The following is a 57071-nucleotide window of genomic DNA, read 5'->3' as shown; positions in this document are numbered from 1 at the left end:
CCAGACACAAATCCAAAACTGTATTCAACAAGAATATCCCAGCCATTCGGGAGCGCAAAAAAATGTAATAGAATAGCGGCTACGATGATGCCTGTCGCATCTCCGGCGACACAGTGCATTTCGCTGTTGATGCCTTGTTTCCATGTGGCTTTGGTGAACGCGTCGTGACCGCCTGGAAATGGGCGGCGGCATGCCAGCAAGTAAAAGAACAATCCGACCGGCCCTGTGTACAAGGTTACGAGTATCCAGGCAGCTCGCTGCACCCAACTGGTGACGCCGTTTGAAATCGAATCCCATAAAACGAATAAAAGACTCAAGCCGGTCAGCGAGAACCAGACAAGCATCGCACCATCAAGCATCAGAGGACTCCCGACAATGAGGACCAGATTCTCCTGAGACTAGCACGGCTTGTTTGTTATCCTATGCTGTTCAGTCGCTCTTTGTTTTGAGTGAGTCCTGAAACAAAAAAAACCCGCAGTGAAGGCACTGCGGGTTTCAGAAATAATGGGAAGAAGAACCTATTCGACTTCTGCCTCTTCTTCGCCTTGATCGGCGATCCAGGCAACGCTGACGACCTCTTCGCCCTTGCCGGTATTGAACACCTTAACACCACCTGCCGACCGCGACCGGAAGGAAATGCCTTCGACCGGCACTCGGATCGACTGTCCTTTGGATGTGGCCAGCATGATCTGATCGTCAATTTCGACAGGGAATGACGCCACAAGCTCACCGCCTCGCATGGCTTTGTCCATGGCAGCGACCCCCATGCCACCGCGGCCACGAACCGGGTAGTCATGAGACGAGCTGAGCTTGCCGGAACCGCCAGCGGTGATGGTCAGGATGAGGTTTTCGGCCGCAGACATTTCCGCATAGCGTTCCTGACTGATCGTGGCCATATCGTTGACCTCTTCGTCCGAAGCTTCGGCGTCGTCGGTCAGGCCGGCGACCGCGCGGCGCATCTTCAGATATGCAGCGCGTTCGTCAGAGGTTGCGTCAAAATGGCGGATCACCGACATCGATACGACCCTGTCGCCGTTAGACAGCTTGATACCACGTACCCCGGTGGATTTACGGCCCTTGAAGACGCGGACATCCGTCGTCTGGAAACGGATTGCGCGGCCTGAGTTGGTGACCAGCATCACGTCATCGTCTTCCGAACAGATGCGCGCGTTTACCAGTTCCACGTCTTCCGGCAGGTCCATAGCGATCTTGCCGTTACGTTTGACGTTGGTGAAGTCGCTCAGCGCATTGCGGCGTACGTCGCCTGCGCTGGTTGCGAAGACGATCTGCAGGTTCTCCCATTCTTCATCAGGGACATCCACCGGCATGATCGCAGCGATGGAAACGCCTGTCGGGATGGGCAGGATATTGACGATCGCCTTGCCTTTACCGGTGCGTCCCGATTGAGGCAGGCGCCAGGTCTTGAGCTTGTAGACCATTCCGTCGGTGGTGAAGAACAAAAGCTGCGTATGAGTGTTTGCCACGAAGAGAGTGGTAACCACGTCCTCTTCCTTGGTCTGCATCCCTGACAAGCCCTTGCCACCGCGCTTCTGGGCGCGGAAGTCAGCCAGCGGTGTACGCTTGATGTAACCGCCCGAGGTGACGGTCACGACCATATCTTCGCGTTCGATCAGGTCTTCGTCTTCCATGTCGCCGGACCAGTCGACGATTTGGGTGCGACGCGGCACCGCAAATTGATCGCGTACACTGCGCAGCTCATCTCCGATGATCGACATGATCCGCTCGCGCGAGGACAGAATATCAAGGTATTCCTTGATTTTGGCGGCCAGTTCTTCAAGCTCGTCCGTGACCTCTTTGACGCCCAGTTGGGTCAGTCGTTGCAGGCGAAGATCCAGGATTGCACGGGCCTGAACCTCCGTCAGGTTATAGGTGCCGTCGTCGTTCATCTTGGACAGAGGATCGTCGATCAGACGCAGATAGCTTTCGATCTCTGCTGCAGGCCAACGACGAGTCATCAGCTTTTCGCGCGCTTCGGCGGCGTCGGCAGACGAGCGGATCGTCGCGACGACTTCATCAACGTTGGATACGGCCACAGCCAGACCACACAGGATATGGCTGCGTTCCCGCGCCTTGCGCAGGTCATAGGCAGTGCGGCGGGCGACAACATCTTCACGGAAATCAATGAAGCTGGTCAGGAACCGACGCAGAGTCAGTTGTTCAGGTCGACCACCGTTCAGAGCCAGCATGTTGCAGCCAAACGAGGTTTGCATCGGCGAGAAACGATAAAGCTGGTTCAGAACCACTTCGGGTGTCGCGTCACGCTTCAGTTCCACAACAACTCGTACGCCATTGCGGTCGGATTCGTCCTGCACATGGCTGACGCCTTCGATACGCTTCTCACGCACAGCTTCTGCGATCTTTTCGATCATCGAAGCTTTGTTCACCTGATAGGGGATCTCATCCACGACGATGGCATAGCGATCTTTGCGCAGCTCTTCCACGCGGGTCTTGGCGCGAATGATGACACTGCCACGGCCTTCCAGATAGGCTTTGCGCGCGCCAGAACGACCCAGCATGACACCGCCGGTCGGGAAGTCGGGGCCGGGGACGTATTCGATCAACTGCTCGGATGTCAGATCCGGGTCGTCGATAAGTGCCAAGGTCGCGTCGACCACTTCGCCCAGATTGTGCGGCGGGATGTTCGTCGCCATACCCACGGCGATACCACCGGCGCCATTGACCAGCATGTTCGGGAAACGGGCGGGCAGGACCGTCGGCTCTTTGTCCTTGCCGTCGTAGTTGTCCTGAAAATCGACCGTTTCTTTTTCAATATCGGCCAGCAGAGACGCAGCGGGTTTGTCCATGCGAACTTCGGTATAACGCATGGCCGCCGGGTTATCGCCGTCCATCGAGCCAAAGTTGCCCTGACCGTCCAGCAGCGGCAGCGACATCGAGAAGTCCTGCGCCATCCGGACCAGCGCATCATAGATCGCGCTGTCGCCGTGCGGGTGATATTTACCCATCACATCGCCAACCGGACGGGCCGATTTGCGATAGGCCTTGTCGTGCGTATTTCCCGTTTCGTGCATCGCATAGAGGATGCGGCGGTGTACAGGTTTCAGCCCGTCGCGCAGATCAGGGATCGCGCGGGACACGATGACCGACATCGCGTAATCGAGATACGAAGTGCGCATCTCGGATTCGATTGAGACCGTCGGACCGTCGTAAACAGGGCGCTCCGGTGGGGTTTCATCCATGTTTTCAGGAATTTCTGGCGTATCGCTCACGTAAACTGCCCGTTCTTTGTGCAGGGTCTATATCTTGTGGATGTACCTTATCAGACCCAGCACATAAGGTGCAAGCAAGCAACGATTTTGCATGCGAAAAACAACCGTAACGCCTGAGTAACATATTGTTAACTAAGGGTTAGGGGGTTTTCGTGCTACCATGAAGAGACCTTGCATGAAATTGGAGGTCTGCATGGAGCAAAGCGAAACAGAGTTAATGCTTAAGGGGTACGGGCTGACGACGGCAGAATTCTACTATCACATGCCCGACTACATACACGTTCTGAACACGTTCATCTGGCAGGAATACGACCTGGCGCCCGATCATCCGAAACTGTTCGATTTCATTGATTTCTGGCAAAGAGAAATCGATGGGCCGTTACACTCGGTCCGGTTTACGCATCGCAAGATGATCGCGCCGGGAGAATGGCGTAACATGGTGGGTGAGTTCAGGGTGAACTGATCCTCAGCCCGAACAGCTGGCACCGCCAAGTACACAGAATTTGGCGCAATGTGGATGGTTCAGATGAACGTCAGCCTCTGCCTCGGCAAGCGTATGTCCCATTTCAAACTCAGGTGAATAGGGCAGCAGGGTACACGCCAGAACGGCTGGCTTCTCGGCGCCTTTGCGTTTCACGATCATTCTGGCGCTGGCACACATAACGGCATTCGGGGATTTATCCAGAATTCCCCAGCAGGCGGTCGTAATTTCGGGTACTTCAACGCTTTCGTCCATCTCGGGGAAAAGAACCGTCATCCCTGGGTTCTGTGCGTCGATATCAAATCTGTTTTGGTCGAAAAATGCCCCATATCCAGCGCGGCTTTCAGCGTCGCTTTCACCCCAGACCGTGCGCCCGGCGATCGCCATTTTGAACCCGTTGTCACGCAGCCACTCCATACCCGCAACGGTCTTTGCAAAACTGCCTTTGCCGCGTTCTTCGTCATGAAGCTCGGGTTTATAGTGATCGACTGAGATGCGCAGGGTGAGTTTGTCACCAAACTCTTTTTGCAGTTCCAGCAACCCTTCACGCATCTTGCGGCGCATCATGGGTTGCATAGCATTGGTAAGGATCAGCACTTCATAGCCGCGATTTAATGCTGCGCGGGTCATTTCGATCATTTCCGGATTCATGAATGGCTCGCCACCGGTAAAACCGATTTCGCGAATGGGCCATTCACGCTCTTCTATCTGATCCAGATAGTCTGACACTTCAGCCGCAGTAATGTAGACCAGCGCATCGTTGGTTGGGCTGCTTGCGATGTAGCAGTTCACACATTCGATGTTGCACAAGGTGCCGGTATTGAACCATAGCGTTTCAGGATTGCTGAATTCGACCGAAGCGCGAGTCTGGCCGTCCGCTGTCACCAATTTGTTCTGAAACTTGCCGATATTGGCGATCTGTGGGGCGTTGTCTTTCATTCCGCTTCCGGTTCGTTGGCTGTATCTGCCTGATGTAGCTTGTTGCCTGGGGATAGTTAAGGCGCATGAAAGTGATCTGACAGAGTTTTGATGAAGGAAAACCTTTGGAATGGTGGCGCTAACATTGGACATGCTTCTGGTTGCAAGGTAAGGACAACACATGGTTTCTCGCGTCATACCGGTTGACCCCTTTGATCTGGTCATATTCGGCGGGACCGGCGATCTGGCGCAACGCAAGATCCTGCCGGCGCTGTTTCGCAGGTATTGTGCTGGCCAATGGCCCGAAGAGGTGCAAATCATTGGCGCAGCGCGCGGACAGCATGATCAGTCTGAATTCCGATCAATGGTTTCCGATTCGCTAAAGGCTCATGCGTCGCGACAGGCAGAGAATCCGGAACAACTGAATGGATTCCTGAGACGCGTTGACTATGTGCCTTTGGACGCGTTGTCAGTTGAGGGCTGGGCGCAACTTGCCGGAAAGCTGGCTGAGGATCGCATTCGGGCATTCTATTTCTCGGTGGGGCCACGTTTGTTCGGGCCGTTGGCCGAACGCATAAAATCTAATGGTATGGCATCGGCACGCACGCGTATCGTGGTTGAGAAGCCATTCGGTCACGATCTGGGAAGTGCACGCGAGTTGAACGAAACTCTGGCTGCGCACTTTAGTGAAGGTCAAATCTACCGGATTGACCATTATCTTGGAAAAGAGACGGTTCAGAACCTAATGGCCGTTCGGTTTGGCAATATGTTGTTCGAGCCGCTGTGGAACAGCCAGTATGTCGACCATATTCAGATCACCGTCGCAGAAACCGTCGGGATCGATGGCCGCGAAGAATACTATGAGCGGGCAGGTGCCATGCGCGACATGGTGCAGAACCACCTGATGCAGCTGTTGTGCCTGATCGCCATGGAACCACCGGCGAAATTTGATCCGGACGCGGTGCGTGATGAGAAACTGAAAGTCATTCGCGCCCTCGATCCGGTCAAACCGCACCACATTGTCAGGGGGCAATTCACAACGGGGCCGGATGGGCCGGGATATCGGGATGTGGTAGGCAACCCGCGTTCAACCACCGAAAGCTATATTGCCCTGCGAGCGCATGTCAGCAACTGGCGGTGGGCTGGTACGCCGTTCTATTTGCGAACCGGAAAGCGGCTTGTTGCACGGTCTTCGGTGATCAATGTTATGTTCAAGGACGCACCGCATTCTATCTTTGGGGAAGAGGCTGGGCGGCACGCCAATACATTGTCCATCCGCCTGCAACCTAACGAGGGCATCACCCTGAAAGTGACGATCAAAGAGCCGGGACAGGGTGGCATGCGACTGGTCGATGTTCCGCTGGACATGAGTTTCGCCGAAGCCCTAGGGCCAGAGAACCACAATCCGCCGGACGCCTATGAACGGCTGGTGATGGATGTAATCCGAGGTAATCAGACCCTCTTTATGCGGGGTGATGAAGTTGAGGCCGCGTGGGCGTGGACCGACCCGATCATCGCGGGATGGCAGGCGCGCGGCGATGTGCCGAAACCATATGAAAGCGGTAGCACCGGACCCGGCGACGCCGAGCTGCTGATGAAACGCGACGGTCGCCACTGGCAAGGGATCAAGCCATGAATATTCAGGAATATGCCGACCGGGACATGCTGGCCATCGACGTGGCGAACGAACTGGCAGGAGATCTGGAGTCAGCGTTGCTGCATCACGATAAGGTAGCCTTTGCTGTTCCCGGTGGCACTACACCCGGTCCGGTGTTTGACAGTCTGTGTGCGGCTGATCTCGAATGGGATCGGGTACGTGTTCTGCCAACCGACGAACGGTGCGTGCCGGGCAATCACGAACGATCGAATGAGCGTCTGATCCGCGAGCGTTTGTTGACCAGCCGTGCCTCGGTTGCGGAGTATGTGCCGCTTTATGTGGCTGGGAAGGACCCCGAAGAGGCAATGCCTCAGATCGAGTCACTGATTGCGCCGGTACTGCCGCTGTCGGTTCTTGTTCTGGGGATGGGTGAAGACATGCACACGGCCTCACTGTTCCCTGGAATGGATGGGTTGGCTGCGGCGCTGGACAGCCATGCTCCGACGCTTGCTGTGGCGCGGACCGAAACACAGCCCGAAGCGCGCATTACGCTTACGGCTCCGGTTCTGGATGGCGCGCTTTCTAAGCACCTGATCATATATGGCGCTGCGAAACGTGATGCGCTGGATCGGGCCATGTCCTTGCCGCCCGAGGAAGCGCCCATAGCAGCCGTCCTGAGCGGCATGACCGTACATTGGGCGGAGTAAGGCGCGTGCAGCTAGACAAACTCAAATCTCTTGCGGCCACTGATCAACGCATTCTTGAGCTGTTTGCGGCTGATCCGGATCGGGCTCAGAAGTTTTCTGCGTCCACAGGGGATTTGCTGTTCGATTACTCAAAGACGCAGATTGATCAGGATGTGCGATCTGCATTGATCGATCTTTGCGATGCGGCTGGATTAGCAGCGCGCCGCGAGGCGATGTTTACCGGGGTCAAAATTAACGAGACCGAAAACCGCGCCGTACTGCACACTGCTCTACGCAATCTTGATGGCGATCCGATCGAAGTTGATGGTCAGGACGTCATGCCGGGCGTGTTGAATACGTTGCAACGAATGCGCGTCTTCGCCGAAGAGGTGCGTGGAGGTGCAATCAAAGGGGAAGGGGGCAGTTTCATCGACGTGGTCAATATCGGGATCGGTGGATCTGATTTGGGGCCGGTCATGGCGACCCATGCGCTTGCACCCTATCACGATGGTCCGCGGCTGCATTATGTGTCGAACGTAGACGGCGCGCATATCGCCGACACGTTGCGCCAGCTTGATCCAAAGCGGACGTTGATCATCGTCGCGTCCAAGACGTTCACAACCATCGAGACCATGACCAATGCCCGCACGGCGCGCGCCTGGATGCAGGATGGTGGCGGCGATCCTGCAAAGCAGTTTGCAGCGGTATCAAGCGCGCTGGACAAAACTCATGCCTTTGGCATTCCGGAAGACCGTGTGTTTGGCTTCGCCGACTGGGTTGGGGGTAGGTACTCGGTCTGGGGTCCGGTTGGTTTACCTGTGATGATCGCGGTTGGTTCGAACGCCTTTGATGCGTTCCTGCGTGGCGGTCAGGCGATGGATCTGCACTTTCGTTCGGCCGACTGGATTGAAAACATGCCGGTTATGCTGGCGCTGGCTGGAATATGGCATCGTCAGGTTCAGGGGCACGCAAGCCGCGCAGTATTGCCTTATGACCAACGATTGCTGCGCTTACCTGCTTATTTCCAGCAATTGGAAATGGAATCGAACGGCAAGTCTGTGACGATGGATGGTTCTGACCTGACAGTGCCTTCAGGTCCGGTGGTATGGGGTGAGCCTGGCACAAACGGGCAGCACGCGTTTTATCAGCTGATCCATCAGGGAACAGACATCGTGCCGTGCGAGTTCATGGTGGCAGCCGAAGGGCACGAACCCGAACTGGCCCACCACCATCGTCTTCTGCTGGCCAACTGCCTGGCACAATCCGAGGCCCTGATGTGTGGTCGATCGCTGGATGAAGCGCGTGCTCGGATGGCTGAGAAGGGCCTGCAAGGTGACGAGTTGGAGCGGCAGGCACGGCACCGCGTATTCCCGGGCAACCGACCTTCAACCACGTTGATCTATCCAAAACTCACACCGTTTGTTCTGGGACAGATTATTGCACTCTATGAACATCGGGTGTTTGTCGAAGGTGTCTTGCTGGGCATCAACTCATTCGATCAATGGGGTGTCGAACTGGGCAAAGAGTTGGCGACGTCTCTGGGGCCGATTGTAGATGGCGAAGAAAGCGCAGCAGACAAGGATGGTTCGACGGCTGCCCTGATCGATTACGCATTGCGTCATCGGGGTTGAATTCCACAAAATGTTGCAACTTGCCTTTGCGGCAAGCTGCATTCTCTTATTGTCAGACAATTAAATGCTTGGCAGGCTTGTCCGTGGGAGACGCCTGTTAAGACTGCGCCCTTTGGCGGTGGGTCTAGGGCATAAACTGGTGCTGCCTGTCTGGGGCTGTGCTGACAAAGGGAGGATGCCCATGCTGGGACAGATGATGACGCAACCCATGTTGATTTCGTCATTGGTGGATCATGCCGAACGATATCACGGCCAGACTGAAATTATCTCGGTCGAAACAGATGGGGCCATCACGCAAACCAACTGGGCAACCATCGCTGTAAATGCGCGCCGGATGGCGTCAGCGCTCGGCAAGCTGGGCCTGGAGCCTCAGGACAGGGTGGGAACGTTAGCATGGAACAATCGCCGGCATCTGGAGATTTACTTTGCCACTTCAGGCGCCGGTTTTGTTTGTCATACGATCAACCCGCGCTTGTTCCCTGAGCAATTGGTTTACATCATCAACCACGCCGAAGACCGGGTTTTGTTCTTTGATGAGACGTTCATTCCGCTGGTAGCAGGAATTGCGGATCAGCTTACCGAGGTTCGCCACTTCGTTCTGATGGGACCGCGCAACGAAGCGGCGCTTGCGCAAATTCCCGGACTTCAGTTCTATGATGAACTAATCGAGACGGGGGATGTGGATTTCGTTTGGCCCAGCTTTGATGAAAACACCGCGTCCAGCCTTTGTTACACTTCGGGCACAACAGGGCATCCAAAGGGTGTCTTGTACTCGCATCGGTCCACGGTTCTGCACAGCTTTGCCTCGAATACACGAGACGTGATTGGGTATTCGGCGATGGATGTCGTTATGCCGGTTGTTCCGATGTTCCATGTCAACGCATGGGGGTCACCTTATGGCTGCGCCATGTCTGGCTCGCGAATGGTTCTTCCCGGTCCCGGACTGAACGGTGAGGCATTGGTCAATCTGATCGACACCTACGGTGTGACGCTCGCGATGGGTGTTCCGACGATCTGGCAGGGCCTGCTGGCTCATGCCGCCACATCCGGAGCGAAACTGGCCAGTCTGGAGCGTACGGTGATTGGCGGTGCGGCTTGCCCGCCTTCGATGATTGAAACATTCCGCGAGACCTATAGCGTTGATACCGTGCATGCCTGGGGCATGAGCGAGATGAGCCCTCTGGGTACAACAAACTATCCTTTGGCCAAGCATCGGGATCTTCCGTTGGAAGAACAGCATCGGCTGCGCGAGAATCAGGGACGCCCCCCGTTTGGTGTTGAATTGAAGATTGTGGACGATGACGGGAATGACCTGCCCAATGACGGTGTCACGCAGGGCGACCTGATGGTGCGCGGGCATTGGGTGCTGGACAGCTATTTCCATTTGCAAGATCAGAGTCTGCTGAAGGACGGCTGGTTTGCAACCGGGGATGTGGCGACGCTGGATTCGGATGGTTTCATGACGATCCGAGATCGTTCAAAGGACATCATCAAATCCGGGGGCGAATGGATCAGCTCGGTAGAGCTTGAGAACATTGCCGTGGCGCATCCCAAACTTGCCACCGCTGCAGTCATCGGGGTGCCGCATCCAAAATGGGATGAGCGGCCTTTGTTGGTTGCAGTCAAAGCCGATGGGGAAGACCCAACATCAGAGGAACTGCTTGAATTCTTTGATGGAAAGATTGCCAAATGGCAGGTTCCGGACAAGGTGGTTTTTGTGGATGCCTTGCCTTTGAACGCAACGGGGAAGGTGCTGAAACGCACCCTGCGGGCAGATTTTGCGGATGCTCTGACACCCTGATCTGTGAGATATGGAAGAATGGCTCCGGCGGTAGGGATCGAACCTACGACCAATTGATTAACAGTCAACTGCTCTACCGCTGAGCTACGCCGGAACGGTTCGCGCCGTATAGCAATCTGGATCTGACACGTCCAGAGGGGGATCGAGTTTTTTGAGTGAAAATTTCTCGGATGTTTGGTGCTGCGAATAGACTGCGATACGTTCGGAATGCAATTGGCTGAGAATCGAACCCCTCGGCACTAAACAAAGGAGTGTTCGCAGTATCTCGGCATACTGTTTCCGGGTCATCAAGCTTTCGACCACGATATCATTTCCAAAAGCAAGTCCGGAAACTGCGGTCCATTAAACCTTCATTTATCAAGCCCAAATTAGCAAGAATGAAAGAAGACATGCAGATACATTCGTCATTTGAACATTTGTCTACTCATATGCAATACGTTGAGAACTCGGAGGATCTGAGTTCACTTCCTGCTGCTTTCGACGCCATCAGACCTCTTGGACTTGAGGATTTTGGGGCAATTCTCTGGGCCATGCCGGATCAGAAATTTCCAAAACTCTCTGAGGCCCTGCCGAAGATGGCAACCGAAGATGTTCAGAACTTATGGACCGGTGCATCCGGCTTTCGTTTGCTGGAGCAAAGTCTGAGTTTCGTGCGAGCCTGTGCCGCAAGCTATGCGAGCGCGCAGAACCGAGGCTTGGCGGGCCAGAAGATTCTGGATTTTGGCTGCGGATACGGTCGATTTCTCAGGTTGTTTTCCTACTTCTCAGACGAAGTCTATGGTGTGGATCCGTGGGATAAGTCTATCGAGCAATGCCAGGCTGCGGGCTTTGGCGACAGGGTTAAGCTTTCGGAGGCAGTCCCCGAAGACCTTCCGTTTGATGGACCGTTTGAGTTCATTTTCGCATTTTCAGTATTTACCCATCTCAGCGAATCAAGCACCCACGCATGTTTGAATGCGCTACGTGCCGTTGCTGCAGATGACGCCTTGTTCATGCTTACTTTGCGACCGATCGAATTCTGGGACGTTGCAATGGCAGGACATACCCATCTCACCTCTGATCCGAAGAAAATGAAGCAGTGCATTAAGGATCATCGCGAAAATGGCTTTGCCTATTATTGTACTGACCAGGTGGCGAGTCCGAATTATGGCGACACATCGATTTCGATGGAATGGCTTGCCAACAATGTGTCTGGGTGGGAAGTGGTTTCGGTCGACCGCTCTCTGAAAGATCCATACCAACGCTACGTTATGTTACGCGCGATCTGATCTTGATGCGCGGGCACGCAACGGATGTACTCGTAGGCGGTGACCCGACATAAGTTGAGCCCTAAAACAGAGCACGGTTCCCCAATTTAGAGGCACCCGGTTTGCAGGATATACCGCTGCTAACACTAAGGTGTTTTCATATGCATAAATTGGCTCCGGCGGTAGGGATCGAACCTACGACCAATTGATTAACAGTCAACTGCTCTACCGCTGAGCTACGCCGGAACTGAGGGGCGTATAACAACCCGAATTTTCGGCGTCCAGAGGGGAAGCGCGCAGATTTGAAAATTTTTTGTCCACTTCACGCCAGTCGTTTGAAAACCGCGTCAGAGGCCAGTGTTCCAATTGGGCTCACCAAAGATCTGCCTGTCAAATCAACGAGATGGGCAAATACATTTCGTTCGGCTGCAGGAAGTAGTGCAGCAGGCGTGTCGGTATAGATCCGCTCGGCCAGTTGTCGTGCAGTTCCCTGAGCCTGCCCCAAGGCTTCCAGAATTTGTGCTTCACGACCAAGCCGGTGTTGAATCAACCAATCCAACCGACCGGAAGTGTCGGAGATAGGAGCTCCGTGGCCGGCGTGGAAAACCGACCATTTTCGTGCACGCAGCCTGTGACAGGCATTCATGAAATCTGTCAGATCTCCATCAGGAGGTGAAACCAGAGAACTTGCCCATCCCATGACGTGATCGGCGGTAAAGCAGGTGTCACCCCAAGCTAACGCGATGTGGTTACCCAGATGGCCCGGTGTGTGAATCACCTCCAGACTCCAATCGCTGCCTTCAACGGTTTCTCCATCAGCAAGCTCAATATCGGGCCGAAAATCCGTATCAATACCTTCGCCACCTCCGGCGAGACCTTGTTTGGCCAGCATCGTCATGACTTCGCTACGACCTGCTTGTGGCCCGCCGAAAGCCAGAACCGGAGCGCCGGTACGAGCAGCCAGCGGGGCTGCAAGTGGTGAATGGTCCAGATGGCTGTGGGTCACAAGGATATGGCTGATCTTTTGCCCCGGCTGCAACGCGTCGAGAATCGCGTCCATGTGCGCGTCATCGAGTGGGCCGGGATCAATGACCGCGATGTCCTGTTCACCTAACAAGTAGGTATTTGTACCGCGAAATGTCATCGGCGACGGGTTGGGCGCCACAATACGTCTGAGACCCGGTTGCAATTCGACTGCAAGACCATGAGGCGGATTGAAATCATTGGGCAATTGCATTCTGTACTCTTCCTCTTGCCGGAGCAGCCCGCTAGGTTTAGCGCATGTCCGCACGATGGCTCAAACCCTATATGCCGCGCAGCCTGTATGCCCGGGCCGCGCTGATTCTGGCTCTGCCAGTGATCGTCGTCCTGCTGGTCGTCGCGATTGCCTTTCTGCAAAAACATCTGGAGGACGTGACCGGGCAGATGGTGCGAACCGCCTCACGTGAAGTGAACTTGATCCTTGATGTGATGCGGGGAACCGAAAGTCAGCAGCAAGCAATCGCCGCGGCGCGTCCCGATTTGTCAGCCCTGCAAATGAGGGCTCAATTTCTTGATCCAAATGAGCAACCGGTTAGTGGTTATGGTCGCTGGTACGATTTCATCGCGCCTCAGATCGAAAAGGAGTTGGATGAACTGGTTCCGGGCATTCAAGCTGTCGCTCTGCCCAACAGTCAGGACGCCAAACTTTTCATTGCGACTCATCTCGGAGTTTTAGAGCTGACATTTGATCGACGCAGGCTGTCGCCTGCAGCTCCGCATCAGTTGATCGTTACGATGTTGTTTTTTGCGATCCTGATGACCTCGATCTCATTTCTCTATATGCGAAACCAGCTTCGGCCGATCACGCGGCTGGCCAAAGCGGCGCAAGCATTCGGGCGTGGGCGGATCGTTCCCTATTCACCTAGCGGAGCAGTCGAGGTAAGGGCAGCCGGAAGCGCGTTTCTGGATATGCGGGCGCGAATTGAACGACAAATCGAACAGCGTACCCGGATGCTTTCCGGGGTCAGTCACGATCTGCGAACGCCACTGACGCGGCTAAAGCTGGGACTGGCGATGATGCCCGAAGAGGAAGCCGCGCCGTTGCTGCGAGACGTGAATGAGATGCAGTCGTTGCTGGATGCATTTCTGGATTTTTCACGCGGGGCGTCTGAGAGTGAGCCCGAAGAAGTCGATGCCGAAGTGCTTGTGTCTCAGATCGTGCGTGATGCCAACCGCGCGGGCTATGATGTCGAACTGGTGTCGACCGAAGGGCAGGGGCTGTCAATGTTGCGCCCGGTTTCGATTCGTCGCGCTCTTGAGAATCTGATCGGAAACGCGGTGCGCTACGGCAACCGGGCAGAGGTTAGCCTGTCCCTGACGCCAAAGTCATTGCGAATCCGTGTGGAAGACGATGGGCCCGGTATCCCGCCTGAGCAGCGTACAGAGGCGGTTAAACCGTTTTCACGCCTTGACCCGGCCCGGAATCAGAATCAGGGAACCGGCGTTGGGCTCGGGCTGGCAATCGTTGCAGATATTGCCCGTGCACATGGCGGAACGCTGCGCTTGGCAAAAAGCGAGCGTATGGGCGGATTGTGTGCAGATATCATCATTGGGCGGTGATTTGGTAGGCCCGGAGGGACTCGAACCCCCAACCAAAGCGTTATGAGCGCTCTGCTCTAACCAATTGAGCTACAGGCCCGCCTGAGCGCCTTGGGTACCACGATGAATGCCCGCGTCAAGCCTGACCGTTGCAACAGAGCGCACAATCGACTAACCCGCGCAAAAGCACTCATGAGGGAAATGCCATGACAGCGGGCAAGAACGGCATCACATATGCCGATGCGGGCGTCGATATCGATGCAGGAAACGCTTTGGTCGACCGGATCAAGCCTGCGGCAAAGAGGACGAACCGTCCCGGCGTGATGAGCGGGCTGGGCGGTTTCGGAGCGTTGTTCGATCTCAAAGCTGCGGGATATGAAGACCCGATTCTGGTTGGCGCTACAGATGGTGTTGGGACCAAGCTGCGAATTGCCATCGATACAGGTGTCGTCGACGGGGTTGGTATTGATCTGGTTGCGATGTGCGTCAACGACCTGATTTGTCAGGGTGCTGAGCCTCTGTTCTTTCTGGACTATTTTGCGACAGGCAAACTCGACACAGACACCGCAGCACGGATCATCGAAGGTATCGCCGAAGGCTGTGCGCAATCTGGCTGTGCTCTGATCGGTGGCGAAACCGCCGAAATGCCGGGCATGTATCCTGATGGTGACTTCGATCTGGCCGGATTCTCTGTTGGCGCGATGGAGCGTGGGGCAGATCTTCCAGATGGCGTCGAGCCGGGCGATGTTCTACTGGGGCTGGCTTCAAACGGAGTGCATTCGAACGGGTATTCTCTTGTCCGCAAACTGGTCGAGCTGTCGGGTCTTGGCTGGGACGCAGACTCACCGTTCAGTGACGGATCACTCGGCGAAGCTCTGCTGACCCCAACGCGTCTTTACGTCAAACCTGCGCTTGCAGCGATCCGGGCAGGGGGCGTGCACGCGCTGGCCCATATCACCGGGGGCGGTTTGACGGAAAACCTGCCTCGTGTCCTGCCCGAGGGGCTGGGTGCAGAGATTGATCTAAACGCATGGGATTTGCCGCCGGTCTTTAAATGGATGGCCGAGACTGGTGGAATCGTCGAAGCGGAAATGCTCAAGACCTTCAACTGCGGCATCGGCATGATCGTCGTCTGCGCTGCAGATAAGGCCGATGATCTGGTAGCATTGCTGTCTGACGCAGGTGAAGCAGTTTCCCGAATTGGTACGGTAACAGAAACAGCGGGCGTTGCGTATTCGGGCCAGCTGTTGTGAGCCACAAGCGCGTTGCAATCCTGATTTCAGGGGGTGGTTCCAACATGGTGTCGCTGGTCGACAGCATGATCGGTGATCACCCGGCGCGTCCTTGTTTGGTTCTGGCAAATGATGCGGCCGCGGGCGGATTGCAGAAGGCAGCGGATCGAGGTGTCCAGACCGCCATCGTGGATCATCGCCCGTTCAAAGGAGACCGCGCCGCATTCGAAGCTGAATTGCTGAAACCTATCCTTGATGTACAACCGGATGTAGTCTGCCTTGCGGGTTTCATGCGTGTTCTTACCGGCGATTTCGTTTCACAGTTTCAGGGACGGATGCTGAACATCCACCCGTCGCTGTTGCCCAAATACAAGGGTTTGAACACCCACGCGCGTGCAATTGAAGCGGGCGATGCCGAACACGGATGCACGGTGCATGAGGTGACGGCTGCACTGGATGACGGCCCGATATTGGGGCAGGCGCGAGTGCCAATTGAGATTGGCGATACACCTGAAACCTTGGCTGGCCGAGTGCTGGGCTACGAGCATCAACTCTATCCTGCTGTCTTGCGGCGCTTTGTGTGTGGCGACAAGACACCTGTTCTGCTGCCCTAAGAAGTTCTGGGTGATTTACACTCGCCCGTTATTCGGCCTATTGTCGCCCGTATCGCTCGGGACGAGGATATTTTAACGGGCATATACAAGAACAAGAGCAAGAATAGTACGGCGCATGAAAACCCTGACGACGACGACAGAGCTGGCTGAATTCTGCAAGTCCGCTGCTGAATATCCCTATATCACAGTAGATACTGAGTTCCTGCGCGAACGCACCTATTATTCAAAGCTCTGCTTGGTTCAGCTTGCGGTTCCGTCTGAAGACGAAGACAGTGCAGTTCTGGTCGACCCTCTGGCCGAGGATATGTCGCTGGAACCGCTTTTTGAGTTGTTCAAAAACGAAAACGTCGTGAAGGTTTTTCACGCTGCGCGTCAGGATCTTGAGATATTCTGGGTCGAAGCCCAGGTGTTTCCCAAACCGCTGTTTGACACACAGGTTGCCGCAATGGTGTGCGGCTTTGGTGAACAGGTTGGTTACGAGACACTGGTCCGGAAAATCTGCAAGCAGGGGTTGGATAAAACCTCCCGCTTTACCGATTGGTCGCGCCGTCCTCTGAGCGATGCACAAAAAACCTATGCGCTTGCAGACGTGACACATCTGCGCCGGATCTATGAATTTCTGGCCGCCGAGTTGCAAAAAACCAATCGTAACCATTGGGTGGCTGAAGAACTTTGTATTCTGACGGATTCGGCGACCTACGATGTGCGCCCCGAGGAAGCTTGGCGTCGGGTCAAGACACGCACAAACTCGGCGAAATTTCTGGCTGTCGTTAAAGAACTTGCTGAGTTTCGTGAGGCCTATGCCCAGCAAAACAATGTCCCACGCAGCAGGGTCTTTAAAGACGATGCTCTGATTGAATTGGCATCTACCAAACCCAAGTCGCCTTCTGATTTGGGTGGTTCCCGCTTGCTTCTGCGAGAAGCGCGCAAGGGCGCGATTGCTGATGGTATTCTGAAGGCAGTAAAGCAGGGCGTCCAGTGTCCGGCCGATCAACTGCCAAAGCTGGATAACAGTCGGGACAAGTTGAAGGTTAATCCGGCACTTGCCGATTTGCTGCGCGTATTGCTGAAATCCAAAACCGAAAGCTCAGGCGTGGCTGCAAAACTGATTGCAACAAGCTCTGACCTCGATCAGATCGCAGCTGGTGAACGAGACGTTCCGGCAATGTCAGGTTGGCGTTTTGAAGTATTTGGTGAAGACGCCCTGAAATTATGCGAAGGCAAGATCGCGCTGGCCGCCAAGGGGCAGGTCGTGCGCGTCGTGGCGCTGTGACGCCGCAATTAGCGGCGTCGTGATTCCAAGGCGTTTTGCTGGCCGACAACACGGACGAGACGAATCCCTTCGAGATCCTGAAGACTTACGGTGGCTGCATCCGAGACCATGCGGGATTGTACCGTGCCTTGTTGGGTCGAGTATTTTGGGTAATTCACGCGGAACATAAATTCGAGAATTCCGTTCTTACGGTTCTCTTCAGAATCCACCAGACGAAGATGCGCATTATAGGCGCCCTGTCGAACAGCCGTTCCAGCAGAATAGATGATCGCACCGGTCGGCGTCGGATCAATTCGCAGTTCATCGATAGTTGCGATGAGAATGCTGGTATCTTCATCCTCTTTCTTCGCAAAGAGTCCAGTACCACTGCTTTGCTTTGGCACAAGGGCGTCAGCTGCATCAGGTGATGTGTTGACGGGGGCAGGTGTGCTGCTGCCAAACCAGTTAGTGGGGTTTACCCTCGAGTTGCGCCAGCTGTTGCAGGCGGACAGGGTTAACGTGGCAACCAGAAGAACGGAAAGAGTTTTTTGCATGGCCCCAGAGCTTTGAGCAATATTACGTGCATTGGGTTAGCGCAAAATCGATGGCTTGAAAAGCCACGCTTGGGGCTGGACAGCAGCGTATCAGCGACATAGGTCACGAACTGTGATCAAAACCTAAGGAGTGCCGCAGTATGGCAACGCCTGCCTTTGAAGAAATCGTCGATGATTTCGAATTTTTGGAGGACTGGGAAGACCGGTACCGCCATGTCATCGAGCAGGGTAAAGCCATGGAGCCTCTGGACGATGCGCTGAAAGTTCCTGCGACCAAGGTCAACGGGTGTGCCAGTCAGGTCTGGCTGCATCCGATGATTAATGCGGGTATATTTCGTTTCGATGGCGATAGTGACGCCTTGATCGTGCGTGGCCTGATAGCGGTTCTTCGTGCCCTTTATAATGATCTTCCCGTGGCAGACGTGCCGGCAGTCGATGCAGGTGCAGAGCTTGCTAGGCTGGGTTTGAACGAACACCTGTCTGCGCAACGATCGAATGGGTTGCGAGCGATGGTTGATCGTATCCGGGACGTGGCGCGCGAAAACGCCTAAATTCCATTAGCGTTAGTGCGCTTCGATTCAGCTTGAGGGACGCGTGCCCTTAGCCCAGCTTGTAAGCGTGTTCTCCAGATCCCCATAACCGGTAAAGCGACGCTCGAACTCAAGCCCCATGCGTTCGGCACATTCCTGAGCTCGTTGCGTTAACACCGGGTCATCCACCTGAGCCTGGTAGATCAGCTTGGTGTAATTGCCAAAATACATTTCGCGTAGCTCCGGGTGCCGATCCAGGCCCAGAGGTTTCCAAACGAAGGCATCGAATTGTCGGGCCAGAAAGTCAGTCAGGTAGAACGCCGTGGTTTCATCATCTCCACGCTCCGCAAACGCCTGATTTCCTTCGAAGAAGGAATAGCAATGCGGTCCCTGAACCATCTCGACACCCAGCCGTTCACAGGCCTGCTGCAATAGACCGCCGGTACCACAGTCCGCATAGACGACAAAAATCTTGTCATAGTCATCCCGGTGCTTGGCGACCGCATCTTCGACGGCTTGGGTAATGCGCTCTGGGTAAACATGCAGAATGGCAGGTAAACAGGTCAGCGCCATATGTTCCCAGCCATTGCGCTCTTTTAGATCAAGAATCTCACGCGCAAGCGCACCGCAGGCGATCAGCAAAATACGCTGCTGCGTATCATCGCTGACATAGCCTTGTGTCGTCAGGCTCTCATCATCTGGCAGGTCGGTCGATTGCATGGTCCGTTTCCCGGTCGAGGCTGTACCAGAAGACGATCTTTGGCGAATTAGGGCAAGCCCCGTTCCGACATCTCGCGTCAGGCCACCGACGCGCGCGTTTCAAACGCGCTCAGGGACGGTCGAGCTGACGGACCATAAGAGGCAAGCCCTTGTGTCGAAAGTTCAGGGAATAGAGACAATATCTCTTGTCGGGCGTCATTTTCCAGACTGTTCCAACTCATTACACCCGGATGGAAGCTTTCGCTTGGGCAGCCTTCTGCCCAAACAATTTCATGCTGGTCGAACATGAGGTGATAATAAGTGACCAAGCCACCCGTCTTGAGGATGACGGACTCTCCATCAAGCAGCTGCTTTGCAGGCGCCAAAGCTTCAGAGTAACCGGTGTTCAGTTCCACACGCCAATCGCTGATGAGCATTCGGTGTTGTTGCGATACCAGCAGATCGCGTCGGTTACCCATCGTTCCTTTCTTGATCAAAACAGGAGAGAACGATCCCTTGGCACGTACGGTACGACGGCCGATCCAACGTATGGGCTGCATGCCATGATCGAGCGTCTGGACCATGTCTCCAACCTGCAACTTCTCAACCGGAACTTCCCCCTGATTGGTTTCGATCTGGGTTCCCAGCGTGAAACAGGTCACCAGGTCCCAGCTTTCACGGCTGCCAGTCAGACCCGAAAAGTTGTTTCCATTCAGGCTGTTGAAGGTGATCGATCTGATCCCGCCGGCTTCGAGCGTTGCCTGATCGGCATTGTCCGAGAATTCAGGCATCAGATACGTATTGCCATTGGTATCTTGAGCCACAACAGCGGTTATGTTTGCTGTTGTTCCATCAATATAGGTGATCGTCGCATTGTAGATCGATGTGCCATCAAAGGTCTGGGCCGGCCCGCCGTCGATCGAAAACTGCTCCGGTGGAGAGTTATCCATTTCATAGACGGTCCCGGAGAGGCTGACCGGGCTCCATGTCACAGCATTGTTCAGAAGGGCATTGCCAGGTCCACCAAATGTCTGACCAACCAAGGCTGACGCGTTTTCGGCAATATTATTGCCTTCGACGGTATCAATATCAGCAAGAACACCAAGCGAGATGGCTGTAAATGTAGTGGGCACGGTAACCTCGAAACTAAAGTAACGCCTTGTACTAAATAATCTCCTGAAATTTTGTAAAGATGTTTTTTAAGAGGAAATCTTTACTCTCGGGAAATTGAAAAGGCCGCCCTGAACGGGCGGCCTTTAGAATTTTCGCTGTTGCTCAATCAGCCTGCCAGCTGATTGTGCTTGCGAGATACAAAGTCCTTGGCGGTTTCAACTGCGACTGCCGCATCACGGCAATATGCGTCGGCACCGATGGCTTTGCCGAATTCTTCGTTCAGAGGCGCGCCGCCAACCAGAACGATATAGTCGTCACGAACGCCTTGCTCGACCAGAGTATCGATGACGACTTTCATGTAAGGCATAGTGGTGGTCAGCAGAGCGGACATGCCCAGGATGTCGGGTTCTTCGGTTTCCAGAGCTTCGAGATAGTTTTCGACCGGGTTGTTGATACCGATGTCGACAACTTCGAAACCTGCGCCTTCCATCATCATCGAAACAAGGTTTTTGCCGATGTCGTGGATGTCACCTTTCACTGTACCGATGACCATCTTGCCGACGCGCGGTGCGCCAGTTTCAGCCAGCAGGGGCTTGAGGATCGTCATACCGCCCTTCATGGCGTTCGCCGCCAGAAGAACCTCGGGAACAAACAGGATGCCGTCGCGGAAATCGTGTCCAACGATGGTCATGCCGCCAACCAATGCCTTGGTCAGGATGTCATACGGCGCCCAACCACGTTCGAGCAGGATGTTCACGCCTTCTTCGATCTCTTCTTTCAGACCGTCGTAAAGGTCGTCAAACATCTGTTCGACGAGTTCATCGTCGTTCAGTTCGGACAGGACGATGTCTTCTTCATCGGACATGGGTCATTTCCCTGAGCTAAATGGGCCCTTGGCCCGTAGGTGGCAATTTTTTCCGTTTTGGCCATTTCGCCGCATCTAGACTGTGACGATTGCGACCAAGGTCGTTCTGGGACCGACCTTTAAGGCAAAATCTGTCGCATCTCGACAGAATTATTTGCAAGATCATTCTGCATTCGCTTCACGTTCGCTCTCGGTGCCAATGTGAACGGGCGTCTCACATCCCCATTCTACAGATGGCTGTTCCTATTGCTGAAGGACCTTAATGGGTTTACACCTGTTGATGAGAACAAAGGTGGAACATATGCTCAATCAGATAAATGTTGTGGGTAGGGGGGCCGTGTCCAATTCTGCAGGCAGGTTCGAGCAATATGCCAGCGAAGCTACAGATGACGGCTGGGAAATTGATGAGGAGTTGCCCCCGCTGCGCACCGAAGTACGTGATGAGGTGGCCAGAACTTTTATCACCTACAATCGCTCTCCTGATCTTCCATTCGATCGATCGATCAATCCCTACCGGGGCTGCGAACACGGGTGCGTGTATTGCTTTGCGCGACCTACACACGCCTATCTTGGCCTGTCTGCCGGATTGGATTTCGAAACAAGATTGATTGCACGACCGAACGCGGCTGGTGTTCTGCGTCGCGAGCTTTCTGCGCGTTCGTACAAAGTCGCTCCTGTTGCCTTGGGTACAAATACAGATCCGTACCAACCAATTGAGAAGGCGCGCGGAATCACAAGGGACTGCCTAAGCGTATTGCAGGATTTTCAGCATCCGATCGCTATTGTCACTAAGGGAACGCTGATCGAGCGGGATCTGGATATTCTGGCGCCAATGGCAAGTCAGGGGTTGGTGCGTGTTGGGATATCATTGACGACACTGGACGCGGATCTTTCCCGAAAGATGGAGCCGCGCGCGCCTTCGCCGAAACGTCGCCTGCGCATGATTCGACGATTGACGGAGGCGGGGGTGCCGGTGCGGGTCATGACATCTCCAGTTGTTCCGGGTCTTACGGATCACGAACTGGAGAATCTATTGGAGGCCGGTTGTGACGCCGGTGCTGACTCGGCCAGTTGGATCATGTTGCGGTTGCCACGAGAGGTTTCTCAGCTTTGGCAGGAGTGGCTTGAAGTGCACGAACCCAACCGTGCAGCCAAGGTCATGGCGCGCCTTCGCGAGATGCATGGTGGCAAGGATTATGACCCACGCTGGGGTCACAGAATGCGGGGCGAGGGCGTTTATGCCGAAATGATAGCCAAACGTTTCAAGACAACTGTCGAGCGTTTGGGGCTAGCTACCAAGACGCCTGCACTGAGATGCGATCTGTTTGCGAAACCACCGCAGGTTGGTGATCAACTCGATCTTTTCTAAACAAAAAAAGCCCCGGAGATTTCCGGGGCTTTTGTTCAGGTTTGTAACCGATCAGCGATTTTCGATATCGACGTAATCGCGTGTGGTTTCGCCCAGATACAGCTGGCGCGGACGACCGATCTTATTTTGTGGATCGGCGATCATTTCTTTCCACTGGCTGACCCAGCCAACGGTGCGCGACAGCGCGAAGATCGGCGTGAACATCGATGTTGGGAAGCCCATCGCCTCGAGAATGATGCCCGAATAGAAGTCTACGTTCGGGAACAGTTTTTTCTCAACGAAATACGGATCTTCCAGCGCTTGTTTCTCGAGCGCTTTCGCAACCTGTAGTTTGGGATTGTTTTCGATACCGAGCAGATCCAGAACCTCGTCGGCGGATTGCTTCATCACCTTCGCGCGCGGGTCAAAGTTCTTATAGACGCGGTGACCAAAGCCCATCAGACGGAACGGGTCGTTCTTGTCTTTGGCGCGCTCGATGTATTCAGGGATGTTGTCGACACTTCCGATCTGCTCGAGCATCTCCAGACATGCCTGGTTGGCGCCACCATGGGCAGGACCCCAGAGGCAAGCGATACCTGCAGCGATACACGCAAACGGGTTTGCACCCGAAGACGAAGCCAGGCGAACGGTCGAAGTCGAAGCGTTCTGCTCGTGGTCTGCATGCAAGGTAAAGATGCGGTCCATCGCACGGCTCAGGATCGGGTTGACCTCATAATCCTCGGCAGGAACGGCAAAGCACATGCGCAGGAAGTTCGAGGCATAATCCAGATCGTTGCGCGGATAAACAAAGGGCTGACCGATGTGATACTTGTAAGCCCATGCCGCGATGGTCGGCATCTTCGCGATCAGGCGATGCGACGCGACCTCACGCTGATGCGGATCCGAAACGTCGGTTGAATCGTGGTAGAAGGCCGACATTGCACCAACCACACCCACCATGATCGCCATGGGGTGCGCGTCACGACGGAAACCACGGTAGAAGTACTGCATTTGCTCATGCAGCATGGTGTGGCGCGTGATAGTGGTTTCGAATTCCTCGAGGTCTTTCGCTACAGGCAGCTCTCCGTACAGCAGCAGATAGCATACTTCGAGGAAGTGCGATTTCTCAGCCAGCTGATCGATCGGATATCCGCGGTGCAGAAGCTCACCTTTTTCACCGTCGATGTAAGTGATCGTGCTGTCGCAGCTCGCAGTCGATGTGAAACCGGGGTCATAGGTGAATACGTCAGCCTGACCATAAAGCTTCCGGATGTCGATGACATCTGGCCCGGCTGTTGGTGAGTGAACCGGCAATTCGTAGGTTTTGCCATGGACAGTCAGGGTCGCTTTTTGTTGGCTCTCGGTCATGGTTGTCCCTTCCTCAATCTTACGCATGTCGGTTCGCTGACCGACATAGCGGGCAACGGCTGCGCGCGGGCGCGCAGTCCGGGTGTTAGCGGAGCAGCGTTACCCGAATGTGAAGACCAGGTTTATGTCGCTGCATCAGAAAGTCGCGCCAGGCTTTCTTCACGTCCCAGCACGAGCATCATGTCAAATACCGAAGGTGTTACTGCCCGGCCTGCCAATGCCGCCCGAAGGGGGCCTGCTAACTTGCCGAACTTTAGCCCTTTCGCTTCTGCAAACGAATTCAGGGCTTCCTCCAGTTCGCTTCGCGTCCAGCTAACATTTTGCAGCTGCGGCGTCAATTCCTTCAGTATACCATCGGATACAGAGTCGAGCGCCTTTTTCGCTTTTTCATCCGGATCAATTGGCCGAGATGTCAGCACAAAATGCGCTTTTTCAAGCAGTTCTGGAAAAGTTCGGGCGCGATCCTTGAGGCAATACATCGCACGCACCAGATCACCAGATTGTGTTTCAGTCAAAGCAGGAAGATCTGCTGCCGCCAGATAGCCAGTAATTTCCTTCTGCAGTGCAGCATCGTTTGAAATGGCAATGTGTTGTCCACACAGGTTTTCCAGCTTTTTCAAATCGAAACGGGCAGGGCTCTTGCCTATTCCATCCAGATCAAACCACTCTCTGGCCTGCTCATCCGTGAAGAACTCGTCGTCTCCGTGGCTCCAGCCCAAACGCGCCAGATAATTGCGCATGCCAGCGGCCGGATACCCCATAGCCTGATATTCCTGCGCACCCAAAGCACCGTGGCGCTTGCTCAGTTTTTTGCCATCAGGCCCATGAATCAGCGGAATGTGGGCCCAGACTGGGACATCCCAACCCATCGCCTCGTAGATCATCATCTGACGCGCAGCGTTGTTTAGATGATCATCGCCACGAATGACGTGAGTAACACCCATATCGTGATCGTCCACCACTACGGCCAGCATGTAGACGGGCGTGCCGTCCGAACGTAGCAGAACCATATCATCCAGCTGATCGTTGCGGATCGTAACGTCGCCTTGGACCTGATCACGAATTACGGTCGAGCCTTCTTTTGGCGCCTTTATCCGAACGACAAATGGCAGGTCGGGGTGGCTGGCGGGGTCCGCATCACGCCATGGGCTTTGGAACAAAGTCGACTTACCTTCTTCCCGAGCCTGCTCCCGAAACGCAGAAATCTCGTCCTGAGTGGAGAAGCACTTGTAGGCTTTGCCTTCAGCCAGCAGTTGATGGGCAACTTCCGCATGACGGTCAGCGCCTTCGAACTGACTGATCACTTCGCCATCATGATCCAAACCCAGCCATTCCATACCCTGCAGGATCGCCGCTGTGGCTTCTGGGGTTGAACGTTCACGATCCGTGTCTTCGATACGCAACAGGAACTTACCGCCGCGGCCACGTGCATAAAGCCAATTAAACAGCGCGGTACGTGCGCCACCGATGTGCAGAAAGCCAGTGGGTGAAGGGGCAAAACGGGTGACGACCTGATCGGACATAGTGTTGATTAACCTTTTGGTAACCGTGTCGGGCATAGTGTTGGCGCCTGTCTAACGAGCCCGAAGGACGGGGGCAACCATGCGTGTTCTTGCACGGATTGAGGTCGCGTTGCTGAACCAGCGCGGACATCTGTTTCCCTGGTCTCCGGTCTGTCTGGCAATTGGCATAGGACTGTATTTCGGCCTCACATTCGAGCCGAACCAGCAGTTCTACTACGGCGTTGCTGCCTCAGGTTTGTTCGCGATCTGGGCTTACCGCCGTTTGCCTGTTGCCTGGGCTCCGTTGGCAATTGGGGGGGCGCTTGTCGCTGCTGGTTTCTTACTGGCTGGTACCCGTGCCCATATGGTCGCAGAACCGGTCTTGCAATGGCGCTACTACGGACCTGTTGAGGGGAGGGTCGTTGCGCTGGACCGCTCTGCCTCGGATGCGCTGCGGATTACACTGGACGGTGTGCGGATCGGGGATGTACCCAAAGACCGTCGTCCGCAGCGCATCCGGTTGTCCTTGCATGGTGGTTCCACACCGCTGGAGCCGGGGCAGAGAATTATGACGACGGCCTACCTGTCACCACCACAAGGACCTGTGGAACCCGGTGGCTTTGATTTCCGTCGGCATGCATGGTTTCAGAAACTGGGTGCTGTTGGCTATACGCGTGTTCCGGTGCTGACCGTCGCACCTGCATCCATGGGTCAGCGCGGTGTTCAGATTACCGCATGGCGCATGGCAATTTCACAGCGCGTTCGATCCATATTACCGGGCGAGGTGGGTGGTTTCGCGGCTGCGGTTACGACCGGGGATCGAAGCGGCATGGGGCAGAACACTCTGGGCGCTCTTAGAATGTCGAATCTTGCGCACCTGCTCGCAATCTCTGGCCTACATATGGGGCTGTTGACCGGGTTTGTGTTTGTCGCGTGTCGAATTGGGTTTTCTGCAGTTCCAGTCTTGGCGTTACGGCTGCCGGTTCGAAAACTCGCAGCAGTCTGTGCGTTAATTGCCGCAACAATCTACTTGGTTCTATCTGGTGGTAACGTCGCAACAGAACGCGCTTATGTCATGGTCTCTGTCATGTTTGGCGCAGTGTTGATTGATCGCAGGGCGATTTCTTTGAGAGCCGTAGCGGTGGCCGCGATCATCGTCCTTTTTCTGCGTCCAGAATCATTGCTAAGCCCCGGTTTTCAAATGTCATTTGCAGCCACTACAGCCCTGGTTTCGATATTCGGAGGGCTTCGCGATTTTGGTCGAATCCCCGGGCCGAAATGGCTCCGACCAGTAGGGGGCGTGCTGCTATCTTCTGCCATAGCCGGACTCGCTACCGCTCCGGTGGGGGCAGCACATTTCAATACAATGGCTCACTATGGATTGCTGGCTAACATGCTCGCGGTACCGGTCATGGGCACGATCGTTGTTCCTGCGGCCGTGGTCGCAGCGCTTCTGGCTCCATTTGGGCTCGAAGTGTTGGCCCTGTGGGTGATGGGGTTAGGTCTCGGATGGATTATCGTAGTTGCGGACTGGATATCAGGTCTGGGTGGAGCCCAGGGATTTGTGGTCAGCCCGCCAGACTACGTCCTGCCGATGATGGCACTGGGGGCACTATGGCTGATTTTGTGGCGCGGAAGCGCGCGATGGGTAGGCGCTGTGCCCATCATCGGAGCTCTACTGCTGTGGGGGCAGGGAAACCGGCCTGATGTTTTGATCGCCGAGTCCGGTGGGCTGGTGGGTGTAATGACAGAAACAGGACGTGCATTGAGCAAGCAACGAGGGAGTGGGTTTGTTGCGACGGTTTGGTTGGAAAATGATGGTGACGGAGCGGATCAGTCAAAGGCCGCCAGTCGTTGGCCATCTGGCATCGACAAGGTTCAGAGATATTTGCTGAACGACAAGGAATTGGTTCACCTTACTGGTAAACGCGCAGCAAAAGAGTTTAGCGAGTGCAGCAGTGATCAAATCGTTGTTTCGGCAGTACCCGTGTCTTTGAACGGAGATTGCAAAATCTTCGACCCTGACTCGCTTTTGAAAACCGGAAGCCTTGCATTGTCACAGGGGGAAATACGCACAAGCGCTCAGGTAACCGGGCATCGGTTGTGGTCGCCCGTCCCAAGGGACGGGCACCAAATTCAATAGGTTCGGATCAGTCCAACCAAACGGCCTTGAACCTTAACCTTGTCTTCGGGAAGGACACGGGTTTCATACGCGGGATTTGCTGCTTCCAGCGCGATGGCGTGTCCACGTCGGAAGAACCTTTTCAGTGTGGCCTCCTGATCCTCGACCAAGGCCACAACGATGTCGCCATTGTCAGCAACGGTTGTTTCCCGGATCACAACGACATCGCCATCGTTGATCCCAGCGTCGATCATCGAATCCCCGCGAACTTCGAGCGCATAGTGATCGCCCTGACCGGACACCATCGACCCCGGAACCGCTACGCGATGCGATACGTGGCTGATGGCTTCGATGGGGACACCGGCTGCGATCCGACCCATTACAGGCAGTTCCATCGCATCGACAGTCACGGGTTCAAAATTGGCAGGGCGCGGCCCTGTAGGTCGATCACCTTCGATGACGCGAGGTTTGAAGCCGGCTGTTGGTTCGCCACCCAGACTTTCGGGAAGCTTGACGATTTCAATCGCCCTGGCGCGGTGGGCGAGACGCCGGATAAAGCCGCGTTCTTCAAGCGCAGTAATCAAACGGTGAATCCCGGATTTTGATCTCAGGTCCAACGCGATCTTCATTTCATCAAAGCTGGGCGGAACACCGTCCGCCTGAACGCGTTTGTGGATGAATTCCAGCAAATCCAACTGTTTCTTGGTTAGCATTGCTCACACCTCGTCGCTCATGCGTTTTCTTTTGTTCTACGCATGTTCACGTTTTGTGTCAACGGATTTGCCGTTTGGATCAGATTGGAAGGTACAAAACCTCTTCACCCGTGTGTCGTTCGGGGTCGTTTGGTTCTCGTACCAACAGAGCGTTTGCTTGCGCTAGAACGCTGAGCAGAGAACTGTCCTGATCGGGGCAAGCTCGGATACCGTTTTCATCAACGATTGCCCGCATATAGTGCTCGCGTGGGCCGTTTTTACCGATAGGCTCGCCAAGTTTGGCCCGACGAAATGCTGGGAGACCATGTTCCAAACCCAACATCCGTCTGACTAACGGCACCAGAAATAAATATCCGCAAACCATTGCGCTGACCGGATTTCCGGGCAGGCCGACCATGGCTGCATCCCCGAAACGTCCCGCCATCAAGGGTTTTCCCGGGCGCATCCTGATTTTGTAGAAAGAACGCTCCATCCCCAATGCCTGTGATACATCAGACACAAGGTCGTAATCCCCGACCGACGCACCACCAATCGTTACAACAAGATCGGCGCCAGCAGCCATTCCGAACGCGGTTTCAAGCGACGATGTTGTGTCTTTTGCGATGGGCAGAATGCGAACATGCGCACCCGCTTCTTCCAATAAGGCTTTGAGACCGAATGTGTTCGAGGCGATGATCTGATCGGGCCCGGGTGCCTCGCCGGGCATTACCAGTTCATCACCCGTTGAGATCAGGGCAATCTGCGGTTTCTGCGCAACGGGAACTGTCGCGATGTTCATAGCCGCCAGCAGCGCAAGATCCTCTGGCCGCAGTCGGCGCGGGGCAGTGATGATCGTGCCTTTGGTAAAATCCACACCCGCAGGGCGAATGTTGGTTTTTGTACCTGGATCATCGGTTATGGTGATCAAATCACCGCGACGATCGACATCTTCCTGAATTACAATAAAATCCGCGCCTTCCGGAACCGGTGCACCAGTAAAGATGCGAACAGCCTGGCCGGGACCAACAGGTTTATCAAACCGTTTTCCTGCAACTGCCTCGCCGACGACTTTGAACATGGCATGTAGTTCAACTTCGGTTGCTTTTACAGCATATCCATCCATCGAAGACGCAGCGAATGGAGGCTGGTCTCGCGTTGCCACAACATCTTGCGCCAAAATGCGACCAGAAGCTTCGGCAAGCGGAACCGTTTCGGCCGGTAGTGCAGAAACAAGTTCAAAAAGAAGGGTGCGCGCTTCTTCTACTGTAATCATTCCGCTTCGTAACGTCCTGACTTTCCGCCATCTTTCAAGATCACTCGGATGGCGCCAATTTCCATCGCTTTGTCGATGGCCTTGGTCATGTCGTAAACGGTGAGCGCTGCGGTCGATACCGCGGTCAAGGCTTCCATTTCAACACCGGTTTGTCCCGAAGTTTTTACCGTCGCTTCGATAAGAACGCCGGGAATATCGGGATCCAGAGTCAACTCGACGGCAACCTTGGTTACAGGCAGCGGATGACACAAAGGAATCAGGTCGGGCGTTTTCTTTGCTCCCATGATCCCTGCGAGACGTGCAATTCCAAGAACATCGCCCTTTTTAGCACGGCCTTCTGAAATGATATCAAAGGTTTCTCGCGCCATTTTAATGTGACCGGCAGCCACTGCGACACGATCCGTTACCTCTTTGTCAGAGACATCGACCATGTGGGCCTGACCTTTGGCATCGAAATGCGTCAGCGGCATCACATTACTCCGGGGATCAGCGGGTTCGCGAGCAGTTCATGGGTGGCGGCAGCAACATCATCCTGACGCATGAGGCTTTCACCAATCAGAAAGCACCGGGCGCCATAGCGGGCAATATCGGCCAGATCAGCAGGAGTGCTGAGACCACTCTCACACACGATTGTACGATCGCCCGGAACCAGTTTGGACAGCCGGCGCGTTGTATCAAGAGTTGTCTCGAACGTCTTGAGATTGCGGTTATTTATGCCAATCAAAGGGCTTTTGAGCTCAGCTGCACGCGCAAGTTCGTCCTCATCGTGGACTTCGATCAGAACATCCATGCCCCAGTCAAACGCTGTCTGCTCCAGTTCTGCAGCCAGATTATCTTCAACCGACGCCATGATGATGAGGATACAGTCAGCGCCCAAGGCACGTGCCTCGACCACCTGATAAGGATCATACATGAAGTCTTTGCGTAGCGCCGGCAGAGAGCAGGCATCGCGTGCGGCAGTCAGATACTCTTTTGCACCCTGAAAGCTGGGCGTATCCGTCAGGACAGACAGACAAGTAGCGCCGCCGTCTTCATAGGCTTTTGCCAGGGCTGGTGGATCAAAATCCGCGCGGATCAGACCCTTGGAAGGGCTGGCCTTTTTTACTTCGGCAATCAGGCCATAGCCTTGCCGCGTCGCACCTTGAAGGGCCTTTGCAAACCCGCGAACCTCAGATGCTTCGCGTGCGGCGGCTTCCATTTCTTCCAAAGGCTTACGGGCTTTGTCTGCCGCGACTTCCTCGAGTTTGTAGGCCTTGATTTTATCCAGAACAGTCTCGGTCATGCGGCTTCCTGTGTAATGCGGGCAAGTGCGGCGATCTTATCTTTAGCTTTGCCGCTGTCGATACTTTCAGCAGCTTTTTCAACACCTTCACGAAGGTCTTGTGCGGCATCAGCAACCACCAGAGCAGCAGACGAGTTCAGCAACACCGCGTCCCGGTAGGCCGATGGTGCGCCGTCGAGCAATGCCCGGAATGCCATCGCGTTCTCTTCGGGAGTTCCACCAACGATGTCTTCAAAGGGATGTACGGGCAGGCCTGCATCCTCCGGATGCAATTCGACCTCTCTCACACCACCATCTTCCAGTGCAGCAACCCAGCTAACGCCGGTAATTGTCAGTTCATCGGTTCCGTCCGAACCATGCACCAGCCATGCGTGCTCAGCTCCCAATAAGCCGAGTGTTTCGGCCATCGGTCTGATCAGATCCCTGCTAAATGCTCCGGTCAACTGGCGTCTGACACCTGCCGGGTTGGTCAGCGGCCCGAGAATGTTGAAAATCGTGCGTGTTCCCAACTCTTGCCGGGTTGGCATGACGTGGGCAATGGCGGGATGATGCATAGGGGCCATCATGAAACCGATGCCAGCCTGTCTGAGTGCAGTTTCAACGATTTCCGGGCCAACCATCACATTAATGCCCAGTTGGCCAAGTGCGTCCGCAGCGCCTGACTTCGAGCTGAGATTGCGGTTGCCATGTTTGGCGACTGTCACTCCGGCACCGGCCACGACAAACGCCGTCGCGGTCGAGATATTCAATGTCCCTTTGCCGTCGCCGCCAGTTCCGACGATATCGATCGCTCCGGCAGGTGCTTCGACTTTATTGCATTTGTCGCGCATAACTGCTGCGGCGGCCGCGTATTCTTCGACCGTCTCGCCGCGCGTCCGCATTGCCATCAGCAGGCCGCCAATCTGACTGGGGGTTGCCTCACCTTCGAAGAGGATCGAAAAGGCCTGTTTTGCCTCGGCACGGGTCAGGGGCCGATCGGCAGCTGCTCCGATCAGCGGTTTCAGCGCGTCGCTCATGCGGGGACTTTCATTTCGTTTAGGAAGTTCTTGAGCAGGGCGTGGCCATGCTCGGATGCGATGGATTCCGGGTGGAACTGGACGCCATGGATCGGCAGTTCCTTGTGTTGAAGGCCCATGATGGTGCCGTCTTCGAGCTCTGCTGTGATCTCGAGGCAATCTGGCAGCGTTTCGCGTTCCACCACCAAAGAATGATAGCGAGTCGCTTCGAAGGGCGAGGGCAGGCCAGCGAACACACCTTTGCCAGTGTGATGCATCATACCCATTTTTCCATGCACGATCTCATGGCAACGAACGACATTGCCACCAAAGCTTTGACCGATGGTCTGATGCCCAAGGCATACACCCAAAAGTGGTGTTTTGGTCTCTGCCGCCGCTTCGGTCAGGGCCAGACAGATGCCAGCCTGATCCGGGTCACAAGGGCCGGGGCTCAGCAGTATCCCTGCCGGGTTCATCGCCATGGCTTCCTGAACATCCAACGCATCGTTGCGGCGCACGACCATTTCAGCGCCCAACTCGCCCAGATAGTGAACCAGATTGTAGGTAAACGAGTCGTAGTTGTCGATCAGCAGCAGCATTTGGGCACTTATCTCAGCTTTGGCATTTCGGGCTGGCGATACAGCCCTCGGCCACGGTATAATGTCGGGACATACATGCTCAGGCTTGCGCGGCAGCGTCAAGGGTACATCCCTATCTTGATCTATCGTGTGGGTGAGCACCGCATCAGACGGTGCACAGGCTGTCGAGGCAGGCAGAAAGGCGAGAGGCGAAATAAGATGGGCGGATTTATCGGTGGAATGATCGCCGGGGCGGTCGTTGTTTTGATCTTGGGTGCGGTGCTGTCGTTGAATACACCGCTGACAAGCAAGCCTGTTTTGGTGACCTCGGCCCCATCGGTCGATGCGATCGATGCGCCTGAGGTCGAAGCCGAGGTTGATGGTTCGGGCCCTGATTCTGATCTTGTTGAAGTCGCGCCCAGTGCGCTTGCGGCCATTGATACCCAGTCTGATGATCTGGTCGATCTGGGCGGCATTGAACCCGAAGCTGATTCCCGACCCGAAATAGGCGGAGCAACACAGGGATTGGAAAATCCTGGTGCCAACGAGGCGACTGAGGTGACCGTGAGCACGGAAGCGCCAACCGCGCCCCCAGCGCCAGCACCAGTTCCTGCTTCGCCTCAGGAAGATGTGGAGCCTGTCGTTGTGGATGCAACGCCGCCTCAGCCTTCGCAGCCGAAAGAAGAAGAAATCGCTTTGCTGGTACCCGAGGACAGCGAAGCGCCTGAGCAAGAAACACCCGAGCAAACCGAGTTGCCTAGGGAAGAGGTCGAACCTGAACCTGAAACCACTTCGCTGCCGTCCGAAGAGGGTGCTGATGAGGAAATTTCGCTCGAGGACAATCCAATTGCGGTAGAAGGTGACGAAGACACTCTGCCGCGTAAGCGTGCGCGGATTGCATCGTTGCCACAGATCGGCGGTGAAGAACCCGCAACTGCAGCGACATTGGTGGGCAAGCGGGTCCTACCGTTGACAGAGCGGGATGCTGAGCCGACAGAGACGGACGAAAATTCTGACGACCCTGCAGCGATGACCGGAAAGCCGATCGAGGACTACGCCGCAGATTTCGAAAACCCTGAATCCAAGCCGTTGATGTCGATTATTCTGATCGATGACGAAGGCGCGTTCGGGGCTGAAGCCCTTAAGGATTTCCCATATCCGCTTAGCTTCGCCGTAAGCCCGTCTGACCCTGATGCCGCTGGCAAGATGGCACGCCACCGCGAAGCGGGTTTCGAAGTGCTTGCGCTGGCGGATTTGCCAGAGGCGGCCAGTGCTCAGGATGCTGAGGTCTCGTTGTCAGTATGGCTGGAAACGCTTCCAGAGACCGTTGGAATTTTGGAAGGCGTTGAATCAGGTATTCAGGGCAACCGCAAATTGGCCGACCAGGTCGCCGAGATTGCCGGGGGAACCGGGCGCGGGATCATCACTCAGGACAATGGATTGAATACCGTGCAAAAGCTGGCAGCTCGGAACGGTGTCCCGTCGAGTGTTGTTTTCCGTGACTTTGACGGTGCGCGCCAAGATCCGAAAGTGATGCGGCGTTTCCTGGATCAGGCGGCTTTCCGTGCAGGTCAGGACGGTGCGGTTGTGATGCTGGGTCGGCTGCGGCCTGAAACGATTTCAGCCCTTCTGCTATGGGGCCTCGAGGATCGGGGCAACCGCGTCGCGATGGCCCCGATTTCTGCTGTAATGAAGTATGAAGTTCAATAGGGGTCAAGCAAACTAATCGAACAAAGGGCGGCGGTCTTTCGACTTGCCGCCCTATTTCTTAGGAGTTTCCTGAGCCGGTAAACCTTGCCGCATCCGCAGCTGCGCGTCGGATGGCATTCGATTTATGGACAGTCTCCATATACTCGGCCTCCGGGTCGCTGTCGTAGACAACACCACCGCCCGCTTGAATGTAAAGCTTACGATCTTTCACGATGGCAGTGCGTAGCGCGATACACATATCCATGTCGCCACCCGCGCTGAAGTACCCGACACCACCGCCATAGATGCCGCGCTTTTCAGGCTCAAGTTCGTCGATGATCTCCATCGCACGGACCTTGGGCGCGCCCGAGACCGTACCGGCAGGCATACCAGCAAAGAACGCATCCAGCGCGTCTTTGTCTTCGGCAAGTTCACCGACGACGTTCGAAACGATATGCATCACGTGGCTGTAGCGCTCGATGATGAACTCTTCGGTCGGGCGCACGGTGCCGATTTTGGAGACCCGCCCGGTATCGTTGCGGCCAAGATCAAGTAGCATCAGATGCTCGGCGAGTTCTTTCTTGTCGGCCAGAAGATCGACTTCATTTGCCTTGTCTTCTTCCGGGGTCGCACCGCGTGGCCGGGTCCCCGCGATGGGTCGGATTGTGACCTCGCTGCCAAAGACGCGCACCAGGATCTCGGGGCTTGCGCCTACGACCTGAAATCCGCCGAAGTTGAAATAGAACATGAACGGCGACGGGTTCGTGCGTCGAAGCGAGCGATAGAGCGTAAAGGGGGGCAGGGGAAACTCCTGCGTCCAGCGCTGCGCCGGGACGACCTGAAAGATATCGCCAGCCCGGATGTACTCCTTGGCCTTTTCGACAGCTTCCATGTATCCGGATTTGGTGAAGTTCGACACCGGCGGTGCAACTTCATGGGCTTCACCCAGATCACGGGTCTCGGCTGGCATGGCGCGTTCAAGATCGCGCACGGCGTCCATTACGCGTTCTGCGGCCTGTGCATAAGCCGCCTTGGCAGTCTGTCCGTCGCTGACCCATGCAGGGGATACAACAGTGACTTCGCCCTTAACGCCATCCAGGACTGCGATGACCGAAGGGCGCAGCATGATTGCATCGGGCAGGCCCATGGGATCCGGGTTCACATCCGGCAGATACTCGACCAGCCGAACCATGTCGTAACCCAAATAGCCAAACAAACCCGCCGCCGCTTGCGGCAGATCGTCGGGCAGGGCGATCCGGCTTTCGGCTAACAGGGCGCGCAGGTTGTCCATCGGGTTGCCGTCTTGCGGCTCGAATGCTTCGCCGTCAAATCGGGCAGACCGGTTCAGCGAAGACGATTCCCCGTCGCACCGCCAGATCAGGTCCGGTTTCATACCGATGATCGAGTACCGGCCGCGTACCTCACCACCAGTCACCGATTCCAGCATGAACGCGTCTTTCTGCGCGCCCGTCAGCTTGAGCATCAATGAGACCGGTGTATCGAGGTCCGCCGCCAGCCGGGTGTAAACAACCTGATTTTCGCCCGCTTCATAGGCGCGTGCGAAAGTGTCGAACTCAGGGGTCAGGGCCATTCCGCTCTCTCTTAGAAGTTGGCCTGAACGGCATTCAGGGCAGGCTGATCCACGACAGGACGTGCGCGGGTCTGAGCGTCGCGCACATAGATGTCAAAGATGTTCTGGGCCAAGGCTTGGTTCAGCTGCGCAGCAAGCGCTTGCTGCATCTGACGTTGTTCATCCGTTTCCGCAGGAGGCAACTCTTCATCAAGACGAACGATCAGAGCCGAACCGATGCCCGGAATGACGCGCAGCTCTCCGAGTTCCATCTCGAAAACCTCTGTCATGAAATCCGCAGGCACATCTTCAAGGAAGGCGGTGCGGGTAAGAGCGTTTTCGACGCGGAATTGCAAACCAGTCGTGGTGAAATCACCATCTGTCGCCAGTTGGGTCAATACATTGTTCGCCTGTTCTTGTAGGGCTTTAGCGGTCTCTTCCTGTACCCAGGCTGCAATCACCTGATCACGCGCACTGTCCAACGGCTCCGGGCGCGGTGGCAAAACTTCATTCAGGCGCAAGGCAAAGATTGAACCATCGTCAAGGAACGCAACCTCTGGAAAATCGCCTTCCTGCACGGCCTGAGCAACACTACGGAAGCCTTCATAGGCTGCAACGCTGTCTTCGCTCTGGGCTGTCCAGTCGATTTCACCCAGTTCCATCTCGGTTTCACCGACCAGCTCTTCGAGCGTCGCGCCACCGGCCAACATGTCATTGATGTCTTCGGCCTGTGCTTCAATCAGACGTCGCGCGCGATCTGCAGCAAGCTCTTCGCGCAGCTCAGGTGCAGCCTCCTCGAACGGTACATTGTTTTCTGCCAGCGAGCCATTGATACGGAACAGGGCCGGACCAAACTGTGATGGCAACGGACCAACAACATCGTCGAGTTCAGCCGCAAATACGGCATCTGCTGCTTCGCCAAGATCTTCGCGTGTTACATCGCCAAGATCCACATCGCTCAGCTCAAGCTCGCGCGCACGAACCAGTTGTTCGAAGCTGCTGCCACCAACTTCCAATTGCGCCAGGGCTTCGGTCGCCGCTTCTTCGCTGGGAAACACAAGTTGTTCTACCAAGCGGCGTTCTGGTTGTTGATATTGCTCGGCGCGTTGGTCGTACAGACGACGCAGCGAGTCTTCATCGATCTCAACCGTGTCCAACAGCATTTCCGGCGACAGGATCGCATAAGTCAGGCGCTTGGTGCGGGGTAGGGTGAAGAAATCGGTGTTTTCGTCGTAGTAAGTTTGGATCTGTTCGTCAGTCGGCGCTGCGACAGGTGTTTCAAGCGCATCACTTGCGAGCGTGGCAACCGTGAAGCTGCGGCGGGCCAGAACATAGTTCGCCAGAGTTTCGGTCAGTGTTGCGGGCATTTCGACGCCGCTCATTACCGCGCCCTGCACGATGGTGCGCGCAGATTCCTTACGCAGATCCGCCTCGAACTGGGAATCCGTGATCCCGGCCTGTTCCAGCTGGAACCGATAGGCTTCGCGATCAAATGTGCCGTTCACGCCCTGGAATGCAGGAATCTGTACGATTTCATTTTGAAGATTTTCATCACCGATTGAGATGCCGAGCTCTTGGGTTTCATTGTCCAGCGCGGCCAGCGCAATCAGGCGTGACAGAGCCCTCTGATCAAGCCCCAATTGCTGCGCTTGAGACATCTGCAGCGGTTGGCCGGTCTGGGCCTCGACCGCTCGGATCTCACGCTGCAACTCAAGTACATATTCCTGAACTGAAACGTCCTCGTTGCCTACCTGTGCAACCGAACGTGCGGTTCCGCTGAGATTGACGGCACCAAATCCGGCGAGTCCCACCATCAAAAGACCCATGAGAATCCAGACAAAGGTTTTGGATAGGTTTTTCATGCCTGCGGCCATGGTGCCCTCTTGCTTCTTGCGGCAGGTATCTGCCCTGTCGGTTGCGGCCCTGAATACGATGCGCGTGCGCGAGGGGCAAGCTCAGAAGGTCAATGCCTGCAAGCGGTCGAACAATTGTTCGATGCCTCGACGATCGAGATTGGCAAACGCGATGCGAACTTGTCGCTTTCCGGCAGGATCATGGTCCGGCATGAACATCGTTCCGGGAAGGAGCAAAATGCCTGCCTCTGACACCAAACGACGAGCGACTTCATCTGACGGCATGTCAAACGGGTGTTCTAGATAGGCAAAGTATGCGCCTAACCCCAACAAGCGCCAGCCCTTGGATTTGAGACGCGGCATGCCCTCAGAAATTGCTGCGCGACGATCAAGGATCTCTGCCCGTTCGCCTGCCAGCCATTGGGTAAGGTTCTGCATCCCCCAGCGTGCTGCAAACTGTCCGATTTGCCCGGGACAAATTGCGACGGTATCCAGAAACTTCTCCATTTCAGCCAACAACGAAACGCTGCTGGCCACTGCGCCAACACGGTGGCCTGTCAGTCGATATGCTTTGGAGAAAGAATACAGATGAACCAGAGTATCTTCCCAACCGGGCTGCTGGAACAGTGCGTGCGGAGGACCATTGCGACTGTCGAAGTCGCGATATGTCTCATCGACCAGTAAACGAATGCCTGCCTCGCGTGCCAGGTCATAGAAAGCCAACACAAGCTCAGCAGGATACTCGACGCCACCGGGATTGTTTGGAGTAACCAGCGCTATTGCGCGCGTTTTGTCTGTTATCAGCGAGCGGGCTTTGTCGGGGTTTGGTAACAGATCGTCACCCGTTGGAAGATCAACGGCACGCACACCCGCCATATCCAGCCACATTTTATGGTTAAAATACCATGGGGTTGGCAGGATAACCTCATCTTCCTGATCCGTTATCGCCGAGATTACGGCCGAGAAGGCCTGATTGCAGCCTGAAGTGATCGCGACCTGATCAGCTGCAATTGCAGCAGCATAATGCCCGCTAATTTCATGTGCCAATTCTGAGCGAAGGTCATCGTTGCCAAGAACAGGCCCATAAAGGTGAGCGCTGTCTTCAGTAATCGCAAATTCTGCCATGGCTTGACGCAATGCCAATGGTGGCGGGTCAACAGGTGCCGCCTGACTGACATTGATCAATGGCCGATCAGCAGTGAACTCAACCCCTTCCAGCCACCGGCGCGCCTCCATCACTGGAGGAGCGAAAGTGGAGGCGGTGCGTGTCAGTGTCATCGGCTATCCGATTCTGATTGCGAGGAACTCCCCGCGGTCTGATTGAGGCAAAGGATGGTCTTTAGTCGCGATTCAGTCTGTACCGCGATAGGGCTCGACATATTGCAGCGCCATATCCCACGGGAAGAAAATCCAGGTATCCTGGCTCACTTCGGTGATGAAGGTATCTACCATCGGGCGACCCTTGGGCTTGGCATAGACCGTAGCGAAGTGAGCGTTGGGATACATATCCCGCACCAGTTCCAGGGTTTTCCCGCTGTCGACCAGATCATCGATGATCAGAACGCCTGTGCCATCGCCCATCAGATCAGCATCGGGGGCTTTGAGAACTTCGGCCTCGCCCTGTTCCTGATGATGATAAGAGCGAACGCTGATGGTATCGACGGTTCGGATATCCAGTTCTCGGCTTACGATCATGGCGGGAGCCATCCCGCCACGCGTGATTGCCACGACGGCTCGCCATGCGCCGTCATCCGGACCCTGTCCATCCAGACGCCAGGCCAAAGCGCGGGAATCACGATGAATCTGATCCCAGCTGATGTGAAAGCCTTTTTCGTGGGGCAGGCGGTCCTTGGCGCTCATGATCTGTTATCCTTTTTCAACGTCCGGCGCATCGACGGCCTTCATACCGACGATATGATAACCCGAATCCACGTGCAGGTTTTCACCGGTCACGCCGCTGCTCAGGTCAGACAACAGGTAGAGTGCTGAATTACCGACATCATCGATGGTTACATTGCGGCGCAGCGGCGAGTTGTATTCGTTCCACTTCATGATGTAGCGGAAATCACCAATACCGCTGGCAGCCAGCGTTTTGATCGGGCCAGCCGAGATAGCGTTGACGCGGATGCCATCTTTGCCGAGGTCTTCGGCCAGATACTTTACTGATGCCTCAAGTGCGGCCTTGGCAACACCCATAACGTTGTAGTGTGGCATGACCTGCTCGGCGCCGTAGTAGGTGAGGGTGATCGCGCTGCCACCTTCGGTCATCAACTTCTCGGCGCGTTGCATGACAGCTGTGAAAGAATAAACCGACACATCCATCGTCAAGTTGAAGTTCGCGCGCGACGTGTCCACGTAACGGCCACGAAGCTCATTTTTGTCGGAGAATCCGATGGCATGCACGACGAAGTCCAGCTTGCCCCACTTTTCAGACAAGGATGTAAACAGACCATCGATCGACGCTTCGTCGCTTACGTCGCAAGGGAGTACGATTTCGCTGCCCAATTGCGCCGCCAGAGGGTCAACACGCTTCTTCAGAGCATCCCCTTGGTAAGAGAAGGCCAGTTCGGCCCCGGCATCGGACAAGGCGCGGGCGATTCCCCATGCGATTGATTTGTCATTGGCCAGTCCCATGATGAGGCCGCGTTTGCCGGCCATCAACTGATTTGACATGTTCGGTTCTCCGCCTGTCTTCGCGATATGTTGAGTTGGTTTATGCCATTGATTGCGCTGCTTCAAGGCCGTGCACTCTTGCGCCGGAGCGGGTTCTCGCCGTAGGGTCGTTAACAATTCGTTCCAGGGGATGGAAATGAGTGAGCGTACTGGCATTTTCGCTGGCGCCGATCCGTTTGAAATAGCGGGGCGGTGGTTAGCCGAGGCCGAAGAGACAGAACCGAACGATCCGAATGCGATTGCGCTTGCAACCGTTGATTCTGATGGCTTGCCGAATGCCCGGATGGTCCTTTTGAAAGAGATCGAAAAGGACGCATTCGTATTCTATACGAATTACGAAAGTGCAAAGGCCCGAGAACTGGACAGCGCAGGAAAGGCTGCGTTTGTCATGCACTGGAAATCGTTACGGCGACAAATCCGTGTTCGTGGTATCATTACCAAAGAAGAAGGGCCGCAAGCCGATGAATATTATGCGTCCCGATCGCTGAAAAGCCGTCTGGGTGCATGGGCGTCGCAGCAGTCGCAGCCATTGTCGAGCAGGGCCGCTTTGATGGCTGAGGTTGCTAAGGTCACGGCAAAGCTGGGATCGAATCCTCCGCGTCCACCGTTCTGGGGCGGATACCGTTTGACCCCCGTGGAAATCGAGTTCTGGGCTGATGGTGCATTCCGGTTGCATGACCGGTTCCGTTGGTATCGTGAAATGCCCGGTCACGAATGGCGTGTGCAGAGGCTGAATCCATGACACTCACGTATCGTGAAATGCAACACCCGGAAATTTCAGGGCTTTTTCAGCTTGAATTTGCGGCTCAATATCATACACATCCGACCCTTAACGACTTGAGCTTTTTCGTGATGGGAAAACCGTGCCAGAAGATCTGAATAGCATGTACCGCGTCCGTGGACACGTTAAATGGTTCGATCCCGCAAAGGGATACGGATTTGTTGTGTCCGACGAAGGTGGGCCGGATATTCTGTTGCACGTGAATGTCTTGCGCAATTTCGGTCAGAGCTCCGTCGCTGACGGTGCGGGTATCGAAATCATGACACACCGCACCGATCGCGGCGTGCAGGCGGTCGAGGTTGTCAGCATTGATCCGCCGGAACGCACCGACTCGATGCTGTTGGCTGATTTTGCCGAGTTGGACCCGGCAGAGATATCCGACGCGCCGTTGGAGGCTGCTCGGGTAAAATGGTTCGACAAAGGCAAAGGCTTTGGTTTCGCGAACGTCTTTGGTCGTAGTGAAGACGTGTTTCTGCATATTGAGGTTCTACGCCGCTCGGGTCTGGCCGATCTGCAACCGGGCGAGGCATTGGCGATGCGCGTCATAAACGGCAAGCGAGGCCGGATGGCAGCTCAGGTACTTGCCTGGGAAGCAGCGTTGGACGACTGAGGTAGCCCATGAAGTTGTTTCCGGCACTTGCAGTTGTAACATTGCTCTGGTCCGGGAATGCACTTGCTGCCTGCCGCGCCGATAGTGTCGACCTCAAAAACGATCAGGCCCAGATTCGATTCGATGTGGAACTAGCCGTGACGCCTCAAGAGAGGTCGCGCGGCTTGATGTTTCGGGAATCGCTTCCGCGCCGCTCAGGTATGCTGTTCGTCTTTGATCCTCCTCAGCGTGTGGCGTTCTGGATGAAGAACACTCTGATTCCGTTGGACATGATTTTTCTCGACAAAACCGGGACGGTGACTCGTGTTCACGAAGGTGCGATTCCCGGAAATCTGACACCTGTCGAAGGCGGTGATTCCGTGTTTGCGGTGCTGGAAATCAATGCAGGCTTGGCCGCGCGCTATTCAATCAAACCCGGAACTATCATGCGGCATGAAATTTTTTCACAAGGACCCGCAAAATGGCCTTGTTAGGGGTTTTCAAATCAGATCGGCATCGTTAGGAAGGCGCACGGTCCGGGGCGTGGCGCAGTCTGGTAGCGCACCTGTTTTGGGTACAGGGGGTCGTAGGTTCGAATCCTGCCGCCCCGACCACTTCTTTCAAAAAAGTTGAAAGCGCAATTGGGTCTGACAATAGTCAGACCCTGCGTTTTTTCGGCCAGACCAAAAGACGTGTGTGCGCCTGGTGTGGCATCTTCCATCTTTGAATTATTGATGCTTTTGATGACGGGCTTAGGTTCAAGACTACAATCATAGAACCAGATGTTTTGCGCCGAGGAGAACCCTGCACACCCGAATCTCAGGAAGGGGCGCAGCTATATCTTCGAACTCACAAACAAATTTTCGGGTTAATTGAAAAAACTTGAAAACGCCGCTTGACGATGTCGGGGCGTAGCCATAATACACCCCAACGTTCAGCAACGAACGGGCAGCGGGCGGTTGTAGCTCAGTTGGTTAGAGTACCGGCCTGTCACGCCGGGGGTCGCGGGTTCGAGCCCCGTCAACCGCGCCATCGCTGCCAGCCTTTGATCCGGGTTAATGGATCAGACATAGACCCTAAATGCGCGGTTGTAGCTCAGTTGGTTAGAGTACCGGCCTGTCACGCCGGGGGTCGCGGGTTCGAGCCCCGTCAACCGCGCCATTTTCCGTTCAATACCGATGATAAGTAAACCCCTACCCGGGGGCACTGATTGGATTGTGGTCTCAGTGTCAGGAGATGTCGGCAATAAACCGGTAGTTCACACTTTGTTCTAACTTTTTTGTTGGAGACTCGGCGCCGCTCGCCTATTTCTAGGACACTTGTTTGTTGGGGGCCTGAATGGCTGAGCTGAAAAATATCGAGGTGCGCGGTGCGCGCGAGCATAACCTCAAGGGAATCGATGTCGACATTCCGCGCGACCAGCTGGTTGTGATTACCGGTTTGTCGGGCTCTGGTAAGTCATCGCTGGCGTTTGACACCATCTATGCCGAAGGCCAGCGCCGCTATGTTGAGAGCCTGTCAGCCTACGCCCGTCAGTTCCTTGACATGATGGAAAAGCCGGACGTGGACCACATTAGTGGTCTTTCCCCGGCGATTTCGATCGAGCAGAAAACAACATCCAAGAACCCTCGTTCTACGGTCGGTACTGTCACCGAAATATACGACTATATGCGGCTGCTGTTTGCGCGCGCGGGAACGCCCTATAGCCCCGCCACCGGTCTGCCCATTGAGGCGCAGCAGGTGCAGGACATGGTCGATCGCATCATGACGATGGAGGAGGGGACGCGTGGCTATCTTCTGGCTCCGATCGTGCGGGACCGGAAGGGGGAATACAAAAAAGAGTTCCTTGAGCTTCGGAAGCAGGGTTTTCAGCGAGTCAAAGTGGATGGCGAGTTCTACGAACTGGATGAGCCGCCTGTGCTGGACAAAAAGTTCCGGCACGACATCGATGTTGTCGTCGACCGCCTTGTTGTCCGTGAAGGCATGGAGACCCGTCTGGCCGACAGCCTGAGAACAGCGCTGGATCTGGCAGATGGGATCGCGATTCTCGAGACTGCTCCGCGTGAAGGTGATCCCGAGCGTATCACGTTCAGCGAGAACTTTGCCTGCCCGGTCAGTGGCTTCACCATTCCGGAAATCGAACCGCGGTTGTTTTCGTTTAACGCACCTTTCGGGGCGTGTCCGGATTGCGATGGGCTTGGTGTCGAGTTGTTCTTTGACGAACGCCTTGTAGTGCCCGACCAAACGCTCAAACTGTATGACGGGGCACTCGCGCCTTGGCGTAAGGGCAAATCTCCGTACTTCTTGCAGACAATCGAAGCGATTGCCCGCCATTACGACTTTGACAAGAACACCCCCTGGAAGGATCTGCCTTCTAAGGTTCAGCAGGTGTTTCTTCGCGGCTCCGGGGATGAGGAAATTCAGTTCCGGTATGACGAAGGGGGACGCGTTTATCAGGTCACGCGCAGCTTTGAGGGCGTGATTCCCAATATGGAGCGCCGCTATCGCGAAACAGACAGCGCATGGATTCGAGAAGAATTCGAACGGTACCAGAACAACCGACCCTGCGGGACGTGTGAGGGTTATCGCCTGCGTCCCGAAGCGCTTGCGGTCAAGATTGCAGGGCAGCACGTGGGTCAGGTCGTCGAGATGTCGATCCGTGAGGCGCTCGCGTGGATTGAGGATGCCCCAAACCATCTGAGCGCGCAAAAGAATGAAATTGCGCGGGCTATTCTGAAGGAAATCCGTGAGCGTCTCGGGTTCTTAAATAACGTTGGATTGGAATACCTTACACTCTCACGTTCAAGTGGAACCTTGTCTGGTGGAGAGAGCCAGAGGATTCGTTTGGCAAGCCAGATCGGGTCGGGCCTTACCGGTGTCCTGTATGTTTTGGACGAACCTTCGATTGGTTTGCACCAGCGGGACAATGACCGTCTCCTTGGCACACTCAAGAACCTGCGCGATCAGGGAAACACTGTCATCGTCGTCGAGCATGACGAAGAGGCGATCCGCGAAGCTGATTACGTGTTTGATATTGGACCCGGTGCGGGTGTTCACGGCGGTCAGGTCGTCAGTCATGGTACGCCGGATCAAATTGCCGGTGATGCGGCTTCGATCACGGGCCAGTACCTCTCTGGTGTTCGCGAGATTGCTGTCCCGTCCGAAAGACGCAAAGGCAACAAGAAAAAAGTTACCGTTGTCAAAGCAACGGGTAACAATCTGAAGAATGTGACCGCAGAATTCCCGCTCGGTAAGTTTGTCTGTGTCACCGGCGTGTCCGGTGGGGGTAAATCCACGCTGACCATTGAAACGCTGTTCAAGACTGCTTCGATGCGGCTGAACGGCGCGCGGCAGACGCCTGCGCCCTGTGAAACTATAAAAGGGCTGGAGCATCTGGATAAAGTCATCGATATTGATCAGCGGCCCATCGGGCGGACTCCGCGTTCAAATCCAGCGACTTACACGGGTGCCTTCACCCCGATTCGCGACTGGTTCGCTGGCTTGCCCGAGGCGAAAGCGCGTGGTTACAAACCCGGACGGTTCAGCTTTAACGTCAAAGGTGGACGCTGTGAGGCCTGTCAGGGCGATGGGGTCATCAAAATCGAGATGCACTTCCTCCCCGATGTCTACGTGACCTGCGAAACCTGTAAGGGCGCGCGCTATAACCGCGAGACTCTTGAAATCAAGTTCAAGGGTAAGTCCATCGCTGACGTCCTTGATATGACAGTCGAGGATGCGCAGGAGTTCTTCAAAGCGGTGCCTTCGATCCGCGACAAGATGGATGCGCTGGCGCGTGTAGGCCTCGGCTATATCAAGGTTGGTCAGCAGGCCACCACATTGTCAGGGGGCGAGGCACAGCGTGTTAAGCTGTCAAAGGAACTGAGCAAACGATCGACCGGTCGCACGCTCTATATCCTTGATGAGCCAACAACTGGTCTTCATTTCGAGGATGTACGCAAGTTGTTGGAAGTGCTGCATGAACTGGTCGATCAGGGCAACACGGTAGTCGTGATTGAGCACAATCTGGACGTGGTCAAAACCGCTGACTGGATTATCGATATCGGTCCGGAAGGGGGCGATGGAGGTGGCGAGATCGTTGCAGCCGGAACACCTGAAGATGTAGCCGGAAATGAACGCAGCCACACTGGGCAGTATCTGCTTCCTATGCTGAACCCTGAGCGCGTGGCAGCCGAGTAACGCGCTAATTCAGGATGTCTGCGACGGCCCCGATCAGGTTTAAAACCTTATGCGTGTCGGGGTCGATGCCGTAGACATAATCACCGGCGCGTACGTAGTAACCGTTTCTCTTAAGCCCATAGCGGTATGGATCATTAATCCAGATGTAGTCGCGATCGATCCTGTCACCGATCTGGTAACGATTCTTAACCTGACCAGGAGGTACGCAGGGAACGGCTTTTTTTGCTAGTCCTGGAGGGCAGTGACCTGCATTCCCCTGAACGACAATTCCTTGCTGTGGCGAAACCCTTTGAACTTGAATAGAATTCTTGCCCTTACCATTACCGTTTCCGGCGCTCACGACGGCGGGAGAGAGGGCAATGGCAGCGACTATGGCAAGACAGGGCAATTTGTTCATCGAAGCACTCCAATGACCATCAACAGTGGCGTCTGTCAGAGCATACCCGGAAAAATAAGTGCGCGCAGTCACGTCTACGATGACTGCGCGATTTGCTGCCGGTGACTAATCAGCTGCGGCCACGCTTTTCAAATCGCGGTAGCATAGCACTGAAGTCGCGACCAAGCCCGTCTTCGTTTTCGACAAATTGTTCATATAGAGCGGTGGCAATCTGTCCCATCGGCGTGTCTGCATCGGCACTGTCTGCGGCCTGCTGGCTGAGACGCAGATCTTTCAGCATCAGCTCGGCAGCGAATCCGGGCTGGTATTCGTTGTCCGCAGGGCTTTGGGGACCAACACCTGGTGCAGGGCAGTAAGCGTTCATGGTCCAGCTGTAGCCCGAGGAAGTGCTGACAACATCGAACATCTTTTGCCGGTCCAGTCCCAACTTGTCGGCCAATGCAAAGGCCTCGCAGGTGGCGATCATTGTGACGCCCAGGATCATGTTGTTGCAGATTTTCGCTGCCTGACCTGCACCAGCTTCACCACAATGCACCGCCTTTTGACCCATGATATCGAACAATGGGTCGGCTTTAGCAAAGGCTTCGTCAGAACCACCTGCCATGAATGTCAGGGTGCCGGCTGCAGCGCCGCCGATACCGCCTGATACCGGCGCATCCACCGACAACAGACCTGCCGCCTGGGCCTGTTCAGCAACGGCGCGGGCACTGTCGACGTCAACAGTTGAACAATCAATTAGCACAGCGCCCGGCTGCATCTGAGGAATGATCTGATCGGCGACTGCACGAAGAATCGTGCCATTTGGCAGCATCGTAATCACAGCATCTGCAGCTTCGGCAGCCGCGGCCGCTGTTTCGACCTGCTTGACGCCCTGAACAGAAACGCCTGCGGTGTCAAAGCCATGAACCTGATGGCCTGCTTTGGCCAGGTTCGAGGCCATAGGTGCACCCATGTTGCCCAGTCCAATGAAACCGATCTTCATCTCTTATTCCTCCTCGAAACTCAGTGTATCCGCGCCCAACGGTTGCAACATTTTTGATACGGAAACGGCAGGAACATTCATGTCAGTGAACTGCCATTTCGGATTGCGATCCTTGTCGATGATCTGGGCGCGAATGCCTTCCAGAAAATCACCGTGTTCCATCGCGCGATGGGTAAAACGATACTCTAACTCCAACGCCTTTCGCATAGTCAGGGCAGGGCCTCGCAGTCTGTGCAGCATCTCGATCGCACATGCCATCGAAAGCGGCGAAGTCCGTGACAGCGTCTTTAGCGTTTTCTCGGCAAATTCTGTCTTTCCGTTGCGCAGGTTTGTCAGAATATCGCCCAGAGTTTCACCGTCGAAGAATTGATCAATTTCCTTCTGTGCCTGTTCCAACTTGCTGTTGGTCGGATTCTCGGCGTGATCAGACAAGAGTTCGGCATTTCCCGACGCCTCGAGCATCTCGATCAAGTCAGACCATTGTGATTGTGGAATGTAGAGATCAGCAAACCCAGCGTAGATCGCATCGGCTGGCCCCATGCGTGCACCGGTTGTACCCAGATACTCTCCCAAACGCCCTGGCGCCAATGCCAGCATGAGTGAGCCACCGACATCCGGAACCAGGCCGATCGAGCATTCCGGCATGGCGATTTTCGAGGATTCTCCGACAACTCGGTGGCTGCCGTGGCAACCGATGCCAACACCGCCACCCATTGTGAAGCCCTGCAGGAAGCTGACGACCGGTTTAGGGTATTCAAAGATCATTGCATTCAGGCGGTATTCGTCCTGCCAGAAGGTCTGACCGTAGGCAAAATCGCCTTTTGTACCCGTTTCATAGAGTTCTGCGATGTCCCCCCCGGCGCAGAAGGCCTTTTCACCCTCAGCATCAAGAATGACCAGATCAACGGCGTCATCTTCGCGCCAGTTGCGCAGCGCAACGTCGATTGCCATGCACATATCATAGCTAAGCGCGTTCAGGGCCTGTGGCCGTGTCAGGGTAATCCGTCCTGCACGGCCAGTAATACGAATGTCGATGTCGGACATGAATTCCTCAGCGATTGGCAAGCATTTGGCGGGCGACGATCACACGCATGATCTCGTTGGTGCCTTCCAATATCTGATGCACCCGAAGGTCGCGCACAAGCTTCTCAATGCCATAGTCTGCAAGATATCCGTAACCACCATGCAGTTGCAGGCATTGATCGACCACTTTCGATCCCGTTTCAGTTACGAATTTCTTGGCCATGGCGCAGAACTTGGTGGCATCCGGTGCACCCTGATCAAGCTTCCATGCTGCCTGACGCAGGAAGGTTCTGGCAGCCTGCAGTTCGATTTCCATATCAGCCAGTCGGAATTGAAGCGCCTGGAACTGATCGATGGATTTCCCAAACGCCTTGCGTTCGGACATGTATTGTAGGGTCATGTCCAAACCGGCTTGGGCTGCACCTAACGAACAGGAGGCGATGTTAAGACGGCCGCCATCCAGTCCCATCATTGCGTATTTGAAACCATCACCTTCGGTTCCCACAAGATTGCCTGATGGAATCTTGCAATCGTCAAACTGAACCTGTGCCGTCGGCTGGCTTTTCCATCCCATCTTTTGCTCAAGCGCCCCAAAGCTGAGGCCTGCTGTTCCGTCCTCGACATAGACCGTCGAAATGCCTTTCGGTCCGTCTTCGCCGGTGCGGACCATGCAGACATAAGCATCGGAGTACCCGCCACCTGAGATGAAGGCTTTGGTGCCATTCAGAGTGTAACCCTCATTAGTGCGTTCAGCCCGAGTTTTAAGTGCTGCGGCATCCGAACCTGAACCTGGTTCGGTGAGGCAGTAGCTGAGTACGGTATTCAGGCTCAGAACCTCTGGCATAATGCGAGATTTCAGTTCATCGCTGCCAAAGCTGTCGAGCATCTTGGCGCACATATTGTGGATCGAAAGAAATGCCGCGACCGAGGGGCAAGCCATTGAGAGCGCTTCAAATACAAGAGTAGCGTCCAACCGCGTCAGTCCCGATCCACCACTATCTTCGGAAACGTAGAGACCCCCAAAACCCAGTTCACCGATTTGCGGCCAAAGCTCCTTTGGGATTGTTCCATCCGTTTCCCATTGGCGCGCGTGCGGGGCGATATTCTCTTGTCCGAACGCGTAGGCCATGTCGAAGATGGCTGTTTGTTCCTCGGTCAGCGCGAAATCCATGGCCTGCCTCCCCTGCAGATTGGTGAATTGAACGAGTGTTTATTTCCCAATCCTTACAGAAATTTTTCACGGCCAGCAATCGTAGGACTACCTACAAAATATGCACTTATTCTTGCAGGTACCTGCTTTGAAATCGCTGTGACGAACTTTGAGTCAGAAATCCGCGAAACGATCGGATTTGGCGGATCAAAGATCGGAGTGGAATTCTTCGATCAGATGTTTAACGACAGCTCTGCCTGGATCTTCACCTTGTGCCGCAGCCTCAGCATGAACACGCCGCTGACGAGTGGCTGATGTGCCGCTTTCTGCGATCTGTAGCAAACGCGCAAGCTCGCTCATGGTGCCCAAAGCCTCTGCATCTTCGGCAAGCATACCCATAAGCTCACCCATGAGTTCAGCCATTGGTTTGATTGACCGGTCACCAAAGTCGATCAGACCCTCACCAACGCCATATCGTTGCGCCCGCCATCGATTTTCTCCGATCAGAAAGCGGTCGTATTGACGCCAACGCAGGTTGCGTTCTTTGAGACGACAGAGCATCCGTGTCAGTGCCTGATTCAGAGCGGCAAGCGATAGCGTATGCTCGAGTCTCGGTTGGACATCCATGATGCGGGTTTCAAGTGTGGGGAACCGATGCGAAGGACGCAGATCCCACCAGATTTTCGAGGTGTCCTCAATCACGCCCAGTTCGACCAGCACACCCGTGGTACGTTCATATTCGGACCAACTGCCAAAGACCGGAGGCAAGCCTGTTCTCGGCAAATTGTCAAAGACAGTGAGGCGGTATGATGAAAGCCCTGTATCCTCGCCATTCCAAAAGGGGGAGGAGGTTGAAAGCGCAAGCAGATGCGGTAGGAAGTAACAGAGCTGAGGCATCAGATCAGCGCGCAATGCAGGGTCTTCAACTCCTACGTGGACATGCATGCCACAGATCAGCATCCTGCGTGCCACACCACCAAGAGCATGTTGCAATGCGTCGTATCGTTCCTTGCGGGTGTGACTTTGGTTTTTCCAATCCGCAAAGGGATGGCACGAAACCGCTATCGGAGCCAGATTGTATTCCGCAGCGCGTTTGGACACGCAGGAACGCAGTCGTTTCAGATCTTCCCGCGCTGAAGCGATTGTGGTGTGGGGGCGAGTGCCAACTTCAATCTGACATTGCAGGAATTCAGGGCTGACCTGACCTTCGAAATCGGATTGGCAGGCTTCCATGAGTTCAGCAGGTGCTTCGGCAAGATGCAGGCTGTCGCGATCGACCAGCAGATACTCTTCTTCTATGCCAAGCGTGAATTCCTGCTGCATACGCGGACCTCTCGTCTATTTGTCAGACCAGTGAATACGGAATTGGCCTTTTTGCCAAGGGTTTGGGATTGTGGTTCTTGCAGAGGTCATGCAAGCAACGCTATGCAGCGTCCAAAGCCCAATGCCAAATCGGAGCCTTCCGCGTGAAACCCAGAAAATTCCCCCGGATCAATGCCGTCCTGGATCGGATCGGTGTCAAACTGATCGACAAGGTGACTGAGCGGGATGAACGCGCACGGCTTGAGGCGTTTGAACGGGCAGGGGGATTGGCACGTCCGGCGTATGCCCTGTCACCGGGAATGGACGATTTTGACATTTCCCAGCTGACCAATGAGTTTCATGAACACGCCGATGCCTTGGCGGCGTTGAAAGATCCCTCACGCAACAAGACCGGATATCGCATTGGTAACGGTTACTATGACAGCCCGGATGCTGAGGCGCTGTATCTGATGATCCGCCGTTTTCAGCCAAAGCGCGTGATCGAGGTGGGCTGTGGCAACTCGACCCGAGTGACACGGCAGGCGATCATTGATGGCGGGCTGGATACGAAAATCACAGCCATCGATCCGTATCCCCGTGCGGACATTGCTCACGTAGTCGATCAGTTCGAACAGAAACGGCTTGAAGAAGTCGATCCAGAGCTGTTTGCACAGCTTGAGGCCGGGGATGTTCTGTTCATCGATTCCAGTCATGTTGTGCGGATGAGCAATGATGTGGCGCATTTGTTCTGTCGGATCATACCGGCTCTCAAGCCGGGCGTAGTGATCCATGTCCACGATGTATTTCTGCCGTATGAATACCCCAAGCGTTTCTTCTATGACTGTCCCGGTTGGGGAGAGCAGTACATGCTGCACGCATTGCTGCAATCTGGTTCATATTCAATGCTTTGGCCGGGATACTACCTGCAGCAGGATCGCCCGGATGCGGTAGAATCCTTACCGTTTCTCAAGGATGGTCGCGCTCAAAGCATCTGGGTTCAGTACAACCCCGCGTGATCATAAAGTGATCCGGTTTTACTAAAGGCCCGTACCCCTTTCCATAACTAGCTGGAGAGGAGAAGACAGTTATGTTCCGCCGCACTTTCATGGGCGCTGCCGCCGCAATCGCACTGACCCTGCCGCTTAAGGCACAGGCTGCTGACATCGTTGACACTGCTGTATCGGCAGGTTCGTTCAATACACTGGTCGCCGCCGTTCAAGCCGCTGATCTGGTCGACACACTGAAAGGTAAGGGGCCTTACACGGTTTTCGCACCGACTGATGAGGCATTCGCAGCTTTGCCCGAAGGTACGGTTGAAACGTTGCTGTTGCCTGAAAATAAGGATCAACTCGTCGCGATCCTTACCTATCATGTTGTTCCAGCCAAGGTCATGTCGGGTGACATTGCAGGCAAGCGCGCCAAGGTTCTGACCGTTCAGGGCGACCGTCTGAGCGTGAATGCCAAAAATGGCGTGAAGGTAAATAAAGCCGAAGTCGTTCAGGCCGACATCGAAGCCAGCAACGGCGTCATCCATGTGATCGACGCAGTTCTTTTGCCGGAATAAGTTACCGCTTCACCACAATGAAAAAGCCCCGGTCCTTGTGGCCGGGGCTTCGTGTTTCAGAGGAGCCGGACCTTGGTTCCGACTTTAACCAGCGGGTAGAGTTCTTCGACATGCTGGTTGTAAAGGCCGATGCAGCCGGATGAGCTCTGACGACCGATTTTCCGTGTGTCATGGGTGCCGTGCACCAAATAGGCGGGCCAGCTCAGATACATCGCGCGGGTTCCCAACGGGTTGCCCGGGTCGCCACCCTCCATGCGGATCGGCAGGGATGGATCACGCTCGCGCATAGATGCGGTTGGTGTCCAGCTTGGGTTTTCACGCTTTCTGACAACCTCGGTGTATCCGCGTTTAGTCAGCTCTTCGCTCATTGGAACCGAGCTTGGGTACAGCTTGTAGGTGCCATTAGGTCCCCAATAGTGCACTGCTCGGCTGGTGATATCCGCCAGAAGACAGCCGACGCCCAGCTCATCAAAATGGTCCTGCCAGTTCTGCTGTGAGAACGAAGAAACATTACGACGCACAGGTAATTGAGTGCTGATCTCATCTTCAGTCTCAGGGAATGCATCGGAGCTTTGGGCGCGCAATAAGGTTGGTGCGGCAATAGCGGATGCTACGCCCAACAGGGCAGCGCGACGATTAATACGGGAACTGGACACTTAAGCCTCCTGAAAGACTGCTCAGATTTTTCGGCAATTTAGTTATTCGTTCACGCCAGAGCCAGATGTGTCACCTAAATTTTCTGTGAGATATCAGATTTACTTGCGAATTTTCGCCTGTCCGGACAGCAGATTAACCACTGTCCGGACACGATTTGCCTGTTTGCCGGACACGGGTTGGGCTATTTTTCGGACCATGTCTGCTCCAACTGCAAGAGACAGGCCCACAGTATTCCGGAGACCACACGATATGACCAAGAAATCAGAAACCTTGGAAATTCGCGTATCTTATGAGTTGAAAAGCAAGCTGGCTGATCTCAGCGAACAACGCGGATCGTCAATGAGCGAACTCGTACGCGGTGTGATCGACCGGGAGCTGGCAGGGCCGTCATCTGACAATATTGGAGAACATGACATGCCCGTTCGCTCATTGAGCAATTTTGCCCCCAAAACCCTCTACGTGCTACCTGTCTTGTTGCTGGCAGGGGTGTATTGGGGTTCGGCCCAGACACCTGCGCAGGCTACCCCCATGGCCCGTATGTTTTTCACCGAGCTTGATCGAAATGGGGACGGAGTGATCACAAAGCCTGAGTTCCAGCAATTCCTGACGCAGGAAGACGTGCTGTTTCTACCCGATGATTGTGACGCCAGCACTGAACCCTGCACGCCAGAAGCAATAGCTGCTGACGAAATCAGCCGTGCCGACGCAAATGCGGATGGCCATGTTGAGTATTCCGAGTTTGAAACCGTGTTTCTGGCAGAGCGTGCAATGGAGTTTCTGGAATACGACGCCGATGAAAATGGCGTTGTTTCACCTGATGAACTCGTTGCAGTTGATGTGCAGGACATAATCGAGTTCCCGGATCCCGAAATGGATGAGCCTTTGCCGGCCGAATGCCTGACAATGGTGGAAAACGGAAAGATTAAAGGCATCGCCAAAGCCTGTGTCCCTGAACATGATCTGCGGATGATGATGGCTGAGTTTGATGCTGATTTTGATGGGCAGATTACGCTGCGCGAGTTCCTCCAGAACTGATACCTCGCTGAGGAACTGAAAAAGGCCGCCCGATTGGGCGGCCTTTGGTACTTCGAAGGAATGGATTTTAGTCCATCGCTTTGAAGTTGAACTCGCCACCTTCCTTGATGCCCGACGGCCAGCGCGAGGTCACCGTTTTGGTGCGGGTGTAGAACTTGAAGCTGTCCGGGCCGTGCTGGTTCAGGTCGCCGAACATGGATTTCTTCCAGCCACCGAAGGTGTGATAGGCCAGCGGAACCGGGATCGGAACGTTGATGCCGACCATGCCGATGTTCACACGGCTGGCAAAGTCACGCGCCGTATCACCGTCGCGGGTGAAGATCGCGGTACCGTTGCCGTATTCATGATCCATCGCCAGCTTCAGCGCTTCTTCATAGGAACCTGCGCGGACGGTCGACAGAACCGGACCAAAGATCTCCTGCTTGTAGATGTCCATTTCGGGAGTCACGTGGTCAAACAGGTGCGGTCCGACAAAGAACCCGTCCTCATAGCCCTGCAGGCTGAAGTCGCGGTTATCGACAACCAGCTTAGCGCCTTGTTCCACGCCCGAGTTGATCAGGCCAAGAATGCGTTCTTTTGCTGCGCCGGTTACGACCGGACCCATGTCGACATCATCACCTGCGGTGTAAGGGCCAACCTTCAGCTTTTCGATGCGTGGGACCAACTTTTCGATCAGCGCATCGGCAGTTTCCTCACCAACCGGAACAGCGACCGAAATGGCCATGCAGCGTTCGCCGGCCGCACCGAAGCCTGCACCGACCAGCGCGTCCGCTGCTTGGTCCATGTCAGCATCGGGCATGACGATCATGTGGTTCTTCGCACCGCCAAAACACTGCGCGCGTTTACCGTTGGCAGTTGCACGCGAATAGATGTACTGCGCGATCGGGGTCGATCCAACAAACGAGACGCCCTGAATGATCTCGCTGTCTAGCAAGGTGTCCACAGCTTCTTTGTCGCCGTTCACGACCTGGAACACACCTTTGGGCAGGCCGGCTTCGACAAACAGTTCTGCCAGCATCAGCGGAACGGATGGGTCACGCTCGGAAGGTTTCAGGACAACGGCGTTACCACATGCCAGAGCCGGGCCGACGTGCCACAAAGGCATCATGGCGGGGAAGTTGAAGGGCATGATCGCCGCGACAACACCCAGTGGCTGACGCATGGAATACATGTCGATGCCCGGGCCCGCGCTGTCGGTGAATTCACCTTTCAGCATCTGAGGGGCGCCAATGCAGTACTCGATCACTTCGAGACCACGCTGCAGGTCGCCCTTTGCGTCGGGGATGGTTTTGCCGTGCTCGCGGCTCAGCGCTTCGGCCAGCTTGTCCATGTCACGGTTCATCAGGCCGACCATGGCCATCATGACACGGGCGCGCTTTTGCGGGTTGGTTGCACCCCAGGCAATCTGTGCGGCGGCTGCGTCTTCGATCGCCGCTGTGGTTTCAGCCACACTTGCCATCGGGCATTTGTACTGAACTTCGCCGGTTGCAGGGTTGAAAACGTCGTCGAAACGGCCGGATGTACCCGCCACGTTCTCGCCGTTGATGAAATGGGTCAGATCTTGCATTGCAAACTCCTCCGGTAAATTTGCGCGCAGAATAGGCTTGCAGAAATCCCGCGAACAGAGGCAATGTCTCAAAAGAGCTTTGCAAAATTGCAAAAGGAAAGAGATGAACCCAAATTGGGATGACATGCGGGTCTTTCTGGCCGTCGCACGCGAGGAAAGCCTTTCGTCCGCAGGCCGATTGCTGAAGATTGATCCGGCGACCGTCGGGCGGCGAATTGCCCGTCTGGAAACCGCCCTGAATGCTTCACTTTTTACGAAATCTCAGCAGGGTTATCTGCTCACACCAGCAGGTGAGCGCTTAATGGATCACAGCCTGCACGCCGAAGAGGCGATGCGTGCGGCAGCAGGCGCAGTAGCCGGTTCAACAAAATCTCTAAGCGGTCAGATAAGGATCGGAGCGCCGGATGGCAGCGCAAACTACTTGTTGCCGCAGGTTTGCGCCAAAATCAGTGATGCGAACCCTGATCTGGACATTCAGATTCTCGCGCTGCCTCGCATTATTAACCTGTCCCGCCGCGAAGCTGATATGGCGGTTACAGTCAGTGCGCCTACGGCAGGGAAGCTGCTGGTGCAAAAAGTCAGCGATTACAAATTGCATCTGGTCGCGACCCGGGAATATCTGGATCGCCATGCCCCAATTCAATCTGTCGCCGATCTTGGGGGGCACCGTCTGATCGGATACATCCCCGATATGATTTTTGACCGTGAGTTGGATTATCTCAACGATATCGGCGTTGACCGTGTTGCGCTTGCATCAAATTCGGTCTCTGTGCAACTTCGACAGGTTTCGTTGGGAAGTGGTGTCTGCGTCGCTCATGACTTTACGCTGCCGTTCCATCCTCATCTTCGTAAAATACTGACGGATCAAGTCAGTTTGACCCGTAGTTTCTACCTCGTTCGACATCAGGGGGATCACCGCAACGAGCGGTTGAACCGCTTTGCAGATGCCCTGACCAAAGGTATCCGCGACGAGGTTGCGCGGCTTGAAGCCGAAGCCCAACCTTGACAGGGTCTTTCATTCCGGCAACGCTTTAAAAAACAGTACGTTATTCCGGAGGTTTTTTCGCTTATGCTTGTTCAGGCCATTCTGAAATCCAAAGCGGCGGGCGGGGTTGTGACCGTCGAACCGTCAGCAACAGTCTCGGAAGCTGCAAAAATTCTGGCTGAAAAACGTATTGGTACGGTGGTCATATCAGAAGATGGTGGTCAGACAGCATCCGGTATTCTGTCAGAGCGTGACATCGTAAGAGAACTGGCGGCAAGTGGCAGCGGGTGTCTCTCGGAACCCGTCAGCGCCTATATGACCCGAGATTTGGTGACAGCCAGCCGCCAGGACACTGTACAGGATATCATGTCCAGAATGACAGAAGGCCGGTTTCGACATATGCCGGTTCTGGAAGACGGGCAGCTTGTTGGAATTGTGACTTTGGGCGATGTGGTCAAGGCTCAATTGACCGAACTGGCCATGGAAAAAGACGCATTGCAAGGCATGATCATGGGGCACTGATCGGGTTTCAGCCTGATGCCGCCTCTTGCACACGCGGCGAAGTTGTGTTTGCTTGCGCAGAAATAAAGTTGCGCAGGAGACAGTGATGCGCGTTGGATTATATCCCGGAACCTTTGACCCGATTACTCTGGGTCATATCGATATCATTCGCCGCGCCGCAGCGCTGGTCGACAAGTTGGTCATCGGAGTTGCGATCAATCGGGACAAGGGCCCTTTGTTCTCACTCGAAGAGCGCGTAGCCATGATTGAGGCGGAATGCGCCTATCTGACCGAACAAACCGGTACTGAGATTGTCGCGCATCCCTTTGAAAACCTGCTGATCGATTG

Annotated in this window: 52 protein-coding genes and 6 tRNA genes (2 of these 58 running past the window's edge); 27 read left to right on the top strand and 31 right to left on the bottom strand. The window is 55.1% G+C overall.

The features are described from left to right. Positions 1 to 359, bottom strand: the 5' portion of a protein-coding gene (locus GOX61_RS01170) for a DUF4396 domain-containing protein (RefSeq protein ID WP_170330629.1). 493 nt of this gene lie to the left of the window's left edge; the window shows 359 of its 852 coding nt (coding positions 1-359); it begins with the start codon at positions 357 to 359; the stop codon falls past the left edge of the window. Between the two features lie 159 nt (positions 360 to 518). After that, positions 519 to 3248 (bottom strand): DNA gyrase subunit A, encoded by a 2730-nt coding sequence (gene gyrA, locus GOX61_RS01165; protein WP_170330628.1) that lies wholly within the window; start codon positions 3246 to 3248, stop codon positions 519 to 521. Between the two features lie 193 nt (positions 3249 to 3441). On the opposite strand from gyrA, the gene GOX61_RS01160 reads away from it, so the two are divergent. Then, positions 3442 to 3711 carry an usg protein gene (locus tag GOX61_RS01160; protein WP_155147246.1) on the top strand — a complete coding sequence of 90 codons (270 nt, stop codon included), beginning with the start codon at positions 3442 to 3444 and terminating at the stop codon, positions 3709 to 3711. A 3-nt stretch (positions 3712 to 3714) separates the two neighbouring features. Here the strand turns inward: GOX61_RS01160 and GOX61_RS01155 are convergent, their stop codons facing one another. Further along, the gene (locus GOX61_RS01155; RefSeq protein WP_170330627.1) at positions 3715 to 4668 is read right to left on the bottom strand and encodes a radical SAM protein; all 954 of its coding nucleotides are present in this window, start codon (positions 4666 to 4668) and stop codon (positions 3715 to 3717) included. 160 nt (positions 4669 to 4828) lie between these two features. Between GOX61_RS01155 and zwf the strand changes: the two genes are divergently transcribed. The 4 genes from zwf (at position 4829) to GOX61_RS01135 (ending at position 10362) form a co-directional block, all read left to right on the top strand. Then, positions 4829 to 6283 (top strand): glucose-6-phosphate dehydrogenase, encoded by a 1455-nt coding sequence (gene zwf, locus GOX61_RS01150; protein ID WP_170330626.1) that lies wholly within the window; start codon positions 4829 to 4831, stop codon positions 6281 to 6283. Continuing rightward, positions 6280 to 6951, top strand: a complete 672-nt coding sequence (pgl, locus tag GOX61_RS01145) for a 6-phosphogluconolactonase (RefSeq protein ID WP_155147143.1) — start codon at positions 6280 to 6282, stop codon at positions 6949 to 6951. Before zwf ends, pgl begins: the two co-directional genes overlap by 4 nt. 5 nt (positions 6952 to 6956) lie before the next feature. Next, on the top strand, positions 6957 to 8561 hold the full coding sequence (gene pgi, locus GOX61_RS01140) for a glucose-6-phosphate isomerase (RefSeq protein ID WP_170330625.1): 1605 nt from the start codon (positions 6957 to 6959) through the stop codon (positions 8559 to 8561). A gap of 181 nt (positions 8562 to 8742) precedes the next feature. Beyond that, positions 8743 to 10362, top strand: coding sequence for a long-chain-fatty-acid--CoA ligase (locus GOX61_RS01135; protein ID WP_170330624.1), 1620 nt, complete (start codon positions 8743 to 8745; stop codon positions 10360 to 10362). A 19-nt stretch (positions 10363 to 10381) separates the two neighbouring features. On the opposite strand, the gene GOX61_RS01130 is transcribed toward GOX61_RS01135, so the two are convergent. Continuing rightward, positions 10382 to 10456, bottom strand: a tRNA-Asn gene (locus tag GOX61_RS01130). Positions 10457 to 10739: 283 nt separating this feature from the next. Here GOX61_RS01130 and GOX61_RS01125 point away from each other — a divergent pair. Beyond that, the gene (locus GOX61_RS01125) at positions 10740 to 11630 is read left to right on the top strand and encodes a class I SAM-dependent methyltransferase (protein WP_170330623.1); all 891 of its coding nucleotides are present in this window, start codon (positions 10740 to 10742) and stop codon (positions 11628 to 11630) included. 150 nt (positions 11631 to 11780) lie between these two features. Here the strand turns inward: GOX61_RS01125 and GOX61_RS01120 are convergent. Then, positions 11781 to 11855: transfer RNA gene (locus GOX61_RS01120), tRNA-Asn, on the bottom strand. A gap of 76 nt (positions 11856 to 11931) precedes the next feature. Then, positions 11932 to 12846, bottom strand: a complete 915-nt coding sequence (locus GOX61_RS01115; protein WP_170330620.1) for an MBL fold metallo-hydrolase — start codon at positions 12844 to 12846, stop codon at positions 11932 to 11934. Between the two features lie 44 nt (positions 12847 to 12890). Between GOX61_RS01115 and GOX61_RS01110 the strand changes: the two genes are divergently transcribed. Then, positions 12891 to 14210: an ATP-binding protein gene (locus GOX61_RS01110; protein ID WP_155147113.1), complete on the top strand. Its 1320-nt coding sequence runs from the start codon at positions 12891 to 12893 to the stop codon at positions 14208 to 14210. 2 nt (positions 14211 to 14212) lie between these two features. On the opposite strand, the gene GOX61_RS01105 is transcribed toward GOX61_RS01110, so the two are convergent. Further along, positions 14213 to 14289 (bottom strand) — tRNA-Ile (locus GOX61_RS01105). A 106-nt stretch (positions 14290 to 14395) separates the two neighbouring features. Here GOX61_RS01105 and purM point away from each other — a divergent pair. From purM to rnd, 3 genes are all read left to right on the top strand, one after another. Next, complete coding sequence (purM, locus tag GOX61_RS01100) at positions 14396 to 15442, top strand: phosphoribosylformylglycinamidine cyclo-ligase (RefSeq protein WP_170330618.1); 1047 nt, start codon at positions 14396 to 14398, stop codon at positions 15440 to 15442. After that, positions 15439 to 16035 carry a phosphoribosylglycinamide formyltransferase gene (purN, locus tag GOX61_RS01095; RefSeq protein ID WP_170330616.1) on the top strand — a complete coding sequence of 199 codons (597 nt, stop codon included), beginning with the start codon at positions 15439 to 15441 and terminating at the stop codon, positions 16033 to 16035. Before purM ends, purN begins: the two co-directional genes overlap by 4 nt. Positions 16036 to 16150: 115 nt before the next feature. After that, a complete protein-coding gene (gene rnd / locus GOX61_RS01090; RefSeq protein ID WP_170330614.1) occupies positions 16151 to 17308 on the top strand; it encodes a ribonuclease D in 1158 nt (385 codons plus the stop codon). Between the two features lie 8 nt (positions 17309 to 17316). Here the strand turns inward: rnd and GOX61_RS01085 are convergent, their stop codons facing one another. Continuing rightward, complete coding sequence (locus tag GOX61_RS01085; protein WP_170330610.1) at positions 17317 to 17841, bottom strand: hypothetical protein; 525 nt, start codon at positions 17839 to 17841, stop codon at positions 17317 to 17319. 140 nt (positions 17842 to 17981) lie between these two features. Here GOX61_RS01085 and GOX61_RS01080 point away from each other — a divergent pair, with 140 nt between their 5' ends. Next, entirely contained in the window at positions 17982 to 18392 is a 411-nt protein-coding gene (locus GOX61_RS01080; protein ID WP_170330608.1) for a SufE family protein, read from the top strand. 27 nt (positions 18393 to 18419) lie between these two features. Here the strand turns inward: GOX61_RS01080 and GOX61_RS01075 are convergent, their stop codons facing one another. The 3 genes from GOX61_RS01075 to GOX61_RS01065 form a co-directional block, all read right to left on the bottom strand. Further along, positions 18420 to 19091, bottom strand: coding sequence for a DUF1638 domain-containing protein (locus GOX61_RS01075; RefSeq protein WP_170330606.1), 672 nt, complete (start codon positions 19089 to 19091; stop codon positions 18420 to 18422). A 77-nt stretch (positions 19092 to 19168) separates the two neighbouring features. Further along, entirely contained in the window at positions 19169 to 20203 is a 1035-nt protein-coding gene (locus GOX61_RS01070; protein WP_170330604.1) for a Hint domain-containing protein, read from the bottom strand. Positions 20204 to 20349: 146 nt separating this feature from the next. Then, complete coding sequence (locus GOX61_RS01065) at positions 20350 to 21048, bottom strand: corrinoid protein (RefSeq protein ID WP_155147101.1); 699 nt, start codon at positions 21046 to 21048, stop codon at positions 20350 to 20352. A 301-nt stretch (positions 21049 to 21349) separates the two neighbouring features. Here GOX61_RS01065 and GOX61_RS01060 point away from each other — a divergent pair, with 301 nt between their 5' ends. Next, complete coding sequence (locus GOX61_RS01060; protein ID WP_170330602.1) at positions 21350 to 22417, top strand: PA0069 family radical SAM protein; 1068 nt, start codon at positions 21350 to 21352, stop codon at positions 22415 to 22417. A gap of 51 nt (positions 22418 to 22468) precedes the next feature. On the opposite strand, the gene gltA is transcribed toward GOX61_RS01060, so the two are convergent. Together gltA and gltX are read right to left on the bottom strand one after the other, a co-directional pair. After that, positions 22469 to 23764 carry a citrate synthase gene (gltA, locus tag GOX61_RS01055; RefSeq protein ID WP_170331076.1) on the bottom strand — a complete coding sequence of 432 codons (1296 nt, stop codon included), beginning with the start codon at positions 23762 to 23764 and terminating at the stop codon, positions 22469 to 22471. Between the two features lie 122 nt (positions 23765 to 23886). Then, positions 23887 to 25287 (bottom strand): glutamate--tRNA ligase, encoded by a 1401-nt coding sequence (gltX, locus tag GOX61_RS01050; protein WP_170330600.1) that lies wholly within the window; start codon positions 25285 to 25287, stop codon positions 23887 to 23889. Between the two features lie 79 nt (positions 25288 to 25366). On the opposite strand from gltX, the gene GOX61_RS01045 reads away from it, so the two are divergent. Further along, positions 25367 to 27409 carry a ComEC/Rec2 family competence protein gene (locus GOX61_RS01045; protein WP_170330597.1) on the top strand — a complete coding sequence of 681 codons (2043 nt, stop codon included), beginning with the start codon at positions 25367 to 25369 and terminating at the stop codon, positions 27407 to 27409. Here the strand turns inward: GOX61_RS01045 and lexA are convergent. The 6 genes from lexA to GOX61_RS01015 form a co-directional block, all read right to left on the bottom strand. Next, complete coding sequence (gene lexA / locus GOX61_RS01040; protein WP_170330595.1) at positions 27403 to 28101, bottom strand: transcriptional repressor LexA; 699 nt, start codon at positions 28099 to 28101, stop codon at positions 27403 to 27405. The two genes, GOX61_RS01045 and lexA, sit on opposite strands and share 7 nt — an antisense overlap. 79 nt (positions 28102 to 28180) lie before the next feature. Continuing rightward, positions 28181 to 29353, bottom strand: coding sequence for a molybdopterin molybdotransferase MoeA (locus GOX61_RS01035; RefSeq protein WP_170330593.1), 1173 nt, complete (start codon positions 29351 to 29353; stop codon positions 28181 to 28183). Continuing rightward, a complete protein-coding gene (gene moaC, locus GOX61_RS01030; RefSeq protein ID WP_170330592.1) occupies positions 29350 to 29823 on the bottom strand; it encodes a cyclic pyranopterin monophosphate synthase MoaC in 474 nt (157 codons plus the stop codon). Before moaC ends, GOX61_RS01035 begins: the two co-directional genes overlap by 4 nt. Then, entirely contained in the window at positions 29823 to 30635 is an 813-nt protein-coding gene (gene trpC / locus GOX61_RS01025) for an indole-3-glycerol phosphate synthase TrpC (RefSeq protein WP_170330590.1), read from the bottom strand. The genes moaC and trpC overlap by 1 nt, the downstream gene beginning before the upstream one ends. Then, entirely contained in the window at positions 30632 to 31651 is a 1020-nt protein-coding gene (trpD, locus tag GOX61_RS01020; RefSeq protein WP_170330588.1) for an anthranilate phosphoribosyltransferase, read from the bottom strand. Before trpD ends, trpC begins: the two co-directional genes overlap by 4 nt. Further along, a complete protein-coding gene (locus GOX61_RS01015) occupies positions 31648 to 32229 on the bottom strand; it encodes an anthranilate synthase component II (protein ID WP_155147081.1) in 582 nt (193 codons plus the stop codon). Before GOX61_RS01015 ends, trpD begins: the two co-directional genes overlap by 4 nt. 198 nt (positions 32230 to 32427) lie before the next feature. Between GOX61_RS01015 and GOX61_RS01010 the strand changes: the two genes are divergently transcribed. Then, positions 32428 to 33918, top strand: a complete 1491-nt coding sequence (locus GOX61_RS01010) for a divergent polysaccharide deacetylase family protein (RefSeq protein ID WP_217353725.1) — start codon at positions 32428 to 32430, stop codon at positions 33916 to 33918. A 58-nt stretch (positions 33919 to 33976) separates the two neighbouring features. On the opposite strand, the gene trpE is transcribed toward GOX61_RS01010, so the two are convergent. The 5 genes from trpE to fabI form a co-directional block, all read right to left on the bottom strand. Further along, positions 33977 to 35488 carry an anthranilate synthase component I gene (trpE, locus tag GOX61_RS01005; protein WP_170330586.1) on the bottom strand — a complete coding sequence of 504 codons (1512 nt, stop codon included), beginning with the start codon at positions 35486 to 35488 and terminating at the stop codon, positions 33977 to 33979. Between the two features lie 11 nt (positions 35489 to 35499). Next, positions 35500 to 37341 carry a peptidyl-prolyl cis-trans isomerase gene (locus tag GOX61_RS01000; protein ID WP_170330584.1) on the bottom strand — a complete coding sequence of 614 codons (1842 nt, stop codon included), beginning with the start codon at positions 37339 to 37341 and terminating at the stop codon, positions 35500 to 35502. A gap of 81 nt (positions 37342 to 37422) precedes the next feature. Continuing rightward, positions 37423 to 38598 (bottom strand): aminotransferase, encoded by a 1176-nt coding sequence (locus tag GOX61_RS00995; protein WP_170330582.1) that lies wholly within the window; start codon positions 38596 to 38598, stop codon positions 37423 to 37425. 72 nt (positions 38599 to 38670) lie between these two features. Further along, positions 38671 to 39180, bottom strand: coding sequence for a xanthine phosphoribosyltransferase (gpt, locus tag GOX61_RS00990; protein WP_155147071.1), 510 nt, complete (start codon positions 39178 to 39180; stop codon positions 38671 to 38673). Between the two features lie 6 nt (positions 39181 to 39186). Continuing rightward, positions 39187 to 39993, bottom strand: a complete 807-nt coding sequence (fabI, locus tag GOX61_RS00985) for an enoyl-ACP reductase FabI (protein ID WP_155147241.1) — start codon at positions 39991 to 39993, stop codon at positions 39187 to 39189. Positions 39994 to 40129: 136 nt separating this feature from the next. Between fabI and pdxH the strand changes: the two genes are divergently transcribed. The 7 genes from pdxH to uvrA all read left to right on the top strand — a co-directional run bounded on the left by pdxH (position 40130) and on the right by uvrA (position 45560). Then, positions 40130 to 40735, top strand: coding sequence for a pyridoxamine 5'-phosphate oxidase (gene pdxH, locus GOX61_RS00980; RefSeq protein WP_170330580.1), 606 nt, complete (start codon positions 40130 to 40132; stop codon positions 40733 to 40735). Between the two features lie 121 nt (positions 40736 to 40856). Beyond that, complete coding sequence (locus GOX61_RS00975; protein WP_170330578.1) at positions 40857 to 41384, top strand: cold-shock protein; 528 nt, start codon at positions 40857 to 40859, stop codon at positions 41382 to 41384. Between the two features lie 8 nt (positions 41385 to 41392). Next, complete coding sequence (locus tag GOX61_RS00970; RefSeq protein WP_170330576.1) at positions 41393 to 41857, top strand: DUF192 domain-containing protein; 465 nt, start codon at positions 41393 to 41395, stop codon at positions 41855 to 41857. A 43-nt stretch (positions 41858 to 41900) separates the two neighbouring features. Continuing rightward, positions 41901 to 41977: transfer RNA gene (locus GOX61_RS00965), tRNA-Pro, on the top strand. A 341-nt stretch (positions 41978 to 42318) separates the two neighbouring features. Continuing rightward, a tRNA-Asp gene (locus tag GOX61_RS00960) sits at positions 42319 to 42395 on the top strand. A 52-nt stretch (positions 42396 to 42447) separates the two neighbouring features. Continuing rightward, positions 42448 to 42524, top strand: a tRNA-Asp gene (locus GOX61_RS00955). Positions 42525 to 42701: 177 nt separating this feature from the next. Then, positions 42702 to 45560, top strand: coding sequence for an excinuclease ABC subunit UvrA (uvrA, locus tag GOX61_RS00950; protein WP_170330574.1), 2859 nt, complete (start codon positions 42702 to 42704; stop codon positions 45558 to 45560). A gap of 4 nt (positions 45561 to 45564) precedes the next feature. Here uvrA and GOX61_RS00945 read toward each other — a convergent pair whose 3' ends face one another. From GOX61_RS00945 to GOX61_RS00925, 5 genes are all read right to left on the bottom strand, one after another. Further along, a complete protein-coding gene (locus tag GOX61_RS00945; RefSeq protein WP_170330572.1) occupies positions 45565 to 45957 on the bottom strand; it encodes a hypothetical protein in 393 nt (130 codons plus the stop codon). A 109-nt stretch (positions 45958 to 46066) separates the two neighbouring features. Continuing rightward, positions 46067 to 46939 carry a 3-hydroxyisobutyrate dehydrogenase gene (gene mmsB, locus GOX61_RS00940; RefSeq protein ID WP_170330570.1) on the bottom strand — a complete coding sequence of 291 codons (873 nt, stop codon included), beginning with the start codon at positions 46937 to 46939 and terminating at the stop codon, positions 46067 to 46069. A gap of 3 nt (positions 46940 to 46942) precedes the next feature. After that, the gene (locus tag GOX61_RS00935) at positions 46943 to 47983 is read right to left on the bottom strand and encodes an enoyl-CoA hydratase/isomerase family protein (RefSeq protein ID WP_170330568.1); all 1041 of its coding nucleotides are present in this window, start codon (positions 47981 to 47983) and stop codon (positions 46943 to 46945) included. A 7-nt stretch (positions 47984 to 47990) separates the two neighbouring features. Beyond that, positions 47991 to 49133 (bottom strand): acyl-CoA dehydrogenase family protein, encoded by a 1143-nt coding sequence (locus tag GOX61_RS00930; protein WP_155147059.1) that lies wholly within the window; start codon positions 49131 to 49133, stop codon positions 47991 to 47993. Between the two features lie 186 nt (positions 49134 to 49319). Next, the gene (locus tag GOX61_RS00925) at positions 49320 to 50435 is read right to left on the bottom strand and encodes a carboxylate-amine ligase (RefSeq protein ID WP_170330566.1); all 1116 of its coding nucleotides are present in this window, start codon (positions 50433 to 50435) and stop codon (positions 49320 to 49322) included. Between the two features lie 143 nt (positions 50436 to 50578). Between GOX61_RS00925 and GOX61_RS00920 the strand changes: the two genes are divergently transcribed. After that, entirely contained in the window at positions 50579 to 51430 is an 852-nt protein-coding gene (locus GOX61_RS00920; protein ID WP_170330564.1) for a class I SAM-dependent methyltransferase, read from the top strand. A 71-nt stretch (positions 51431 to 51501) separates the two neighbouring features. Then, positions 51502 to 51978, top strand: a complete 477-nt coding sequence (locus GOX61_RS00915) for a fasciclin domain-containing protein (RefSeq protein WP_155147054.1) — start codon at positions 51502 to 51504, stop codon at positions 51976 to 51978. Positions 51979 to 52034: 56 nt separating this feature from the next. On the opposite strand, the gene GOX61_RS00910 is transcribed toward GOX61_RS00915, so the two are convergent. Next, positions 52035 to 52634: a L,D-transpeptidase gene (locus GOX61_RS00910; RefSeq protein ID WP_170330562.1), complete on the bottom strand. Its 600-nt coding sequence runs from the start codon at positions 52632 to 52634 to the stop codon at positions 52035 to 52037. Between the two features lie 250 nt (positions 52635 to 52884). Here GOX61_RS00910 and GOX61_RS00905 point away from each other — a divergent pair, with 250 nt between their 5' ends. Beyond that, positions 52885 to 53670 carry an EF-hand domain-containing protein gene (locus GOX61_RS00905; RefSeq protein WP_170330561.1) on the top strand — a complete coding sequence of 262 codons (786 nt, stop codon included), beginning with the start codon at positions 52885 to 52887 and terminating at the stop codon, positions 53668 to 53670. Positions 53671 to 53737: 67 nt separating this feature from the next. Here the strand turns inward: GOX61_RS00905 and GOX61_RS00900 are convergent, their stop codons facing one another. Beyond that, entirely contained in the window at positions 53738 to 55237 is a 1500-nt protein-coding gene (locus GOX61_RS00900; protein WP_155147052.1) for a CoA-acylating methylmalonate-semialdehyde dehydrogenase, read from the bottom strand. A gap of 103 nt (positions 55238 to 55340) precedes the next feature. Between GOX61_RS00900 and GOX61_RS00895 the strand changes: the two genes are divergently transcribed. The 3 genes from GOX61_RS00895 to coaD all read left to right on the top strand — a co-directional run. After that, the gene (locus tag GOX61_RS00895; RefSeq protein WP_170330559.1) at positions 55341 to 56243 is read left to right on the top strand and encodes a LysR family transcriptional regulator; all 903 of its coding nucleotides are present in this window, start codon (positions 55341 to 55343) and stop codon (positions 56241 to 56243) included. 63 nt (positions 56244 to 56306) lie between these two features. Beyond that, positions 56307 to 56744, top strand: coding sequence for a CBS domain-containing protein (locus tag GOX61_RS00890; protein WP_155147049.1), 438 nt, complete (start codon positions 56307 to 56309; stop codon positions 56742 to 56744). Positions 56745 to 56829: 85 nt separating this feature from the next. Beyond that, positions 56830 to 57071: the 5' end (the start) of a pantetheine-phosphate adenylyltransferase gene (coaD, locus tag GOX61_RS00885; RefSeq protein ID WP_155147047.1), read on the top strand. 250 nt of this gene lie beyond the right edge of the window; 242 of the gene's 492 nt are visible here — the first part of the coding sequence; the start codon lies at positions 56830 to 56832; its stop codon lies beyond the right edge, outside the window.

Origin of the sequence: Ruegeria arenilitoris (assembly GCF_013030265.1) — a bacterium.
Lineage (GTDB): Bacteria > Pseudomonadota > Alphaproteobacteria > Rhodobacterales > Rhodobacteraceae > Ruegeria > Ruegeria arenilitoris_E.
The sequence above is the reverse complement of the archived record's forward strand: the minus strand, read 5'-3'. Positions and strand labels throughout refer to the sequence as shown.

Excerpts from the sequence above, each read along its gene's own strand:
- GOX61_RS01160 (WP_155147246.1), top strand. The coding sequence starts at position 3,442 with ATGGAGCAAAGCGAAACAGAGTTAATGCTTAAGGGGTACGGGCTGACG.
- GOX61_RS01155 (WP_170330627.1), bottom strand. The coding sequence starts at position 4,668 with ATGAAAGACAACGCCCCACAGATCGCCAATATCGGCAAGTTTCAGAAC.
- zwf (WP_170330626.1), top strand. The coding sequence starts at position 4,829 with ATGGTTTCTCGCGTCATACCGGTTGACCCCTTTGATCTGGTCATATTC.
- pgl (WP_155147143.1), top strand. The coding sequence starts at position 6,280 with ATGAATATTCAGGAATATGCCGACCGGGACATGCTGGCCATCGACGTG.
- GOX61_RS01135 (WP_170330624.1), top strand. The coding sequence starts at position 8,743 with ATGCTGGGACAGATGATGACGCAACCCATGTTGATTTCGTCATTGGTG.
- GOX61_RS01125 (WP_170330623.1), top strand. The coding sequence starts at position 10,740 with ATGAAAGAAGACATGCAGATACATTCGTCATTTGAACATTTGTCTACT.
- GOX61_RS01115 (WP_170330620.1), bottom strand. The coding sequence starts at position 12,846 with ATGCAATTGCCCAATGATTTCAATCCGCCTCATGGTCTTGCAGTCGAA.
- GOX61_RS01110 (WP_155147113.1), top strand. The coding sequence starts at position 12,891 with ATGTCCGCACGATGGCTCAAACCCTATATGCCGCGCAGCCTGTATGCC.
- purM (WP_170330618.1), top strand. The coding sequence starts at position 14,396 with ATGACAGCGGGCAAGAACGGCATCACATATGCCGATGCGGGCGTCGAT.
- rnd (WP_170330614.1), top strand. The coding sequence starts at position 16,151 with ATGAAAACCCTGACGACGACGACAGAGCTGGCTGAATTCTGCAAGTCC.
- GOX61_RS01085 (WP_170330610.1), bottom strand. The coding sequence starts at position 17,841 with ATGCAAAAAACTCTTTCCGTTCTTCTGGTTGCCACGTTAACCCTGTCC.
- GOX61_RS01080 (WP_170330608.1), top strand. The coding sequence starts at position 17,982 with ATGGCAACGCCTGCCTTTGAAGAAATCGTCGATGATTTCGAATTTTTG.
- GOX61_RS01075 (WP_170330606.1), bottom strand. The coding sequence starts at position 19,091 with ATGCAATCGACCGACCTGCCAGATGATGAGAGCCTGACGACACAAGGC.
- GOX61_RS01065 (WP_155147101.1), bottom strand. The coding sequence starts at position 21,048 with ATGTCCGATGAAGAAGACATCGTCCTGTCCGAACTGAACGACGATGAA.
- GOX61_RS01060 (WP_170330602.1), top strand. The coding sequence starts at position 21,350 with ATGCTCAATCAGATAAATGTTGTGGGTAGGGGGGCCGTGTCCAATTCT.
- gltA (WP_170331076.1), bottom strand. The coding sequence starts at position 23,764 with ATGACCGAGAGCCAACAAAAAGCGACCCTGACTGTCCATGGCAAAACC.
- gltX (WP_170330600.1), bottom strand. The coding sequence starts at position 25,287 with ATGTCCGATCAGGTCGTCACCCGTTTTGCCCCTTCACCCACTGGCTTT.
- GOX61_RS01045 (WP_170330597.1), top strand. The coding sequence starts at position 25,367 with ATGCGTGTTCTTGCACGGATTGAGGTCGCGTTGCTGAACCAGCGCGGA.
- lexA (WP_170330595.1), bottom strand. The coding sequence starts at position 28,101 with ATGCTAACCAAGAAACAGTTGGATTTGCTGGAATTCATCCACAAACGC.
- GOX61_RS01035 (WP_170330593.1), bottom strand. The coding sequence starts at position 29,353 with ATGATTACAGTAGAAGAAGCGCGCACCCTTCTTTTTGAACTTGTTTCT.
- moaC (WP_170330592.1), bottom strand. The coding sequence starts at position 29,823 with ATGCCGCTGACGCATTTCGATGCCAAAGGTCAGGCCCACATGGTCGAT.
- trpC (WP_170330590.1), bottom strand. The coding sequence starts at position 30,635 with ATGACCGAGACTGTTCTGGATAAAATCAAGGCCTACAAACTCGAGGAA.
- trpD (WP_170330588.1), bottom strand. The coding sequence starts at position 31,651 with ATGAGCGACGCGCTGAAACCGCTGATCGGAGCAGCTGCCGATCGGCCC.
- GOX61_RS01015 (WP_155147081.1), bottom strand. The coding sequence starts at position 32,229 with ATGCTGCTGCTGATCGACAACTACGACTCGTTTACCTACAATCTGGTT.
- GOX61_RS01010 (WP_217353725.1), top strand. The coding sequence starts at position 32,428 with ATGGGCGGATTTATCGGTGGAATGATCGCCGGGGCGGTCGTTGTTTTG.
- trpE (WP_170330586.1), bottom strand. The coding sequence starts at position 35,488 with ATGGCCCTGACCCCTGAGTTCGACACTTTCGCACGCGCCTATGAAGCG.
- GOX61_RS01000 (WP_170330584.1), bottom strand. The coding sequence starts at position 37,341 with ATGGCCGCAGGCATGAAAAACCTATCCAAAACCTTTGTCTGGATTCTC.
- GOX61_RS00995 (WP_170330582.1), bottom strand. The coding sequence starts at position 38,598 with ATGACACTGACACGCACCGCCTCCACTTTCGCTCCTCCAGTGATGGAG.
- gpt (WP_155147071.1), bottom strand. The coding sequence starts at position 39,180 with ATGAGCGCCAAGGACCGCCTGCCCCACGAAAAAGGCTTTCACATCAGC.
- fabI (WP_155147241.1), bottom strand. The coding sequence starts at position 39,993 with ATGTCAAATCAGTTGATGGCCGGCAAACGCGGCCTCATCATGGGACTG.
- pdxH (WP_170330580.1), top strand. The coding sequence starts at position 40,130 with ATGAGTGAGCGTACTGGCATTTTCGCTGGCGCCGATCCGTTTGAAATA.
- GOX61_RS00970 (WP_170330576.1), top strand. The coding sequence starts at position 41,393 with ATGAAGTTGTTTCCGGCACTTGCAGTTGTAACATTGCTCTGGTCCGGG.
- uvrA (WP_170330574.1), top strand. The coding sequence starts at position 42,702 with ATGGCTGAGCTGAAAAATATCGAGGTGCGCGGTGCGCGCGAGCATAAC.
- GOX61_RS00945 (WP_170330572.1), bottom strand. The coding sequence starts at position 45,957 with ATGAACAAATTGCCCTGTCTTGCCATAGTCGCTGCCATTGCCCTCTCT.
- mmsB (WP_170330570.1), bottom strand. The coding sequence starts at position 46,939 with ATGAAGATCGGTTTCATTGGACTGGGCAACATGGGTGCACCTATGGCC.
- GOX61_RS00935 (WP_170330568.1), bottom strand. The coding sequence starts at position 47,983 with ATGTCCGACATCGACATTCGTATTACTGGCCGTGCAGGACGGATTACC.
- GOX61_RS00930 (WP_155147059.1), bottom strand. The coding sequence starts at position 49,133 with ATGGATTTCGCGCTGACCGAGGAACAAACAGCCATCTTCGACATGGCC.
- GOX61_RS00925 (WP_170330566.1), bottom strand. The coding sequence starts at position 50,435 with ATGCAGCAGGAATTCACGCTTGGCATAGAAGAAGAGTATCTGCTGGTC.
- GOX61_RS00915 (WP_155147054.1), top strand. The coding sequence starts at position 51,502 with ATGTTCCGCCGCACTTTCATGGGCGCTGCCGCCGCAATCGCACTGACC.
- GOX61_RS00905 (WP_170330561.1), top strand. The coding sequence starts at position 52,885 with ATGACCAAGAAATCAGAAACCTTGGAAATTCGCGTATCTTATGAGTTG.
- GOX61_RS00900 (WP_155147052.1), bottom strand. The coding sequence starts at position 55,237 with ATGCAAGATCTGACCCATTTCATCAACGGCGAGAACGTGGCGGGTACA.
- GOX61_RS00895 (WP_170330559.1), top strand. The coding sequence starts at position 55,341 with ATGAACCCAAATTGGGATGACATGCGGGTCTTTCTGGCCGTCGCACGC.
- GOX61_RS00890 (WP_155147049.1), top strand. The coding sequence starts at position 56,307 with ATGCTTGTTCAGGCCATTCTGAAATCCAAAGCGGCGGGCGGGGTTGTG.